The following is a 57,263-nucleotide window of genomic DNA, read 5'->3' as shown; positions in this document are numbered from 1 at the left end:
CAGCGGCGGCGGACGCACGGCCACCCACTGTTCGTAGTCGGCCTCGATGGTGCGCCAGTCGGCCTGGACGTGGAAGTTCACGCCCGTGCCGAACGGGGCGTGATACGAGATGAGCACGTCCGACCGGGGGGAGGCCTTGAAGGCCTTGGCCAGTTCGACTTCCAGCGCCGAGCGCAGCTGCGCGAACTGCTCGGGGGCATACCAGACGCCCAGGGTGGCGCAGACGTTGCCACACAACTGGAGGTATTCGTCGATCATGGCCGGGACGGCCGGCACCCTGATGGTGCCCTCGGCCGACGTGCGGCGGTAGATCCGCCGGATCACCGCCTCGCGCAGCAGCGACGGATCGAACGAGCGATTCGGCGGATCCTGCACCAGAACCTTCTACACGACGGGCCGGCTTTGCACCACCGCCCGGGCACCCCGGCGCCGATCAGCCCCCGCGGGCGGCGTCCTCGAGCAGATCCGCCGCGGCCGCGACGCTTTCGCCGGGTTTGGTCATCCGGGTGGCGACCTCCCGGGCCCGGTCGTGGTAGCGCCCGTCCAGCACACAGCGAAGATCGGCGGTCAATGAGTCCAGGGTGGACGCCGAGAACGCGCGCGCGAGGCCGACTTCCAACGCGCTGACCGCCTCGGCCCAGACCGGCTGATCGAGCCACAACCACAGGATCAGCATCGGCACGCCGGCCCGCAAACCCGCGGCGGTGGTGCCGGACCCGCCGTGGTGCACCACCGCGCGGCAGGCCGGAAAGACCGCGGCGTGGTTGACCGCCGGCACGATTTTCACGTGGTCCTCGGGCGGGATGCCGGTGAAATCGTTTGGGCCACTGCAGATCAACGCCCGTTCACCCACCCGCGCGCAGGCAGCGCTGATCACCGCGACCGTCTCGGCGGGGGAGCTGACGGGGGTGCTGCCGAAGCCGAAGTAGACGGGCGCGGTCCCGTCGGCGATCCAGGACAGTACTTCGTCGTCGACGCCGGTCGGCAGGCCCAGGGTCAGCGACCCCACGAACGGCCGCCGGTGCCCCGCCGTCGCCCACTGCTCTGCCCGCCCGGGCACGCACAGCTCGTCGTAGGCCTGGATCTCCAGCGCCGCCCGGTCCGATTGCCCGGCGTCGGCGGGCAAACCGAGCGCCTGACGCTGGGCGGCTTCGGCGGCGGCGGTGACGTGTGACTGTATCCAGCCGAGCTCCAGCGTGTCGGCGGGGAAGAAGTGCAGCGCCGCCAGCGGGGCGCCGACGCGCTGGGCGACGTTGGCGGCCAGCCGCTGCTCGTTCATCCCGGCCACCAGCAGATCGGCGCCTGCCGCCAGCGCGGCGAGCGTTTCGCTCTTGGCGGCCCACACCGCGGTGACCCGCTCGGTCAGCTGCGGTAGCGCGCTGATCGGATTCTGCACCGTGTGGACGAAATCGGTGGCGGTGTTGATCTGCTCGCGGCTGTCCGGCCCGTAGGCCACCGCGCGCAGTCCGGCCGACTCCGCCAGGCCGAGCTGGTCGGGCGACAGCGCGATCCGGACGTCGTGGCCGCGGCGCTGCAACTCCCGGGCGACGGCGGCGCAGGGTTCGACGTCGCCCCGGCTGCCGTAGGTGGCCAGCACAATCTTCATCAACCAACCTCACTCACGGATGCTGCTCCGAATCCAAGCAGAACACCCCCCGGGCCGCCCGCCCGCAAGGTCCCGGCGGGCCCGCGGGCCGAGGTGACCACGGTTTTTGCTGGAAGCGCGCGGCTGAGACCGCACTGAGAACAATTTGCTCACGACGCGTCATACCCTTGTCGGTCGCAGCCGTCACGCCCCGGTAACCTAGCGTTAACCCACCGCAACAATTTCGCTGTATTCGTGAACGTGGGCGACAGTTGCAGACGTGTGCGACCGATCCTGGACAGTTGGGGGTCTCATCCGGCTGGACTTCGATGCGGTACCGGCAGTACCAGAAGGATTGCGATTTGTTTGCTGCTCAGGTGGCTATCCCCAGATCACGCCCCACATCACGCACGCCCGGCATGACCCGCGCTGACGCCATCCGTCCCGGCACAGCCAGCGCAGCGATCGGAGGAGAACGACATGGACTTCGCGGTACTACCGCCGGAGGTTAACTCCGCGCGGATGTACGCCGGTCCGGGGTCGGGACCCATGCTGGCCGCGGCGATGGCCTGGGACGAGCTGGCCGCCACCCTGCATTCGACGGCCGACTCCTATCAGGCGGAGATCACCGCCCTGACCTCCGGGCCGTGGGTCGGGCCGTCGGCGGCCTCGATGATCGCGGCGATCACGCCCTACCTGACGTGGATGCGCACCACCGGAGCGCAGGCCGAAGAAACCGCCAACAACGCCCGGGCGGCGGCCTTCGCCTACGAGACGGCATTCGCCGAGACGGTGCCGCCCCCGGTGGTCACGGCCAACCGCACGCTGCTCGCCCAGCTGGTCGCGACCAACATCCTGGGGCAGAACACGCCGGCGATCGCCACCACCGAGGCCGAGTACGCCGAGATGTGGGCGCGCGACGCGGCCGCCATGTACGGCTACGCCGGCGCAGCCGCCGCGGCGACCCGGCTAACCCCGTTCAGCCAACCGGATCCGACCACCAACTCCGGCGCCGAGCAGTCGCAGGCGGTGTCGAAGGCCGCGGCCACCGCCGCCGGCAGCACCCGCAACACCGTGACGCAGCAGCCGTTCTCGGCGGTGCCCAACATGCTGAACAACCTTGCGGTGTCGCCGAACGCGCTCGGCGACCCGCCGTCGGTGACCGACCTGCTGGGGCTGGAGAGCGACCTGATCGCGATCTTCCTCGACGCGCCGGCCAGCGTGGCCGGACTCGGCATCGACGCGCCCGGGACTTTGGTCGCCCTGCCCTTCGATGTGGCCGGCGCCCTGACCGGTTTCCACACCGACGACATCATCAGCGGCTGGGCCGGCGTGCAGCCCTGGCCCGGCACCGGAGAGGTGCCGCCGTCGCCGTTCCCGGTCATCACCAACCCGGCGGGCGGTTTCGGCACGCTGGCATCGGCGGGTCTGGGCCAGGCGAACACCGTCGGCACCTTGTCGGTGCCGCCGACGTGGACGGCCGCGGCCCCGGCGATCCGGCCGGCCGCCCTGGCGCTGCCGGCCACCACGGTGACCGCCGCCGCCGAAACCGCGGCCACCGCCGCACCCGCTGGCACCGGGAGTTTGTTCGGCGAGATGGCCGCGGCGGGTTTGGCCGGGCGCGCGATGGCCGGCACCACCGGCCTCGGTCGCGAGCGGGCCCGGGCCGAGGCCGCCAAGGCGCCGCGCGAACCGGGCCGCGAACCGGGCCAAGAACCGGGCAAGGCGCCGAAGCAGGAGCCGGCGGCGCCGGCCGTCAGCGCGGGCGGACCGATCACCAGCATCGCCGCCGAGCTGCGCGAGCTGGCATCGCTGCGGGACGCGGGGATCCTGACGCAGCAGGAATTCGAAGAACAGAAGAAGCGCCTGCTGCCAAGCTGACCTCGAGGGTTCACGGTGATTTGGCCCTAGCGCCGCGCCCGGGGTGCTACCGTTTGCTGGCCCATCGACCGTTCGACGAAATCCGGTAGCACGCATGCCCACCCTCCGCCTCGGCCGCGCCGCCCGGGTTGCCGTGCTCGCGGCGTGCATCGGGTTGGCCGGCGCGCCGCTCGTCGCAGGGTGTGGCGCCGCCCCGCCGGCCACCACCGCGGCGACCACGGCGGTAACCACGTCGTCGACTAAAGCCGTTGCAGCACAAGATAATCCGTCGTCCACGACCGCTACTCCCGGCCGGTACGGGAATCCCGCGGCCGCCGCCCGCCACTGGGCGGCACAGTCGCTTGAGGACAACTGCGGACTGGTCTCCGTCGCCGACGTGGTGGGCGAAATCACCGGCACCGCACCGAGTGAACGGCAGATGCTCGACCTGGCCGAGTCGACCCCGTCGGGCACCAATCCCGGTCCGATCTACGCGCCGCGCAACGACCCCAGCCATTCGGGCCCCAACGCCGGCATCGAGTTGGCCGATCTCGTCGTGCTGCTCGATCACTTCGGCATCAAGTCGGAGATGGTCTCGGCGACCGAGCCGGACCGCACCGGCCTGCCCGCGTTGGAGCAATACCTCGCCAAGAACCGCAAGATCATCGCCTTCGTCAACTCCTCGGTCATCCTGAACGCCGATGACCAGCGCACCAAAGCCGACCACTTCCTGGTCGTGACGGGCATCGACACGGACACCCAGATCGTGCACCTCAACGACCCGGGTATCGACCACGCCGACGAACAGGTCGGTGTCGCCACGTTCATGACCGCCTGGGAGACCAGTGATCAGTCGATCGTGGTGACCGCGGCGCCGATCTGAACGGTGGTGCGGCCCCGGGGTTTCGGGCACAGTGAGCACAGCGAACAATAGTGTGCAGTTGCGCCGAGTGAAGGTGTGTGATGGACGAGTCGACGGCCGCCCGCGCTGCGGTGCCGATGCGGGTCGAGGCCTTGCTGCGTTACCCGGTGAAGTCGATGCTGGGCGAAACGCTGGACCGGCTGGCGGTCGACGAGCACGGCGCCCAGGGCGACCGGCGGCTGGCGCTCGTCGACGACGAAACCGGACACGTCGCCAGCGCCAAGAATCCCCGGCTCTGGCGTGACCTGTTGACGTGCACCGCGCGCGCCGATGCAAGTGGGGTGCGCATCAGCCTGCCCGACGGGATGGACGTGGCCGCCGATGACCCCGGCGTCGACGAGCTGATCTCGCGGTTGACGCGACGCCGGGTCCGGCTGATCGCGCGCCGCCCCGACGGCGCCACGCTGGTGCGCCCCGATCCGGAGCAGCTGCTCGAGCGCGGCCTCGACGCCGAGGTCGACGGCCGCATTCTGCGGATCTCCGCGGCCACCCCGGGTCATTCGTTCACCGACGAAGCCCCGCTGCATGCGATCACCACCGCCACCCTGCAGCACATCGGGGTGGAGGCGCTGCGCTACCGGCCCAACCTGGTGATCGCCACCCCGCCGGGCTATCCGCCGTATGCCGAAAACGATTGGGCGGGAAGCGAACTCGCGATCGGGGAGGCCAGGTTGCGGGTGCTGACTGCCACGTCGCGCTGCGTGGTTCCCACTCTCGAGCACGGCCGGCTGCCGCGGGCCCCGCACGCGCTTCGCATCCCCGCGGCCGAAAACCGTTTGGACACAGGCGGTCACGGCCCGCAGCCGTGCGCCGGGGCCTATCTGGCGGTGCTGGCCGAGGGTGTCATCACCGTCGGCGACCCGGTCACCGTCGAATCGTAGCGTCCGGCGCGGCGGGCGGTTGTGCGGTCATGGCGAACCACCCCTTCGTCGCGGCACCGACTCGCGGCGAGCGGTCACCGAGACGCCTACCCGGATCGCCGGGCGTCTACGCAGAGACGTCAGTCATCGGCGTTGGGCGTGGGGCTTTGGGCGGATTCCCATTTCGCCTCGAGTGCGCGGGTCACCCGGGTGCCGGCGGGCAGGTCGAGTTGAAAGGTCTCGCCGCCGTCGCTTTCCAGGGTGACGAGATAACCCCCGTCGGTGGCGTCCTTGAAGACGACCTTGTAGGGCCGTTCACCGGAACCGCGGTCGACGGCGATGAGGTCGCCCGGGGTGACGTCGTCGATCAACTCGTTGCCGGAGACTTTGGACATAGCCCCGACGGTAGCCGATCGGCCGGGGCCGCTCAGAGCTTGGCGCCCAGCCCCGCGATCAAGTTGATCGTGACGGCCAGGATCACCGCGCCGAGCAGGTAGGACAGCAGGGCGTGGCGCAGCACCGTGGACCGGATGGCGGTCAGCCCGATCTCGGTGTCGGACACCTGGTAGGTCATGCCGACCGTGAACGCCACGTACGCGAAGTCCCGGAAGCGGGGCGGCTCCGGGTCGTGGAAGTTGATGCCGCCCGGCTGACCCGAGTAGTACAGCCGCGCGTAGTGCACGGTAAACAGGGTGTGCACGGCGAACCAGGATGCGGCGACCGCCAGGATGCCCAGCACGGCCGCGGCCACCGCCCGAGCGCCGGCATGCGACCCGGCGGCCACCACGTAACCGACCCCGGCCAGGCTCGCGACGCTGGCCGACAAAATGACCGCGTCGGCAACCCAGCGGGTGGGATCCTCCCGCGTCGCCCAGACGCGGGTCTGCTCGGCGTCCATGCCGAACAGGATGAGCTGCGTCCACACCACATACACCCCGGCCGTCACCACCCAGCCGACCAGCGCGAACCGCCAGCCGACGGTGTTGCCCACCACCACCGCGACGGCGACGCCGAGCAGCACGGCCACCGACATCCGCACCGCGACGGTGTCGCGGAACAACTTGACCAGGGGCAACGCCGCAGCCACGGTGAGCGGTCGCTAGGTGCGCGGCGAGCCCTGGTTGAGGTGGTTGGCCGCGAACGTCGCGGCCTGCGCGGTCATGCCCGCGTCGATGTAGGACACGTGCGCCATGATGTTGCCGCCGCCGGAGCAGATCGGGTCGTCGGGGGCGCACAGGCTGATGGTCTTGCCGCCGTAGAGCGGGTTGATCGTCGGCAGCGGCTGGCCGCCCCACAGCATGGTGGAGAAGCCGCTCGAGGGCTCACCGAACAGGGCCACCGCGGCGACGTGGTCGGCCACCGAGGGCGGCATCGCGTTGGTGGCCAGGTCGATCACGGTCGAGCCCTGCGAGTAGCCGCCGAGCACGATGCGCGAGTTGGGGCAGGCGGCCACGGTGTCCTGGACGTGCGCGCTCGCGTCGTCGGCGCCGGCGTTCGCGCTGTTGTGGTAGTCGTCGTTGGCCGGGTAGTTGACCGCGTAGACGTCGACGGACCGCCCGCCGAGCTGCGAGGTGAGCGAGTCGACGAAGGCCTGGCCGATGTTGCCCAGGCCGGGTTCCTGGTGGGTGCCCCGGGCGAACACCACCGAGACGTCCGAGCAGGGGTCGGCGGCGGCGACCGGGTTGCCCACGGGTGCACTCAGCAGCGCCCACGTCGTCACAACCGAGATACCAACCAAGCGGGCAAGTCTGCGTGCATTCATCCTGGAATCCTGACACACTGCCCGGCGCGGCGGTGCCGGTGCCCGGCCGGCACGCCTCACCGGCCGCGCCATTGCGGCTTGCGTTTCTCGGTCCAGGCCCGGATGCCTTCGGCGACGTCCTCGGTGGCCCCGGCCACCTTGCGCATGGTCTCGCCGAAGCGCACCGACTCGATCCAGCCCATGTCCGCGGTGCGCCACGCCACCTCTTTGGTCGCCCGCTGGGCCAGGGGTGCGGCCTCGGTCAGGGTGCGGGCCCAGGCCCGCGCCTCGGCCTGCAGCCGGTCGGGCTCCACCAGCTTCCAGACCAGCCCGATCTCCTTGGCCCGCTCCGCGCTCATCGGCTTGCCGGTCAACAGCAGCTCCATCGCACTGGCCCAGCCCACCCGGCGGGGCAACCGGATCGCCCCGACGATGGTGGGCACGCCGATCGCCACCTCGGGATAGCAGAACGTCGCCTCGGTGCTGGCGATGACGAAGTCGCAGAACAACACCCCGGTCAGGCCGTAGCCGATGCAGGGGCCGTGCACGGCGGCGATGGTCGGCTTGAACAGTTCCATGCCGGACTCGAAGGAGTTGATCGTCGGCTTCTCCCAGAAGGTGCCGCCGAAGGTGCCGACCGAGCCTTCGCCGTCCTTGAGGTCACCGCCGGCGCAGAACACGTCGCCGTTGGCGGTCAGGATCCCGACCCAGGCGTCCAGGTCGTCGCGGAAGCGGTCCCAGGCCGCATTGAGGTCCTGGCGCAGCGCACCGTTGATGGCGTTGCGCGCCTCGGGGCGGTTCAGGGTGATGGTGGCGACGTGGTCGTGCAGCTCATAGGTGACCAGACTCATGAGGGGAGACTATTTCCCCGTCGCCATCGCGTTCGCACAAGGCCGCCGCCCACCCGGCTCACGGTGTGCGCGGCCGCCGCACATCGCCGAAAATATTAAGGCGCCCAACGGTTTTGGCGGGTGAGCGTTTGGCGTCGTCGAATCTGACGCTGACCCGCTCGAAGGCCTTGACGCGTTCGGCCTTGACCTTCTTGGTGTAGGTCCGGCGATCGGCCGACGTGAGATCCGCGTCGTCGCTGAATGCGCCGAGCAGGGCGCGCGGGTACAGCCGCTCCACCAGAACGACATTGACCTCCGCGCACACCACCAGCACGGTCGACGCCAGGAACAGAAAGGCCAACGCGCCCAGCACCAACGCGAACACGCTGTTGGTGGCGCTGGCCCGCTTCACCACGTGCGCGACATAGCCGGCCCCGAACCATTGCAGGAGTTGCCAAACGAGCGCTGCCGCAACGGCTCCCGGCCACACCTGCCGGTAGGACAGCGCACGCGCGGTGGTGAGGCGGAACAGCACCAGGCAGATCAGCGCGTTGATGGCCACCGAGGCGAGTGCAAGTCCCGCCTTGCCGAGGACGCCGAGCCCCGCCGTGGCCTGGCCCGCCGCGGCCAGCAGGGTCGCCGCGATGGCCGCCGAGCCGAGCACCAAAAGCAACAGCAGGCTGCGCAGCCGCGACCGAATCGGGTTGGGGCGCTTGTGTTTCGGCACCGCCCACACCGAGTCCATGGCGTTCTGCACCGCCTGACCCACGCCCAGGCCGCCGTACAGGGCACCGGCCAGGCCCACGATCACGCCGGCCGCTCCTCCGCTGAGGCCCTCGGGGTGGTGCAGCTGGCTTCCGATGACCGGGAACTCGCTCAAGGTGCTGTGCAGCACCTGGGCCTGCAGATCGGGCCGGCCCGCCAGGATCACCCCCAGGCCGGTGGTCAACAGCAGCAGCAGCGGAAACAGCGACACCAGCGCGTAGTAGGTGATCAGCGCGGCGAGGTAACCGCCCTGGTCGTCGTTGTATTTGTAGACGACACCGACGATCACGCCGACGGCCCGATTCCGTCGCTGAAGCCTGTCCAGCCAACCGACCATCGCCGATCACTTCCCCCACCCGAGCCGGCTTCCCATTGGATGCGCTTGCCGCCTGATACCCGCATTCGGCCGCCGTCAACCGCGGGCGGGTCGCAGCCCGGGATCTCGCCTCCTGCGCTTGGCGCTGTACAGCTCCGCGGCCGCGGCCGCGTACAGCGACGCGATGTCGGCGCTCGCGCCCGCGCCGGACGCCGTGCCGATGCTGGTGTCCGGGGTGTGGCGGCGGACGCTGGCCACGAACTTGTCCGCCTTGGCACTGGCGGGGTTGTGGTCGGCGATGCACACCGCGAACTCGTCGCCGCCGAACCTGGCCAGCACGGCGCCGGCGGGCGCGACCTGGCGCCAGAAGGCGGCGCACCGCACCAGATACTGGTCGCCGGCGACGTGGCCCTCGGTGTCGTTGAGTGTCTTGAAGTTGTCGATGTCCAGCGCGACGACGGTGACGGTGGCTGCGGCCGAACGGGTTCGGGACAGCAGGTCCGCGGTGGCGATCTCCCACCCCGCACGGTTGAGCAGGCCGGTGAGGGGATCGGTGCACGCCGCCGTGACGAGGGCGCGCGTCAGCAATCCGAACGACTCGGCGGCTCCGATGATCGCGATCACGAAGATCGCGTAGTCGATCGACAGCTTCGGCGTGGGCGCGACCGCGAGGGCCGCCACGGACAGGCCGGCGAGCACGGCGACCAGGGCCGCGCCGCGGCGCGGCGAGTAGAACGCGCGCAGGTACATCGCCAGGAACATCGGCGCGATCAGGCAGACGAACTCGGCGATGATCACCCGGTGGAAGGCCATCACGATCGGCGTGGCCACGATCGCCGTCACCGTCGCGGGCGCGGGTTTGTCGGGCCGGGCGGCCAGCCAGGCCAGCGCCCCCAGACCGAGGCCGACCGCGACGATGCCGCCGGCCGGATTGGACAGGGTCAACCCCGGGCGGATCGGGAACAAGGTGAACACCACACCGTAGGCGTAAAGGAATGTGGTGGCCCCCAAGAAGATTCGCAACATGCGGGCCTGTTGGGTGCGGTAGAAGACGCTGCCCGCATCGGCGCGCAGCCGCAATCGATAGGGGCGGGCGTCTTTATCGCCGGATGGGTGGGGGAGGCTTCGGCCCATCCCGTCAAATCTCCTCGTCACCCCCCGGTATGGCGACGTGCGGCATTGCCATTTTGACACCGCGTCGGCCCCGACGCGTGACCGGACGGCCGTGCGCGGCCGTCGCTGAAGGACGCCTATCGTGGCAGCAGTGGCCGAACCGTCCTTCCCGGTGTCCGGGGCGCAGCTGCGCGGCCGGCTTGACGGTCTGACCATTCGCGACGCCGCGCGCCTCGGCCGGCGGCTGAAGAAGCTGCGCGGCGCCGCGCCCGACAAGCTGCGCCAGCTGGCCGATCAGATCGCCGCCGCGGAAGCGGTCGTCGCCGCCCGCCACGCCGCCGTCCCGGCCGTCAGCTATCCCGATCTGCCGGTCAGCGAGCGGCGCCGGGAGATCGCCGACGCAATACGCGCGCATCAGGTGGTGGTGATCGCCGGGGAGACCGGATCGGGCAAGACCACCCAGCTGCCCAAGATCTGCCTCGAGGCCGGCCGGGGCATCCGCGGAACCATCGGACACACCCAACCGCGCCGGCTCGCCGCGCGCACCGTCGCGCAGCGCATCGCCGACGAGCTGGGCAGCCCGCTGGGCGGGACGGTCGGCTACACCGTCCGGTTCACCGACCAGGTGAGCGACCGCACCCTGATCAAGCTGATGACCGACGGCATCCTGCTCGCCGAGATCCAGCGCGACCGCCGCCTGCTGCGCTACGACACGTTGATCCTCGACGAGGCGCACGAGCGCAGCCTGAACATCGATTTTCTGCTGGGCTACCTGCGCGAGTTGCTGCCCCGTCGGCCGGATCTGAAGCTCATCATCACCTCGGCGACGATCGAGCCGCGGCGGTTCTCGGAACACTTCGCCAACGCGCCCGTCATCGAAGTGTCGGGACGCACGTACCCGGTGGAGATCCGCTACCGGCCGCTCGAGATCGCCCTGCCCTCCGCAACCGCGGACGATCCCGACGACCCCGACCACGAGATCGTGCGCACCGAAACACGCGACGAGGTCGAGGCGATCGTCGACGCGATCGCAGAGCTCGAGGCCGAGCCGCCCGGGGACGTGTTGGTGTTTCTGTCCGGGGAACGCGAAATCCGGGACACCGCAGAGGCTTTGACGGCGCTGAAGCACACCGAGGTGCTTCCGCTGTACGCCCGGCTGCCCACCGCCGAGCAGCAGAAGGTGTTCGCGCCCCACACCGGCCGGCGGGTGGTGCTGGCGACCAACGTCGCCGAGACGTCGCTGACCGTGCCCGGCATCCGCTACGTCGTCGACCCGGGAAACGCCCGCATCTCGCGCTACAGCCGCCGGTTGAAGGTGCAGCGGTTGCCGATCGAGCCGATCTCGCGGGCGTCGGCCGCGCAGCGGGCCGGCCGCTGCGGCCGCGTCGCGCCCGGCGTGTGCATCCGGCTGTACTCCGAGGCCGATTTCGCGGCCCGCCCGCGCTACACCGAACCCGAGATCCTGCGCACCAACCTCGCCGCGGTGCTGTTGCAGATGGCGGCGCTGCGGCTGGGCGATATCGAGAACTTTCCGTTCCTCGACCCGCCGGACCGGCGCAGCGTCCGCGACGGTGTGCAGCTGTTGACCGAGCTCGGCGCGTTCGACCGGCAGGGCGCGATCACCGAGCGGGGCCGTCGGCTCGCCCGGCTGCCGGTCGACCCCAGGTTGGGCCGGATGATCCTGGCGGCCCAGACCGAGGGTTGCGTGCGCGAGATGCTGGTGCTGGCCGCGGCGCTGAGCATCCCGGATCCGCGGGAACGACCGAGCGACCGGGAGGAGGCGGCCCGCCAAAAGCATGCCCGGTTCGCCGACGAGCACTCCGACTTCATGTCGTATCTCAACCTGTGGCGCTATCTGCGTGAGCAGCGAAAGGAGTTGTCCGGCAACCAGTTTCGGCGGCTGTGTCGCGCCGAATTCCTGCACTATCTGCGGATTCGGGAGTGGCAGGATCTGGTCGGGCAGTTGCGCGGCATCGCCCGGGAGCTGGGCATCACCGAAGAGTCCGGCGAGCCGGCCGACCCGGCCCGGGTGCACGCGGCGCTGCTCGCCGGGCTGCTGTCGCACGTGGGTATGCGCCGCGAGGACTCCCGCGAGTTTGCCGGCGCGCGCAACTCCCGTTTCGTGCTGGCCCCCGGGTCGGTGCTCAGCAAACGGCCGCCGCGCTGGGTGGTGGTGGCGGAGCTGGTCGAGACCACCCGCCTCTACGGCCGCACCGCCGCGCGCATCCAGCCCGAGGCCGTCGAGCGGGTGGCCGGCGACCTGGTGCAGCGCAGCCACAGCGAACCGCATTGGGACCCCGACCGCGGCGAGGTGATGGCCTACGAGCGGGTGACGCTGTATGGGCTGCCGCTGGTGTCGCGCCGGCGGGTCGGGTATGCCCGCATCGATCCGGTGCTGGCCCGCGAGTTGTTCATCCGGCACGCGCTCGTGGAGGGGGACTGGCACACCCGGCACCGCTTCTTCGCGGACAACGCCCGGCTGCGCGGCGAACTCGAGGAGCTGGAGGAGCGCGCCCGCCGCCGCGACCTGGTGGTCGGCGACGACGACGTCTACGCGCTCTACGACGCCCGCATCCCCACCGACGTGGTGTCCGCGCGGCACTTCGACGCGTGGTGGAAAAAGCAGCGACACCAGACCCCGGATCTGCTCACCTTCACCCGCGCCGACCTGCTGCGCACCGAGGAGACCGGCGACGCCGACCGTCCCGACAGCTGGCGGGCCGGCGACGTGACGTTGCCGCTGACCTACCGGTTCCAGCCGGGCGCCGCCGACGACGGGGTCACCGTGCACGTGCCGATCGACGTGCTGGCGCGGCTGGGCGGTGACGAGTTCGCCTGGCAGGTGCCGGCGTTGCGCGAGGAGCTGGTGACCGCGCTCATCCGGTCGCTGCCGAAAGACCTCCGCCGCAACTTCGTTCCCGCGCCCGACACCGCGCGCGCGGTGTTGGGCGCCATCGATCCGGCCGCCGAGCCGCTGCTGCCTGCGCTGCAGCGCGAATTGCGCCGGCGCAGCGGGGTTTCGGTGCCCATCGACGCGTTCGATCTGGACAAGCTGCCGGCGCATCTGCGGATGACGTTCGCGGTGGAGTCCACCGACGGGACCGAACTCGCCCGCGGCAAGGATCTGCGGGCACTGCAGGAACGGCTCACCACGCCGGCGCGGCAGGCCGTCGCCGACACGGTCGGGGCCCGGCTGCAGCGCACCGGGTTGCGCGGCTGGCCCGACGACCTCGACGAACTGCCCCGCGTCGTGCAGCGCAGCCTCGACGGCCGCACGGTGCGGGGCTACCCGGCGTTCGTGGACACCGGCGGTGCGGTCGACCTGAGGGTGTTCGCGACATCGGCCGAACAGGTCCGCATGATGGGCGCCGGTCTCCGCCGGCTGGTACGCCTGAGTATTCCGTCACCGGCCAAAGCTATTGCGCGTCAACTTGATCCACGCACCCGCCTGGCGCTGGGCGGCAACCCGGACGGCTCGTTGCCGGCGCTGCTGGAAGACTGCGCCGACGCCGCGACCGACGCGCTGGTGCCGCAGCCGGTGTGGACCCGCGACGAGTTCACCGCGCTGCGACAGCGGGTGGCAAAGACGCTGGGGCCCAACACCATCGAGCTGGTGGGCCGTGTCGAGCAGGTGCTGGCCGCCGCCCAGCAGGTGCAACTGGCGTTGCCCGCGACGCCGCCGCCTGCCCAGGCCGACGCGGTCGCCGACATCCGCGCCCAGCTGGACCGGCTGTTGCCGGCCGGCTTCGTCACCGCCACCGGCGGCGCGCGGCTGGGCGATCTCACCCGCTACCTGTCGGCGATCCGTCGCCGCCTGGACGGGCTGGCCCGGGCCGGCCATGCCGACCGCGACCGGATGCGGCGGGTGCACGCCGCGCAGCACGCCTACGACGAGTTGGTGGATGAGCTACCCGAGGCCGCGAAGACGGCCGCCGACGTCCGCGACATCGCGTGGCAGATCGAGGAACTGAGGGTGAGCCTGTGGGCCCAGCAGCTCGGCACGCCGCGCCCGGTCAGTGAGCAACGCATCCACCGGGCGATCGACGCGGCGCGGCAGCGCTACCGCGTGGCTTTGCCTCCCACTCTCAACCTATAGCGCACCCCGGGGCTTGCCGCAAGACCGGGGTGGTGACGCAAAATCGCTGTCTCGAACCACAATTCGGAATGGGGGCGAAATGCGGGGTGTGCGTTTCTCGGAGCGGTCGGTCCGCGGCCATGCGGTGCTCGTCGCCGGAGCCGGCCCGACGGGGCTGATGCTGGCCGGCGAGTTGGGGTTGGCCGGAGTCGACGTCGCGCTGGTCGAGCGGCGGGCCGACCAGCAGCTGATCGGCTCGCGCGCCGGCGGTCTGCATGCCCGCACGCTCGAAATCCTCGACCAGCGCGGGATCGTGGATCGTTTCCTGGCCGAGGGGCAGGTGGCGCAGGTCGCCGGCTTCGCCCAAATCCGGCTGGACATCAGCGACTTTCCCACCCGGCACCCCTACGGACTGGCGCTGTGGCAGAACCACATCGAGCGCATCCTGGCCGACTGGGTCGGCGAACTCGGTGTGCCAATTTACCGCGGCCACCGGATAGCGACCTGCACCCAGGACGACACCGGCGTGGACGTCGTCGCGTCCGACGGCCGAACCCTGCGCGGGCAGTATCTGGTCGGCTGCGACGGGGGCCGCAGCGTGATCCGCAAAGCGGCCGGTATCGACTTCCCGGGCTGGGAGGCGACGACGAGCTATCTGCTCGCCGAGGCCGAAATGGATTGGCGGACAGGGCAATCACCGCAGTGGGGGATTCACCACGATTCGCTCGGCGTGCATGCCCTGTCCGAGACGGAGCCGGCCGGGGGTGTGCGGGTGCTGGTCACCGAGCGGCAGCTGCGCAGCGCGGCCGAGCCGAACCTGGACGACCTGAGACAGGCGCTGATCGCGGTCTACCGCACGGATTACGGAATCCACAGTCCCCGTTGGATTTCCCGGTTCACCGATGCGGCACGCCAGGCGGCGCGCTACCGTGACCGGCGGGTGCTGCTGGCCGGGGACGCCGCACACATCCATCACCCGGTGGGCGGGCAGGGACTGAACACCGGCGTGCAGGATGCGGTGAATCTGGGCTGGAAGCTGGCCCTGGTGGTCGGCGGCGCGTCGCCACCCGCCCTGCTGGACACCTACCACGCCGAACGGCATCCGGTCGGCGAGCGCGTGCTGCGCAACGCGATAGCGCAGATGGCGCTGCTGCGTCCCGACGAGCGCACCCGGGCGCTGCGCGACCTCGTCACCGAGCTGCTGGGCATGGACGAGCCGCGGAAACGGTTCGCCGCGATGATGTCCGGCCTGGACGTTCGCTACGACCTGGGCCCGGGGCATCCGCTGCTGGGCCGGCGCATGCCCGATCTCGACCTGGTCACCGCCGACGGCGCATCGCGGGTGTTCGCCCTGCTGCGAAACGCCCGGCCGGTGCTGCTCAATTTCGCCGGCGCCGGGCGCCGCAGCGTCGCCGGCTGGGCCGATCGCGTGCGCGTCGTCGACGCGAAATGTGTTGCGGATTGGGAACTTCCGGTGCTCGGGCGGGTGAGCGCACCGCCGGCGGTGTTGATCCGGCCGGACGGCCACGTCGCGTGGGCCGGCGACCCGAACGACCCGGGGCTGCACGATGCCCTCACCACCTGGTGCGGGCCGCCCGCGGCCGGCGGATGAGCGCGCGCCGATGGTGACTTGTGCCGGCGCCCCCAGGGTGTAACGTGCGTGTTCGCTGATCGAGAGCAGGAAGCACGTGGACATGGCAACCGACCAACCGGCGACGCCGCCGGTGACGTGGGCCGAAGCCCAACCGCTGCTCAGGCCGGTGCTACGCCCGCAAAGCTACGCCAACCGGCTGGTCAACGACGGCGCGCAGCCCTGGGTGCGTCCGGTGTTCCCGCTCATCAACGAGATGGTGGTCGTCGACCTGCCCGCGGTACGGGCGATGGTGACACCGGCCGAAACCGGTGCCTGGGGCATCACCGGCGATCAGGCCTTCACGGTGGCCCGGGAGAACCTGACCGCGCGTCAGCAGATTCTGACCCCGGGGGAGGAGTACCTGCTGAGGGACACCGACGGCGACAGCTACATCGACTCGATGGTGTTGGCGACGGGTTGGCTGGGCTCGCTGGCGGTCCCGGGCGGCCCCCGGCCGCTGGTGTTCTTTCCCGGCGACGGGTCGTTGGTGCTGGGCACCGACGCGCCCGACGGCGTGGCCGAGCTCTTCGAGGTCGCCGAGCAGCTGTACCTGGCCGCCGAACAGCCCGTCTCCCCGCAGGGGTACACGATCGCGGGCGCCATCATCGTGCCGTTCGACCAAGCCGGCCCCCACCCGGGGCGCGGGCTCGCGCTGAGCGCCCGAAGCCTTTTGGCCGCAACGGAATACCGGCACCAGACCGAATATCTGCGGGAACACTATGAGCGCGAACGGTTCCCGCAGCAGGTGGCCGAGGCGCGGCTGATCGACACGCCGTGGGGCCGGCGCACCACCACGGTGTGGGCGCAGGGGCCGGCCTGGGAGCTGCCGCACACCGATTACGTGACGTTCGCGGCCGGTGACCCGTCGAACGCTGCCGACACGTTCACCGTGCCGTTCCCGACGGTCGTCGATGCGGTGGGCTTGCTGCCCGTCGCGGGGATCAGTCCCGTCCGGTACCGGGCCGACGAGTGGCCGGCCGCCGACGTGCTGGCCGCCTTCCGCGCGCACGCCGTGGACTTGCCCGACCGATGAGGCACGACGCGGTCCGGCGGCCGCGCTAGTCAGGCGGCTCGTCGTCCGAGCCGCGGACGGCGGCATCCTCCCGGTCGCTGGGCTTTCCGGGAACACCCTCGGCTTCGCGGTCGTCGGCGACCTTCTCCTCGAGTTGGTCGACGATGTTCTCCAGCTCCTGAGCACGGCTCAGCGGGTCTTTGTCGGGTTCGCTCATATCGCTTTCCATCGGCGCATTCCATTGGGGGTGGCGCGGGCTTGGTGTGGGGGCCCAGGCGCGGGCAGCCCGCCGGTATCCAGTACCCGATCGTAGGACCGCTAACCCGAGCAGACGCGACACGGCAGCGCGGCGATGGAAGTATCGCAGGGGTGGCTACCCAGAAACCGCAGACCATCTCCTACCCGGCTCCCGAGGCCCGGCCGCGTCGTCACCACACCGACCCGCTCGACCCTCATGTGATCGTCCTGTTCGGCGCCACCGGGGATTTGGCGAAACGCAAGCTGATCCCCGGTTTGGCGTATCTGGACCAGTCCGAGCTGGCACCCGACATCCAGATCGTCGCCACGTCGCTGGAGGACCTGAGCAACGACGAATTCCGCGAGCTGGCCAAGAACGCGATCGACTCGTTCGGCACGCACAAGCTGACGCCCGACCAGTGGCGCAACTTCGCCGACATCATCACCTACATCCCGCAGAGCGCCGGGTCCGACGCGCTGGCCGCCGCGGTGGCCGAGTCCGAGGCCAAGCTGGGGCCGAACGTGCGGCGGCTGCATTACCTGTCGGTGCCGCCGAAGGCGGCGCGCGCGGTGATCACCATGCTGCGCGACGCCAAACTGGTCGAGCGGTCGCGGGTGGTGATGGAGAAACCGTTCGGCACCGATCTGGCCAGCGCGGTGGCGCTCAACAACTTCGTGCACCAAACCTTCGAGGAATCCCAGATTTTCCGCATCGACCACTTCCTGGGTAAGGAGGCCGCCCAGAACATTCTGGCGTTCCGCTTCGCCAACGGGTTGTTCGAGCCGATCTGGAACCGCAACTTCATCGACCACATCCAAATCGACATCCCCGAGGCCCTCGGCCTGGATCAGCGGGCGAGTTTCTACGAGGAGACCGGCGCCTACAAGGACATGGTGGTCACCCACCTGTTTCAGGTGATGGCCTTCGTGGTGATGGAGCCGCCGACGGCGCTCGAACCGTTCGCCATCAGCGAAGAAAAGAACAAGGTGTTCCGGTCGATGCTTCCGGTCAAGCCCTCGAACGTGGTTCGCGGTCAGTACATCGGCTATCGCGAGGAAGACGGAGTGGCAAAGGATTCCGACACCGAGACATTCATCGCCCTCAAGGTCGGCATCGACAACTGGCGGTGGGCCGGGGTGCCCGTCTACCTTCGCACCGGTAAGAGGATGGCCGAGGGCATCCGCATCATCTCGATCGCGTTCAAGGAGGCACCGCGGACCATGTTCCCTCCTGGGTCGGGGGTGGGCACGCAGGGGCCCGACCACCTGACGTTCGATCTTGCGGACAATTCGCGGGTGTCGCTGTCGTTCTACGGCAAGCGGCCCGGCCCCGGCATGAAACTGGACAAGCTGTCCATGCAATTCTCCACCCAGGAGATCGAAACCGCGGTGGACGTGCTGGAGGCCTACGAACGGCTGATCCTGGACGCGATGCGCGGCGACCACACCCTGTTCACCACCGCCGAAGGCATCGAATCACTGTGGGAGCGTTCCGAAGAGCTGCTCAACGACCCGCCACCGGCCAAGCTGTACCAGCCGGGGACATGGGGCCCCAACGCAATTCACCAGTTGATCGCGCCCAACGCGTGGCGGCTGCCGTTCGAGCGCGAGTGGCGCGATCCCAGACCCTACCCCGGAGTGGGCGGCTGAGAAGTGCTGCGGTTCAGCCCAATTCGGCGCTGAGATAACTGATGGCCTGGCGGAATTCCCTGAGGATGTCGTTGTCGGGCAACTCGAAGCCGTAGTCGGCGTACACCCGCTCGGTGGGCAGGCGGGTGACGCTCCAGCCGGTGGCCTCCAGGTGGTCGCCGGCCGGGCGGCGCTCGCCGAGCCAGACCAGTTCGGCGACGTCGATGTCCAGTCCGTGCTGGCGCCAGGTGCTGCGCATCGCCCGGGCGCGTTCGTCGGTGAACACCCGCATGTCGGTGATGTTCTCGGTGGCCAGCCTGCTGCCCGGCGCGCTGAGCGCGGTGATGTTGTCCAGCAGCCGGTCCTGGGCGTGCGGCGGCAGGTAGGGCAGCAGCCCCTCGGCGATCCAGGCGGTACGGGCGCTGCTGTCAAAGCCGTTGTCGCGCAACGCTGTTGACCAGTCATCGCGCAAATCGACGGCGACGGTGCGGCGCTCGGCGGTCGGTTGCGCGCCCAGCCGGGCCAGGGTGTCGGTCTTGAAGGAGATGACCTCGGGCTGGTCGACCTCGAACACCACGGTGCCCGCCGGCCAGGACAACCGGTAGGCCCGCGCGTCGAGCCCGGCGGCCAGGATGACGGCCTGGCGAATGCCGGCGGCGGTCGCTGAGCGGAAGAAATCGTCGAAAAACCGCGTCCGCACCGTGATTTGCTCGCGCCGCTGCTGCAGCGTCATCGGCATGTCGTCGGTGTCGAGCGGGATCTGGCCGTCCAGCATCCGGACGAAAAAGGGATGCCCGACCGCGCGCACCAACGGTTCGGCGAACCGGTCGTCGAGCAGCGGGTCCGGACCGCGAGAGGCCAACGCCCGGGAGGCCGCGACCATGGTCGCGGTCGCCCCCACGCTGGAGGCCAGATCCCAGCTGTCGCCCTCGGTACGTGACGAACCGGTCGATGACATCTGTTCTCCCCTTCCGCGATCCGGCCGCCGCGGGACCGATTGGCCCCCGGCCCGGTCGCCACCCGCGACTACACCGCCGGTATCGAAGGGTACTTTCTGGCTATGCCGCGCGCATCGCGCACGCCGGTGATCCCCCGCTGAGCCCGACGACAGGAAGTGAATCGCCCGATGGCACCGACCCTGCGCCCGCGCCGATCGGCCCTGTACCTGCCCGGCAACAAGCCGCGGGCGCTGGAGAAAGGCAAATCGCTGCCGGCCGACGTGCTGATATTCGACCTCGAGGACGCCGTCGGGCCCGACGCGAAAGCCGAATCCAGAGCCGCGGTGTGCGAGGCGATCTCGTCGCCGGACTACCGGCCCCGCGAGATCGTGGTGCGCATCAACGGCCTGGACACCGAGTGGCACGACGACGATCTGGCGGCGGTGGCCGGGTCCGCCGCCGACGGCGTGCTGGTGCCGAAAGTCGAGACGGCACAACAGGTTCAAGCCCTGGACCGGGCGCTGGACACGTTGGGCGCCGCGGCGTCGCTGCAGCTGTGGGTGATGATGGAAACACCGCGGGCCTTCCTGCGGGCCGAGGAGGTCGCGTCGGCCAGCGACCGCCTGGCCGGGCTGGTGGTCGGCACCAATGACCTGGTCAACGAGTTGCACGGCCGGCACGTCGCGGGGCGCGGCCCCGTCTTGCCGGCGCTGGGCCTGGCATTGTTGGGGGCGCGGGCGGCCGGAAAGGTCGTCTTGGACGGCGTGTTCAACGACATCACCGACGACGCGGGTTTCCGGGCCGAGGCGGCCCAGGGCCGGGAGATGGGATTCGACGGCAAGACGCTGATCCACCCGTCCCAGATCGCCCCGGCCAACGAGGTGTTCGGCCCGTCACCGCAGGAGCTGGCCGACGCCCGCAAGGTGGTGTCGGCCTACCAGCAGGCGCAGGCCGCGGGAACCAGCGTCATCACCGTCGACGGCCGGATGATCGAGAGTTTGCACGTGCGCGACGCGCAACGGATCCTCGCCCTCGCCGATCTGATCTCCGAACGGGACGCGGCGTCCTAGCAGCGCGGAAGCCCGGGCCGGGGCCGCTCGCGTCGGCCACACGGTAGGTTGAACGCGATTCCCAGACCGGAAAGGAGACGAGGTGGGCCAGACCGCGGCCATGGCCGAGGCCGACCGCACGTGGATGGTGGACACGCTGCTGGCGCTGCTGCAGACCCCGAGCCCGTCGGGGCGCACGGACGCGGTGATGCAGGTGATCGGCGACATCCTCGACGACTTCGGCGTGCCGTTCACGCTGACCCGGCGCGGGGCGCTGACCGCCGAGCTGCCGGGGGAGTCGGCGACCACCGACCGCGCGCTGGTGGTGCACTCCGACACCATCGGCTGCATGGTCCGCGGGCTCAAGGACAACGGCCGGCTGGAACTCGTTCCGGTCGGCACCTTCTCGGCCCGATTCGCCGCGGGTGCACGGGTGCGCATCTTCATCGACGATCCCGAGGAGTTCATCACCGGCACGATCCTGCCGCTCAAGTCCAGCGGCCACGCGTTCGGCGACGAGATCGACACCCAACCCACGGGCTGGGAGCACGTCGAGGTTCGCATCGACCGCAAGGTGTCGTGCCGGGACGACCTGGTCCGCCTCGGTCTGCAGATCGGTGATTTCGTCGCCCTGATCACCAGCCCCGAGCTGACCGCCGACGGCTTCGTGGTCTCCCGGCATCTGGACGGCAAGGCGGGCGTGGCGATCGCGCTCGCCCTGGCCAAGAACTTCGCCGAGAACAAGGTGGTGTTGCCGCACCGCACCACGATCATGGTCACCATCACCGAGGAGGTCGGTCACGGCGCCAGTCATGGCCTGCCGCCGGACGTCGCCGAACTCATCTCCGTGGACAACGCGGTGTGCGCGCCCGGCCAGCACTCGCTGGAGGACGGGGTGACGATCCCGATGGCCGATATGCACGGCCCGTTCGACTACCACCTGACCCGCAAGTTGTGCCGGCTGGCCCAGGACCGCGGAATCCCGTTCGCGCGCGACATCTTTCGCTATTACCGGTCCGACGCCGCCGCGGCGATCGAGGCGGGCGCGAACACCCGCGCCGCGCTGGTCGGCTTCGGGCTCGACGGCAGCCACGGCTGGGAGCGCACCCACATCGATTCGCTGGAGGCCGCCTACAACCTGCTGCACGCGTGGCTGCAGACGCCGTTGACGTTCGCCAAGTGGGACGCCAAGCCGACCGGGAGCCTGCGCGACTTCCCGTCCTCGAAGCAGCCCGCACCCAGCGAGCGTTGGGTGCCGTTGTCGCGCGGCGACTACGAAAGCCCGGGCGACGCGTCGCCGGGGACGCACTGGCCGCCCTCGCAGGGACCGCAGTCCTGACTCGGGGCGCCCGGGGCGGTCAGCCGGCGCGGGCGATCCGGTCGGCGCGCCAGCACCGGGACTGCATCGGGATGTCGATCGCGTGGGCCCCGGGGAAGCGCTCGGTCAACACCGCCCGGGCCTTGGCCAGCCGGCGGGCGCGGTCGGCCGGGGACGCGGTGATGATCCTGCTGTAGGTGGCCAGCATCGCCACCGCGTCGTCGAGCGTCATGGTCCGCACGAACGTGAACGTCTCGCGGGCGACGTGGTGAAAGATCTGCGGATCAGGGAGCACCACGTTCTCGTGTCGCCGCCGGAAGCGATCGGGCGCGTCCGCCTCGCTGGTGTCATCGCCGGGCAGCAGGTCGAGGTCGCGCACCCAGTCGACGTCGCGGTCCCGGCTGGTCCAGATCAGCCCGAAGCGCCCGCCGTCGCGCAGCACCCGGCCGATCTCCGGGACGGCCCGCTGCGGGTCCATCCAGTGCCAGGCCGACGAGACGAACACCGCGTCGGCGCAACGGTCGGGCAGCGGTATCGCCTCGCCGCGCCCCTCGAGCACACGGACAGCGGGCGACCGGTGGGCCAGCACGGCCCGCATCCGCGCGTCGGGTTCGACGGCGATGACGTGCGCGGCCCGGCCGGCGAGTGCCCGGGTGAACAGGCCCGTGCCGGCGCCCACGTCGACGGCCACCCCGCAGTCGGGCGGCATGAGCCAGTCGACCGCCTCCGGCGGGGCTTGCGGGCGCAGGCCGTCGTAGTCCTCGGCGATCGAGCCGAAAGACATTGCGCGCTCTTGACGATCGGTCACAGCCGACAAGGTAATCCAGCGGGCTGTGCGGGACATGAGAGGCGTTACCACAGCGCGCTGTGGTTGACCAGCGCATCGGCGATGAGCCCGACCCCGAAGACCAAGAACAACAACCGCACCGACATCGGGCCGTAGCGGGTCAGCGCACGGACCAGCCCGCGCTGAATGCACATGGCCCGCGGTGTGCGTCGCAGCGACAGCGCGAGGATGGCCAGCGGCGGCGACACGGCGATGGCGCAGTAGGCGATGATGACCAGCGGCCACAGCGGCGGCCGCGGATCCAGCGCGGCCAGCATCGCCAAGCCGGTCAGGTAGGGCACCGCCGTCGGCGCCTGCCCGCTGCCCACCGCCAGCCCGAGGAAGCCGAGCAGCCAGGGCCGTTTGCGCATCGCCGCCATCGCCCAGCCGGGAGCCGACGACTGCGCGGTCAGCGGGAAGTACGCCAGGCAGATCAGCGCGATGCCCAGCACCAGCTCGCCGCGGAACCGGATGGCCGGTGTGACGTGGAAATCCAGCGCCGTGGTGATGAAGCTGATGCCCAGCACCGTGCACAGGCCGAAGGTGGTGGTCACCGCGAACACGCCGGCCACGAAGCTCAGGGCGCCCGGCACGGGTGATCGCCGGCTGAGCCGGCTGTCGAAGATGACCGCCGAGACCACTCCCACGTTGAGGACGTTGAGCGAATCCAGAAACGCCAGTCCGGCCAGCGCGAATACCAGGGCTGCCACGCCGGTGCCCGGCCTAGCGGGCGGCCCCGCCGGCTGACCCGGGCTCGCTGGGCACTGACCACGGCGACACGATCCAAGCGGCAATCACGCTGCAGACAATACGAGACCGGCCGGCCGCGGGGGAGCCGTGGCGGCGCCGCCCTGGCCGCGCGGCATGATCGGGAGTCGGCGACACCGGCAGGTGGGCCGCCGCGGCAACGTCAGGAGTGTGGATGGGACTGCTCGACCGCAAGACCGCTGTCATCACCGGCGCCAACTCCGGTATCGGGTTGGCCACCGCCGAGCGGTTCCTGGCGGAGGGCGTCGAGCGGGTGTTCATCACGGGCCGCCGGCAACGCGAACTCGAAGACGCGGCAAGGCAATTGGGGGCGAGGGCCACCACCGTGCGCGGCGACGTCGGGGCACCGCGCGACCTGGACCGGCTTTACGGCGAGGTGGCGGCGGCCGGCGCGGGTCTGGACATCGTGATGGCCAACGCCGGGACGACGAGGGTGGCGCGGCTGGGCGAGATCACCGACGACGACCTCGACACCCTGCTGGGCACCAACGTGAAGGGCGTCGTGTACACCGTGCAGAAGGCGCTGCCGCTGCTCAACGACGGCGCCTCGATCATCCTGACCGGCTCCACCACCGCCGACCGCGGCCGAGCCGGGCTGAGCATCTACGCGGCCACCAAGGCCGCGGTGCGATCGCTGGCCCGGGCCTGGGCCAACGAACTCGCCCACCGCAACATCCGGGTCAATGTCCTCGTGGCCGGGTCCACCGCCACTCCGGGGAGCGACCGGCTGGCCGCGCAGACCGACCCCTACGCGTCCGTCGAGGAGTTCCGCGCCGGCCGGATCGCGACCATCCCGCTGGGCCGTTTCGCCGATCCCGTCGAGATCGCCCATGCCGCAGTGTTTTTGGCCAGCGACCTGTCCAGCTTTTGCACCGGGTCCACGGTCACCGCCGACGGCGGGTTCAACCAAGTCTGAGCCCGACCACCTCACCTGCGTTGCGGCACAGGCGAATCGGTGCACAGCTAGGTCGTGGCGCCGAGGATCTTGATCGCGAAGACCAGCGTGTCGCCGGGGCGGATCCCCGCGCTGGGCTGGCCGTCGGGATAGCCGTCGGCGGAAGTCATGGCGACCGCGACGGTGGACCCGACCTTTTGCCCGGCGATGGCCTTCTGGAAGCCTGGCACGACGCCGCCGAGGGGGAAGTCGACCGGGGGGCGCCCCGCTGGTAGCTGCTGTCGAACACCGTGCCGTCACGCCCGTTGACGCCCATGTAGCAGACGGACACCCGCGCGGTGCCCGGAACGGCGGGCCCGTCGCCGGCGCGCAGCGTGTGCACCTGAGTCTGGGTCACGCTGAACGGTGCCGTTACGTTCACCACCGGAGCGGCGGTATCGGTGGGTCCGGTGACCGCGACGCTGCCGGTGGTCCCGGTCAGCGTCCAGTCCGGCGTGCCACCGCTGGGCGGCGCGGCGGTCGGGCAGGAGTCGGCGGCGCCGGCAGTGCCCGCACCGGCGAGCATCGCAGCGGCGGCCGTGAAACAGGCCGCGAACGCGGCGGCAGAAAACGTCCGGACGGAGTTCACGGCCGTCACGCTACCGGCACGGCGCCGTTCCTCGGCCGGCGGGCGGGGGTGGCGCCGCGGGACCCCGAATACCGTCGGCGGGGGAGGTCGCTCGCAGATTTGACGGCAACATTTTTCGTGGCCATGCTTCCGTGAATTGCCCGGTACCTGCTATTTCCTAATTAGACAAATGCACAATAAGACGAATTTGGTCCTTTCCAGCGCGGCGGTAAGGATATTTATCCGGTAGGAGAGTGCGGCTCTCGCACGTCGCTTGGCGGTGTGATGTAACTAACAGTTTCATCCCGGCTCTGGCCTTGCCCAGCTAGCCAATGTACGCTAGCGCGAGCCGCGAAAGCCCCTCTGACGTGCGCGTATAACTGGCCGACTATGCGCCGCCATTAGTAGACATTCGTGGAATAAGGCTGCCGACATCCGTCGCATGGCCTTTAGTAGACATCCGTAAAATAGCCGTCAACCGGCGACTTATCCGCCTGGATTTGGCGCCCCTATCGCTGCAGCCTTCCGGTAATTCCGCCGCAGCTCCGAGGAGGTTTTGTGGTCACATTCGGGACGGTGCATAACTGGGATCCGGGAACCGGTTCGGTCATTTCCTGGCACGCGACTCCGGCGGCGCGGGAAAAAGCCCGGCAGGCACCGATTAGCGACGTGCCGGCCAGTTACCAGCAGTTGCATCATCTTCGCCGGTTCAGCGAACACGCCGCCCGGGGCCTGGACATGGCGCGGCTGAACATCGGGGTCTGGGATATCTCCGGCGTGTGCGACGTGGCGGCCATGACCGAAGCGATCAACGCCCATCTGCGCCGGCACGACACCTACCACAGTTGGTTCGAGCATCGGACCGACGGCCGCATCGTCCGGCACACCTTCGCCGATCCCGCCGACATCGAGTTCGCTGCGCTGCAGCGCGGCGAGATGACGCCGACCGAGCTGCGCGCCCACATCCTGGCCACCCCGAATCCGCTGCGGTGGGACTGCTTCACCTTCGGTCTCGTCCAGCACCCGGATCACTTCACCTTCTATATGAGTGCGGACCATCTGGTCATCGACGGGATGTCGGTCGGCGTGATCTTCCTCGAAATCCATCTGACGTATGCCGCCTTGGTGAGCGGCGGGCGCCCGCTGCCGCTGCCCGAGCCGGCCAGCTACCACGACTACTGCCGCCGGCAGCACCAGCACACCGAGGCGCTGACCCTGCAGTCCCTCCAGGTGCGCGCATGGATTCGATTCGCCGAGGACAACGGCGGAACCCTCCCGAGTTTCCCGCTGCCACTTGGCGATCCGTCGGTGCCGTGCGGAAGCGGTGTGGTGGTCGCACCGCTCATGGACGAGAGTCAGACCGAGCGGTTCGACGCCACCTGCACGAAGGCGGGGGCTCGCTTCAGCGGTGGCGTGTTCGCCTGCGCGGCCTTCGCCGAGTACGAGCTGACCGGGGCGGAGACGTATTGCGCGATCACGCCGTATGACCACCGCAGCACGCCGGCCGAATTCGTGACTCCGGGCTGGTTCGCCAGCTTCATCCCGGTCACCGTCCCGGTCGCCGGGGCCTCGTTCGGTGACGCGGTGATCGCCGCGCAGGCGTCCTTTGATTCCGCTATCGGTCTGGCCGACGTCCCCTTCGACCGCGTTTTGGAGCTGTCGTCTTTCGGCGGGCGAATCAGCAAACCGACGGGCGACGTCCACATGCTCTCGTTCGCCGACGCGCGGGGGATCCCGTTCAGCGGGCAATGGGACGGCCTGAACGCCGGGATTTACGGCGACGGCCGGTCGTCCGATCAGGTGCTTATGTGGGTCAACCGATTCGACACCGAGACCACCTTGACGGTGGCGTTCCCACAGAATCCGGTCGCCCGCGATTCGGTCGAGCGCTACATCCGGGCGGTCAGGGCGATGTGTCTGCGGGTGGTGGAGCACGGTGCCGCCGCGGTGCCGAACCGCCGGCGCGTCGTTGCCGCGGTCAACGCGTCGGCCGCCCGATCGACCGCCGACGCCGCCGACCGCACCGACCGTCGCCTGCAAGGCGCGGGCTTCGGCGCCAACCCGGTCCTTCGGTGACCCCGCCGCGCTCAACCCGGGCCGGACACGGCTGCACCCTCTGCCACGGCGGATCAGTACCGGCGATGCCAGCGCACCGGGCCCGCCCGCAGCGGCGGTTGCTCGTCGGCCGGCTCGATGCGCGTGACGCGCGTGACGGCGGGGCGGATGCGCTGGTGCACCCGATGCTCCCGGTCGTAGTCGGCCCGCCGGGCCGGATCGCGCAGTAGCGCATAGGCCGCGAGGATTTCGCTCAGCCGTTCGCTGCCCTCGGTCGCCGAATCCGGCGGGGACGTGTCGGGGTGGTGGGCGCGAAGGTGGCGCCGGTAGGCGCGGGTGATTTCGGCTTGCGTCGCTGTCGGCGAAACACCAAGCACCAGATAGGGATTCGTCATGGACAGCCACCGTGCCTTACGCCGGGGTCGACAGCCTGACCGCGGGTGAGGGGCGCGCGCCGGGATCACACGCGCGCCCCGGTCCCGCCGGTGATCTCCCGTGCGGTCCACCAATGGCGGCCACGAAAGTGGCGGTGCGCGCGCAATCTCATGCGTCGGTCGCTGTCCGTACGTAGCAGTAAGTGGTGGGCGGCACGGGGATTCACCGTGTCAACTTCGGCTGCCGACGCATCACCTCCTTGTCATCACCGACAAGTTGGAATGATCGGGTCGCAACCGCGGCCGACCTGCACCGCGGTTGCGACCCCGCTCTCAGGCGTTGATCGCCGTCTTGTGGTTGTGGTTGATCTCGATCCGCCGCGGCTTGGCCTTCTCGGCCACCGGGATGGTCAGCCGCAACACGCCGTCGTGGTAGTTCGCCTCGATCTTGTCGGTGTCGAGGTTGTCCCCGAGGAACAGCTGCCGGCTGAACACACCGCGGGGGCGCTCGGCCGATACCATCTCGCGGTTCTGGTCCAGGTCGGGTCGTTCGGCACGGACGGTGAGCACGTTGCGCTCCACGTCGAGGTCGAGCGAATCAGCATTGACGCCAGGCAAATCGAATTCGACGACGAACTGGTCGCCGTCCCGCCAGGCGTCCATCGGCATGACCGCCGGCCGCGCCGCGGTGCCCAGCACCTGTTGGGTCCACCGGTCGAGGTCGCGGAACGGATCTGTACGCATCAACACCATGATTCACCTCCAGCTCAAAGCAGAAGATCTATGTCTGTTGACATATGTTTTTGATACCACTACTGGTATACTTCTGCAAGTAGTAGTCAGATATTTTCTGGAGGAGACTGACTTGAGAGGTGATCCGACACCCCGCTCGGCGCGCGGCGTCTACGGCATCTCGGTGGCTTCCGAACTGTCCGGGATCCCCCCGCAGACGCTGCGGCATTACGAGCGGCGAGGGCTGCTGACCCCCGCGCGCAGCGATGGGGGGACCCGCCGCTACAGCGACGACGATCTGGCGCGCCTCAAGCGGATCAGTCAGCTGGTCGATCAGGGCGTCAACCTGGTCGGGGTCGCCCACATCCTGGATCTGGAAAGCAAGAACGATCAGCTGAAGGCCGACTACTCGGCGCTCGAGCTGCTCAACGCCAAACTCAAGACCCGGCAAAACTCGGAACGGGCCGCGGCGCCGCGCCAATGTCGTGGCGAGGCGCGGCGAGAAGCCGTCTGATCAACGCCTGGACCCGCGTCGGGGGCTGTCCCTGCCGGAACAGCCCCCGACGATTTGCGCTCACGCGTTGATGGCGCGCTGGTGCTTGCCCGCGGCCACTTCGATCTTGCGCGGCTTGGCCGCCTCGGCCACCGGGATCGTCAACCGCAACACCCCGTCGACGTAATCGGCGTGGATGTTGTCGGTGTCGAGGCCGTGGCCCAGGTAGACCTGCCGGCTGAACACGCCGCGCGGGCGTTCGGACACCACACCATTGCGGTCCTCGTCGATGGCGGGTCGTTCCGCACGCACCGTGAGCACGCGTGCTCGACGTTGACGTCCAGCGACTCGGGCAGCACGCCGGGCAGATCGAACTCCACCACGAACTTTTCGCCGTCGCGCCAGGCGTCCATCGGTACCAGGGCCGGTTGCGCGGCGGTGCCCCAGGGCACGGCGCCCCACAACTGCTGCGTCAGGCGGTCGATGTCGCGGAAGAACGGGTCGAACCTCAGCATGTTCACCACCTCCTTTGGGCCAAGGACGATGATCTATCGTTTTCAGAAGAGAAAACCTATGACGTAGACACCATATTCCTGCGCGGAGACGATCCGCCCGGCCCGGGTGTGGCCCACGCATCGGTCTGGGCGGCGTGGTAGCGGGGTAGTCGGTAGCCGGAGGTGAACGAGACGTGCACATGCAATGCTGTGTTCTGCTCAAGTACGGGGAGATGGTGCTCAAGGGCGGCAACCGGCGCTGGTTCGAGCAGTGGCTGCTGACCAATCTCGACGACGCACTGTCGGCGTGGCCGCCCGAGCACCGCCCCGCGGTCCGGCGCCGTGGCGGCGTGCTGGTGTTGTTCACCTCCCCGGCACTGCAGGACGAGTTGGTTGCGTTGGCCCGCAACCTGATCGGCATCAGCCTGGTGCAGCCGGTCTGGCGGGTGCCCAGGTCCGCTCGGGCTGCCGAAACCGCTGCGGTGGAGTTGCTCCGAGACCACTGCACCCAGGACGGGGCGCCGACGTTCGCGGTGCGCTGCCACCGCCGCGACAAGCGGTTCGGGTTGAGCTCGGAGCAATTGGCCGCCCGCATCGGCGCCCGCGTCCGCGCCGACCTGGGGTGGCGGGTCGACCTGTCGCACCCGGAGCTGGAATTGACCGTCGAGGTCGACCGGCGCGAGATGTTTCTCGGCACCCGAACGCATCCCGGACAGGGCGGCTTGCCGGTGGGGTCCAGCGGCCGGGCGGTGGTGTTGCTCTCCGGCGGGTTCGATTCGCCGGTGGCGGCATACCGCGCGATGCGGCGCGGACTGGCCTGCGATTTCCTGCACTGCACCGGCGCCCCGTTCACCGATGCCTCCTCGACGTACAAGGCGTATGCGTTGGTTCGCCAACTCACCCGCTTCCAGCCCCGATCCCGGCTGTACGTGGCCGCGGTGGGCCGGGCCCAGCGGACATTGGCGGCCAGCGGCGCCGGGGAAGCCCAGATCGTCGCCCAGCGGCGGCTGTATCTCCGCCTGGCCTGTGGCCTTGCCGAACGGATCGGCGCCCAGGCCGTCGTGACCGGCGACAGCCTGGGTCAGGTGGCCAGCCAGACGCTGCCCAACCTGGCCGCCACCGAACAGGCCGCCACCCTGCCGGTGCTGCGGCCGCTGCTGGGCTTCGACAAGCAGGAAATCCTCGCCGAGGCCCGGCGGATCGGCACCGCCGAGATCGCCATGCTGCCCGACCAGGACTGCTGCCAGCTGTTCCTGCCGCGCCGGGTGGCCACCCATGCCGCCGTGGACCAACTCCTGCCGGTCGAGGCCCGGGCCGGCGTCGACACGCTGGTGGGCAACCTGCTGGACCGTATGCAGCGATTCGATTTCGGACCTGAGGCCGCCGATGTCGAGTCCGCCGCGACGACATCCAGGGTGGGCTAATCCGTGCGCCCGGCCAGCCGGTGCGCGATCGCGTCGAATGCGCTCAGCGTGTCCAGCATGTGCGGCTCGTGGGAATGCGGCTGGGTGGACACCTTGGCGGCCACCATCTCCGCGGCGCGGTTGACATAGATCATTTGACCGCACATGCCGAGGCACAGCAGCACGTTGTCGCCCGGGTAGGGCAGCCACATCTGGTTGCGGTACATCCCGCCGGGCATCTCGTTGTCGTCGGGGCTGGCGGCGAATGCCCGACGGGAGTCGGGCCCGCCCGCGAGGGTGTCGGCGATCCACGCCTCCGGCAGTACGCGCCGGCCTGTCAACGAGACACCCTCGCGCAGGAACAGCGACCCGAACCGGATCATGTCGGTAAGGCAGGCACTGATCCCTCCGTCGAAAAACCCGGTGCCGGCCGGGTCGACCGCGATGGTGGCGTCACGCTGGGCGCCGATCCGGCTCCACAGCAGTTCCGACATCAGTGCGGGCATCGGCTGGTCGGCGGCCACCTCGCAGATCCACCCGAGCACATCGGTCTCGCACGAGCGGTATTCGAACGGTCCGCCGTGCACCGACTTCTGTCGCAAGGTCAGCAGGAAGTCGCGCAGCGTTGCGGGCGCGTCGGGCCGGTGGTTGGGCGCCCACCCGACCGCCTGGTCGAGCATGTGTATCTGCGCGGCCGGGTCGTCGTAGTTCTCGGAGAACGCGACACCCGATCTCATGTCCAGCAGGTGGCGCACCGTCGCCCCGGCATAGCCGCAATTAGCAAGGGCAGGAATGTATTTGGTGACCGGCGCGTCGAGCTCGATAGCGCCGGCGCCGTGCAGCGCGCCGACGACCGCCGCCACCAGGGACTTGCTCACCGAGAACAGCAGGTGCCGGGTCTGGCGACGCATGCCCTCGAGGTAATGCTCGGCGATCATCGCGCCGCGGTGGGCGACGGCCCATCCGTCGGTCACGGTGCCGGCCATCACGGCGCCGACCGTACTGGCCGTCCCGTCGGTCACCGCCACCCGGATTTCGGCCAGCTCGGACGGGGCGGCAGGTATCGCGGCGACGGGTCCGGTTCCGCGCGCGATCACCGCGGTCGGCACGAAGTCTTCGACGTGCTGGAAGGACCACCGCGCGTAGGGCGGCGAGAGCCAGTTGTCCAGGGAGATGCCGGCCGGGGCGTTCACGCGCGCGCGACGAGCCGCGAGACGATCGGCGTGGCCGGCGCCAGGGGAGTGGAGGCGAACTTCGCCTTCATGCCCTTGACCCAGCGCTGGCAGCGCTCGGTGAGCCGGTAATCGTCGGTCTGCAGGTGTCCGCGGGTGACCAGCACACCGAGTTGTGCGCCCTCGGAACGCAAGTCGCCCGGCGCGGCGACCCGCATGTAGAACGCCTCGGACCCGTCGAGCAGCGTGGCCCAGTCGTTGGCGGTGCGCGAGAAGGAGACCCGGCCGTCGTCGTCGATGCGCCACACCCCGGTGCGGGGCGTGGCCGTGAAAAGCTCGACGTCCGGCGAGGTTTCCGCGAGGATCACCTGCCCCCACACCTCGTCCTCGCCGTAGCCCCGCTCCCAGCGGGCGTTGATCCCCTCGATGTCGAGCTCGTAGTCCACGTCCATGTACTCGAGCAAGTGAAACAGGAACAGCGGCATGTCAGCGTAGGCCTCGGTGGTCAGGTTCGTCATCGGGCTGGCGCCGGACAGACGCGGGTTCACCTCGCCGAGGTAGAGCTCGTCGAAGTCCAGGTCGTGCAGCAGATCCACTTCGAAGTAGCCGCGGTACCCTTCGCGGCTCAGGATGTCGCCCAGCTTTCCCACCATTTGCCGCGCGGCGTGCGTCTGGCCGGGTGGCAGCACTTCGCGCCAAATGTCGTTGCCGCACCAGGCGCCTCGGTGCGGAGTCAGCTCCGAATAACCGACCAGGCTTGTCATCGCGGGCCCGATCACGGTGCCGTGGCGCGTCACCGCGCCCTCGAGGCACACCTCGACGTTGCGGATGCGCTTCATGACTTTGAATTCCTGCTGCGCGGTCAGGTCACCGGCGTGCTCGTCCCAATCGCGCTGGCCGCGCACGAAGAATGTCCCGCTGCCGGCGGCGCCGTAGGGGATCGAGACGACGAGGTCGTCGCCCAGTCCGGCGTCCTGCGCAAGCGTCAGCAGTTCCTGGTAGGAGCCGGCGCGACCCATCACGTGCGGCACGCTCGGGATGCCCGCCTCATCGGCCAGACGCGTCATGACGGTCTTGGAACCCAGCCGGTTGCGCAGCTCCACCGGCGGATGCATGACCTGCAGACCGGCCTGCCGCGCGAGGGCCTGAGTCTCCTCGTCCATCATCACGAAGCAGGCCTTACCCCCGGGTCCGCGACCCGCGATGAACTCGAGCGTCTCGGGATCGCGCAGCAGGTGGTTGCAGACATCGCCCATGGAGTCGAAATCGATGCGGTCGCGCCGCCGGGGCACGAATACGCGCGAGTGTATGCCCTCGAACGAGTCAAAGTAGGTGAGGTAAAAGAAGTTTCGTATCCAGCGGTCGATGCCGAGCAGGTTGAACGGGGTGGGGGAGATGAAGTACAGCGGCACCGAGTTGGTGTGAAAGAACGCGCGGATGTCGGAAAGCCCGTTGAGCGCGCGGCGCGGCTGGGGCTCGCCGGCGTGCGTCATCACGCCCGCCCCGGCGACGTCGAGGGCGGCCTCCGGCGACGAGATGGCGGCGGGGGCGGGGCTGCTCCGCCCGGCGCGCTGATCGTGAGCTCACATTCGTCCATTGCCCCAGTGTGCGCCCCGCCCATGGCGGTGTCGAAACACGCTTTCGCTCAACGCCGGACGAACATCCGTCCCGCGCCGGCGGGCGCGGTCATCAGCCGTCGTTGGGTCCGTAGGCGCGGGCGATGGCGGGGGAGTCGGGCCAGCCCGAATAGGTGGGCCGGGAGGGCCGGCCCTGCGGGGAGTCCTGCCATTCCTCCTGGCGCCCCCACGGCAGGATGTCGATCAACCCGAAGGAGTGACTGAGCTGCTCGGTGCCGCGTCCGTTGGTGTGCCAGGTGCGGTATACCGTGTCGCCGTCGCGCAGGAACACGTTGACCGCGAAGCCACCGCCGGGCGGTGCGTCCATGTCGGCGCCGAACGTGCTCTGCGATGACGAGTACCAGTCCATCCGGTTGCCGACCTTGTGCTTGTAGGTCTGACCGGTGGGCGGCCACGAATTCATCGGACGGCTTCGCCGCCGGGCCGTCGCCCGCAACTTGCCCGATGGCCTTGACCCGCAGGCCCGGACTCGGTTCGATGACGGGTAGCAACGAGGGGAGACCCACCATGAAGACATTTGTTCGCCAGCTTGTGGTCGTCGCCATGTTGGCGTTCGCGTCGATGGCGGCCGTGACGATAGCGACGCCGGCGGTGAGCAAGGCCGACTGCGCGGACGGCGAGTGGTGGGATCCCACCGGCAAGGTGTGCCGACCGCTCGGGGTCGGGCCGCAACCGTTGGCCTGCGACCCGGGCCAATGGTGGGACCCGACGGCCAACGTGTGCCGGCCGCTGGGGGTCGGGCCGCAACCGCTCGCCTGCGACAACGGCTGGTGGTGGGACCCGGGCACCAACGAATGCCGTCCGCCCGTAGTGCCACCCGCCGACTAGCCGGTATCAATGCCGGCGTGCTAGGCAGCCGAAAAGGGTTGCGCGAGTAGCCAACCCGACGCCGTTGTCACGTGCACAGGCTGGGGGCGTCGCACACATTGCCGGGGCAATAGATGTTGTGGGCGGCGTTGACCAGGCTACCGACGTCCAACAACGTCACGCCCTTGTTGTCCAAGCGGGCATGAAGGTCGTCGGCGATCTGTTGCGGCGTCCAACCCCACGTGAGGTCGTAGCAGACGTCGTGCGCCTCGGCAATGAGTGCCTCTTCGGTCTTCGGGGGCCAGGTGAGGCCGGCCGCGCGCAGTTGCGCCAGGTAGGCGTCGTCTTGCGGTGTGGCAGCCGCGATCCCAGCGCCACCGACCAGCGCGGCGCCGATCATCAGGGGGGTGGCAACTCTGGCCACGCACCGAAGTGGGGACATGGCGTTGCCTTCCTCATCGTGGCGTGGTGCGGACGCCGCCAGTATGCGGGTACACGGCAGCCCGAATGTGAAGGATAGCCAAACGCCCGGTTGTGATCGCCGAACTGGTCAGTTCGGCGGGTTTGCTCCGCCGTAGTCCCCGAACGACCACAGGTTGCCTTCCGGATCGCGGACGGTGAATTCGCGTGCACCGTAATCGGTTTCGGCAAGGGGGCGGACGATGTCGGCGTTGTGCTGCCGGACGCGCCGGTAGAGCGCATCCGGATCCGCGGTGACGACGTAGCCGCCGGCGGTTCCGGGTTCGCGACACCACTCGGCGCCGGGCTTGTGGCTGCCGAGCATGATGCCGCCGCTTCCCTCGGGCCAGTTCAGTTGCGCATGGTCGACGGTCTCGCCGTCGCCGTAGCGGGCCGTCAGGACGAAGCCGAATGTCTCGACGTAGTAGTCGATCAGTTTGGGTGCGTTATGGGCTTGCAGTGTCAACCAGACGGTCGGATTCGAAGCAGTCATGCTCCCACTGTGACCCGAGCGAGTGCCCGCCGTCTTGAATGTTTCGGAACTCTTCGGCCAGCCACCGCTGCGGCGGCACACCGGCGAACCGGACGAATTCCCGGCTCAGGTGCGCCTGGTCGCTGTAACCGGTGTCGGCCGCGACCCGGGCGAGGTCGACGCGACCGTGCCGGCGCGCCGACTCGGCGATCCGCCCCGTAGCGTGCTGGAACCGCATCAGCATCGCGACCGTTTTGGGCGAGTGACCGACCTCCCGCCGGAACAACGTGGCCAGATGTCGCGTGGTGACGCCGACCGCGTCGGCCAGGGCCGTCACCGGCATCAGGCCGCGGCTGCGCTGCAGCAGGTGCCAGGCATGCAGGACCTCGGGACGCACCGTCGCGCCGTCTCGACGCCGTCGCGCATCGATCAGGTACTGGGCGACCAGCGCGAACACGTCGGGCCACCGGTGCGCTTCGGCCACCCGGTGGTGCAGGTCGACGATGTCTCGTCCCAATACGGCGGTCGCGTCGTAGTCGGCGACGGGAAGCTCGGCGCTGGGCAGACCGAACAGCGCGCGCGAGGCCAGCGGATGCACCGCCAGCTGCACGCCGGCCTGACCGCGGCGTTGCCGCACGTGACTCGCCCGCAGGTGCAGGCCGCCGAGGATCAGCGGCGTAGGCCGGGCAGCCGGCAGCGCGGTCGCGGTGTCGGCGGCTTCCACCCCATCGTCGAGACTGACGATGAAGGTCAGCATCGACGACGGCATGCCGCGGTGCACGCCCTCGGGCACATCCAAGGTGCGGTAGCCCACCATGGACGTGACTCCGGGCGCGCTGCCCGGCGCCGCCGTCGTGTAATCCCAGGCCTGACCCACGATGCCACGCTAGCGCGCAGGCCGGCACCTTGCTTGCGAGTTGAACCTTGGCTCCCGGTGGATCGCGGCCGAAATTTCATGCCGGTCTCGGTTGGGCAAAGGTCCGGTAGCCTACCCGCGCTGCGAGGGCCGAGATCGCCTGTCCGGTTTTACCTTGGCTGCCATGGCTGGACTGGACAATCACGTGAAGCGCTGCCGCACAGCGCTTCACGGAGCCGTGTCGGCGGTGATCGTTGCCGTGGTTGCGGTCCTCGGCCTCGCCATCGCCCCGGTGGCCGATGCGGCCGCACCCATGGCGACGTTGACGGTCGAGCATACGTGGCAGACCGGTTTCATCGCCCGCTTCGCCATCACCAACTCGAGCACGGTGCCACTGTCCGATTGGAAGCTCGAATTCGACATGCCGGCCGGCCAATCCGTCCTGCACACGTGGAACAGCACCCTCACCCAATCCGGCACGCATTACGTTCTCACGCCGGCGAACTGGAATCGCGTCATCGCACCCGGCGGTTCGGCGACGGGTGGTTTCCGAGGAGTGTTGACCGGCACCTATTCGCCACCGACGAATTGCGTGCTCAACGGTCAATACCGTTGCACCTGAACCCGCTGCCGACGGAGATTGCGACGGCTCGGATGGGCTTTGACGGCTCATCGGCTTGAGCCACGAATCCCTTGTGTCGCTTTTTGTGGGATATACGGCTCAGCAGTCATGGGAGAGCACGGCCCGCCGGCCCCAGACTGGCTCCAGGCGCACCGCCATCACGATTCCAAGGAGCAGTCCATGCCGTCGCGACGGGTTTTGATCACCGGGGCATCGAGGGGTATCGGCCGCGCGGTGGCCGATCGGCTGGCCGAGGGTGGCCACGAGCCGATCGGCCTTGCCCGGAGCGCCCCCGAGGATTTTCCGGGGGAGTTCGACGAGGTCGACTTGGCCGACCCGTACGCAACCGCGGCGACGCTGGACAAGATCGTCGGGCACGCTGCCGTACACGCCGTGGTCAACAACGTGGGTTTCGCCCGGTTCGGCCGACTCGGCTCGATCGAGCTGGACCACCTGTTCGACACCTACGACCTGAATGTGCGCGCCGCCGTTCAGGTCGTGCAGGCGGCCCTGCCCGGCATGCTCGACGCGGAATGGGGCCGCATCGTCAATGTGACGAGCTTGACCACGCTCGGCACGCCCGAGCGGACCCCGTACGCTGCGGCCAAGGCGGCGCTCGAGGCGTGCACCCGTATCTGGGCGGGCGAGCTCGCCTCGGCCGGCATCACGGTGAACGCCGTGGCACCGGGACCCACCGAAACCGACATGTACCGCGAACGCAGCCCGGTCGGATCGGAACGCGAAGCCCGCTTCCTGCAAAGCATTCCGCTGCATCGGGTCGCCAGGCCGCGCGAGATCGCCCACGCGATTTGTTTTCTCCTCGACGAGGACGCCGGCTACATCACCGGTCAAATCCTGCGCGTCGACGGGGGCGGAAGTATCGCCGCGTAATGCCAAGGCGGCCAACACAGTACAGCTCAACCGAGGAGACATATCATGACCACCACGTCGTCCATCGAAACTATCGCCGACATCGCCATACCCGACACCGCATTGGTTCGCGAGATCACCGAGTTCATCCGGGATGCCGAGGACGACCTGCTTTTCCACCATTCCCGACGGGTATTCCTCTTCGGCGCGCTGCAGGGCCGGCGCCGGGGACTGCAACCGGACCTGGAACTGCTGTACGCGGGCGCCATGTTTCACGACCTGGGCCTGACCGAGCGCTACCGCGATTCCGCCCTACGCTTCGAGGTCGACGGTGCCAATGCGGCGCGGGAGTTCCTGCTGCACCGCGGCGTCAGCAAGGCAGACGCCGACAAGGTATGGCTGGGCATCGCCTTGCACACCACCCCGGGGGTGCCCGAATTCCTGGATCCCGAAATCGCCTTGGTGACCGCCGGTGTCGAGACCGATGTGGTGGGCGTTGGCCGCGACGATCTTGCTCCCGAAGCGCTCGCCGCGGTGATCGCCGCCCATCCGCGCCCGGATTTCAAAACGCGCATTCTGCAGGCCTTCAACGACGGGATGAAGCACCGCCCGCACAGCACGTTCGGCACGATGAACGCCGATGTGCTCGAACACTTCGACCCGACGTTCGCCCGCGACAACTTCGTCGACCTGATCCTCAACAACGGCTGGCCCGAATAGCATCGCGCCGCAAGGTCGCCGCTTCAGTCGGATGCGGCTGAATGTTCTGCGGATCGCTTGCCTTGCTCGGTGTACATCGCGTCGATCTGGGCGGCGTATCCGGTGGCGATCGGCTTGCGTTTGAGCTTGGCCGTCGGTGTGAGGTATTGGCTGCCGGGTTCCCAGACGTCGGCCAACACCGTGTAACGCTTGATCTGTTCGACCCGCGACAGCCGGCGATTGGCGGCCGCCATTCCCTTCTCGATTTCGGCGCGCACCGCCGGATGGCGGACAAGTTCGCGGAGCGAACCCGAAAGACCGTGCGCGTGCGCATATTCGGTGATGGAGTCGGGATCCAGGGTGATCAGGGCGGTGTTGTACGCCCGAGCATCGCCGATCACCACGACGGGGCCGGCCAGCGGGCAGCTGGCGGCGATGGTGTTTTCGATGTTGGTTGGCGACATGTTCTTGCCGGCGGCGTTGATGATGAGTTCCTTTTTGCGGTCGACGATGCGCAGGTAGCCGTCTTCGTCGATCTCGCCGATATCGCCGGTGTGCAGCCACCCATCGGAATCGATTGCCTCCGCGGTCTTCTCGGGCGCCTTGCGGTAGCCGCGCATCACGTTCTTGCCCCGCACCAGCACCTCCCCGTCGGAGGCAACGGTTACCTCAGTCCCCGGAACCGGGGTACCAACCGTTCCGATCTTGATCCGTTCCGGACGATTCACGGTCGCACCAGCCGTACATTCGGTCATCCCGTACCCCTCGCATACCGGGATGCCCAAGCCCAAGACGAACTCGTGAACCTCCCGCGGGATCGGGGCCGCGCCGGTGACGCCGATCCGGAGCCGGTCCATGCCCACCCGCCGGCGCACCTTCGACAACACCAGCCGGTCGGCGAACGCGTACCGAAGCTTCTCGGCAAGTCCGACCGGGCGGCCATCTGACACGGCCCGGGCCCTCGCGCGGCCGACCCCGAACGCCCATTTCGCAAGCGCTCGCTTGCCGGCAGGTTCCGCATCTACCGCGGCTTCCAGACCCGCCTTGGCCTTGATCCACACCCGCGGCACGCCAAGGAAGAGCGTCGGCCGCACCTCGGTCAACGCGGGCAGCACAGCCTTGAAATCGCCGACGGTGGTGATCTGCAGGCCGTAGAGCAGGTTTTGATAGTGAGTGATCCAGCGGTTGGCGGCGTGTGCATCGGGCAGATAGGACACCGCCCGGTCGGCATGCGTGATCCCACCCACCTCTTCGGTGATCCGGGCGTTCTCGATGAAGTTGGTGTGGGTGAGCTCAACGCCTTTCGGAGGGCCGGTGGTGCCCGAGGTGTAGACGATGGTCAGCACGTCGTCCGGCCCGACCGCCCGCCATGACCGCTCGAAGTCGAAATCGGCTGCGGGGGAGGCCTCGAGTTGATCGAGCCCGATGGCACCGTTCGCCGCGCCGTCGACGCACACGACGTGTTCGACAGTGCCGCCCTGCTGCGCCGCGGCGAGAACCTGCGGCAGGAAAGTGCCTTCGCAGATCACCACGTGGTTGTCTGCGTTGTCGAACTGATACGCCAGCAGCTCGGGTGGATTGGTGTTGTACACCGAAAACGGTGTGGCACCGGTGTGCAGGACCGCGGTGTCGCACAAATGGAACTCGGGGCGGTTACTCATCATCAGCGCAACGGTGTCGCCGTTCCCTACGCCGAGCCCGGCCAGCCCCGCCGCGATCGCCCGCACCCGGTCGCGGTACTGACGCCAGGTAATGGTCGTGCATCGCCGAGGGTGCGCAACGCCACCGCGTCAGGGTGCTTGGCCGCGGTCGCCTGGAAGGCTTCGCACAGGGTGGTGGGCCGGCTGGCCGGTGCATGGGTCATCAGCTGCCTTGAACTAGTCATCAACGTTGTTTACAGTACAGCTGTATTGTCACGTAGCGATCGCGCAGACGCAAGGTGGGAACCATGGTGAGTGGCCGGCGGGGGCTAGGGCCGCGTTTCGACCCCGAAAGCCGCGCTGAGGGCTTGTTTCGGGAGCCGCGGGTAGCCTACGCCGCGACGACGGTGGCGACGCACGACGGCGCGCAGCTGCATGTGCGCAGTTACGGTTCGGCGTTCGGCCAGCCGATCGTGCTGATCCATGGTTTCGGATGCCGCATCGAGTACTGGAACCCGCAGATCAACGCTCTTGCCGCCAAGTATCGGGTGATCGCCTACGACCAGCGCGGGCTGGGCCGCAGCACGCTGGGCTCTGACGGCGTGCGCCCCGACGTGCTGGGGCGCGACCTTGCCGCCGTGCTCAACGCGGTGTTGGCACCGGGGGAACGGGCGGTGTTGGTGGGACACAGTTTTGGTGGGATCACCATCATGGCGTGGGCGCAGCGCTTCGCCGCCCACGCGGTGTCGGCGGTGCTGTTGGCCAACACCATCGCCGAGCGCTTCAGCGCCACCACGATGCTGCTGCCATTCGCCGACCGCTATCGCCACATCCGCCGACCGTTGATCACCGCGTTAGCGGGCTCGACGATGACGCTTCCCTCGATCCGCTGGTCACGGTGGCCGCTGCAGCGGATGGCATTGTCCCGCTACGCCGATCGGCAGGCGGTGGACTTCATCTATGAGATCCTGGCCGATTGCCGCACCGATGTGCGGGCGGTGTGGGGAGCGGGGCTGTCCGGGTTGGACGTCACCGCCGGGTTGGAGAAACTCACGGTGCCGACCACCGTGGTGACCGGCACCGAGGATCGGCTGACGCCGCCGGCAGTTGCACACCGGATCGCCGAGACACTACAGGGCCGAGGCAGCCTGCACCGGTTCGCAGGGTTTTCCCGCGCCGGGCACTGCACGAATATCGAAGTGCCATACGCGTTTAACGCCGAGATCGAACAGCTGGCGGACGCGACCCGCTGATAACCGGCGCCGGGGCCACGTTAGTTTTCGACGGTGATGCGCAGCCGGGGCTTGCGGGCGTCAGTCGGCTTTGCGACGCGGTCCCACACCGCGTCGACCATGGGCTGCAACAGCAGCTCGCCCATTTGGCGAATCAAGACGCCCAGAATCTGGGTGGACTCGGGGCGTTTGGTGGATGCCACTCCCGAACCCCGCAGGGCCGTGATCTCGCGGCGAGTCAGCTCGATGAGCGCATCGAGCAGGTGCAGCCGATCCTCGGAGGGATCGAGCACCGCGCGCCGCACGTAGTTGACCACCGGGGGGTTGTCGCGCAGCATGCGGGCGACCGCCTCGTCGCGGGCCGCCGCGACGTGCCGCGCACTGCCCTCGGCCGGAACCTGAGCCAGCGCGTGGGCGAAGTAGTCCACCACCAGCTGGTCGACTGCATCGCGCACGCCGGCCTTGGTTTTGAAGTGGTGTTGCACCAACCCCAGGGTGACGCCGGCCGCAGAGGCTATGTCGCGCAGCGAAATTCGATCTTCGCCATATTGCGCGTAAAGGTCCAGCGCGGCGTTGCGAATTCGCGCCTTGGCCGTCAGGTCCTCGTTGGTCGCCCGCGGATTGGTCATCACCACTGCTCCTCGTCCACGCCGCTATGTTAGCGCCTTACCCAATTAGCTCTACGTTTGATCTGTTTCCAATACATCTGTATCGTACGCTGGGGAATGGAGGATGACGTTCTATGCAGCCCCTGATCGGTGTCGCGGTGGTGTCGTTGGCCGTGAACCTGCCCGGTCCGCTGGCGGCGGCCCGGCTCGCCGAACTGGGTGCCGCGGTGACGAAGGTGGAGCCGGCGACGGGGGATCCGCTCGCCGCCGCCGCGCCCGACTGGTACGCGCGGCTGATCGAGCACCAAAACGTGCTGACGCTCGATCTCAAGGACACCGGTGATCGCGCCAAGCTCGACGAACTGCTGGCGGGCGCCGACCTGCTGATCACCTCGATGCGGCCCTCGGCGCTGCATCGGTCAGGCCTGGCGCGCCCGCAGCAGAAGTTTCCGCGGTTGTCGTTGATCGAAATCGTCGGGCATCACGGCGAGCACGCCGAGACCCCGGGCCATGACCTGAACTACCAGGCGGCCCAGGGCACGCTGACCCCGCCGCATATGCCGAAGGTGCCGATCGCCGATGTGCTCGGCGCCGAACGCGCGGTGTCGAGCGCGCTCGCGGCGCTGCTGCAAGCCGCGAAAGCGGGTGCGGGACAACGCTACCGCGTCGTGTTGGAGGAAGCCGCCGCCCGGGCTGGCGATGCGGTGCGCTACGGGCTGATGGGGGAGGGCGCGGTGCTCGGCGGCGCCTAACCCGGATACGGCATCTACGCGTCCGCCGACGGCTACGTCGCCCTTGGGGCGATCGAACCGCACTTTTTCGCCCGCACGTGCCAGGTGTTCGGCGCCGACGGGAGTCACGAAAGCCTGGGTGCGGCGTTCGCGGCCAAGACCACCGCCGAGCTGGAAGACCTTGCGCGGCATATGGATATTCCCCTGAACGAAGTGAGGTAGATATGTCCGAATTGTTTCCCGATTACCGTCCGCGTTGGGAGACCGACCAGCACCGCGAGCTGCGCAAGCACGCCGCGGAGTTCTTCCGCAAGGAGGCCACCCCGAACCAGGAACGCTGGGCCGCCCAACACGCGGTCGATCGCGAGTTCTGGAACAAAGCCGGGGATGCCGGTTTGCTGGGCCTGGACCTGCCCGAGGAATACGGCGGCGCGGGCGGCGACTTCGCGATGAACGTCGTCGTGCAGGAGGAACTGGCCTACGCCTACGACCAGGGCTTTGGATTCGCCGTGCACTCGCCGATCGTCGCGCACTACATCTGGGCCTACGGCAGCGACGAGCAGCGCAGGCGGTGGCTGCCCAAGATCATCAGCGGTGAGGCGGTGTTGGCCATCGCGATGACCGAACCAGGTACCGGGTCGGATCTGCAATCGGTGAAGACCACCGCGCGGCGCGACGGCGACTTCTACGTCATCAACGGGTCGAAGACGTTCATCTCCAATGGAACTCACTGCGACCTGTTGGTGATCGTGGCCAAGACCGACCCGTCGAAGGGGGCTGCCGGGGTGTCGTTGATCGTGGCCGAAACCGACGAGAACCTGGCGGGGTTCGAGCGTGGCCGGGTGCTGGCCAAGATGGGCCAGCACGCGCAGGACACCCGCGAGCTGTTCTTCTCCGACATGCGGGTGCCGGTGGCCAACCTGCTCGGCGCGCAGGAGGGTCTGGGCTTTTACCAATTGATGGAGCAGCTTGCCCGCGAACGGCTCATCATCGCGACAATCTGCGCGGCGCTCGCCGAGGTCGCGGTGCTCGAGGCGATCAAGTACTCGCGGGAGCGAGAGGCGTTCGGCCGGCCGATCGGCAAGTTCCAGCACACCAAATTCGTGCTGGCCGAATGCAAAACGGAGGCGCTGGCGATCAAGACGATGGTGGACTACGCCGTCGGGCAGTACCTCGACGGCAAGAACGACCCGGCCACCGCGTCGATGGCCAAGCTGTTCGCCGCCGAGAAGAGCGACCAGATCGTCGACAAGTGCCTGCAGATCTTCGGGGGCTACGGCTACATGACCGAGTATCCGATCGCCAACATGTACACCGCGTCGCGGGTCAACCGGATCTACGGCGGTACCAGCGAAATCATGAAGGAAATCATCAGCCGCTCGCTGTAAGGACGTTGAATTGACTGAGGCATACATCTACGAGGCGATCCGCACCCCGCGGGGCAAGGGCAGAGCCAGCGGCGCGCTGCATTCCGTGAAGCCGATCTCGTTGGTGGTCGGGCTGATCGACGAGCTGCGCCGCCGCTTTCCGGACCTCGACGAGGACCGCATCTCCGACGTCGTGCTCGGCGTCGTCACCCCGGTGGGCGATCAGGGCATGGACATCGCGCGCACGGCGGTCACCGTGGCCGGGCTGCCCGACACCGTGGGCGGGGTGCAGCTCAACCGGTTCTGCGGGTCGGGCCTGGACGCGGTCAACGTCGCGGCCAAGGCGGTACGCTCGGGTTTCGACGAATTGGTGATCGCCGGTGGGGTGGAGTCGATGTCGCGGGTCGAGATGGGCAGCGACCGAGGGGCGATGGCTTACGACGCGGCGACCGCCTACGACAACTACTTCATCCCGCAGGGGGTGGCCGCCGACCTGCTGGCCACCATCGAGGGGTACACCCGCGAGGACGTCGACGCCTACGCGGTGCGTTCGCAGCGGCGCGCCGCCGAGGCGTGGTCGGGCGGCTACTTCGCGAAATCTGTTGTGCCGGTGCGGGATATCAACGGGTTGACCATCCTGGATCACGACGAGCACATGCGGCCGGACAGCACGGTGGAGGACCTGGCCAAGTTGGCGCCCGCGTTCGCGGGCATCGGCGAGTTCGGTGGTTTCGACGCCGTCGCGATGCAGCGCTACCACTGGGTCGAAGCGATCAACCACGTGCACACTGGCGGCAACAGCTCGGGCATTGTGGACGGCGCCTCGCTGGTGCTGGTCGGTAGCGAGCAGGCCGGCGCGGCATCCGGTCTGACCCCGCGGGCGCGCATCGTGTCCGCGGCCACCAGCGGCGCCGACCCGGTGCTGATGTTCGGCGGCCCAATCCCGGCCGTGCGCAAGGCACTTGACCTTGCCGGCCTGACCATCGACGACATCGACCTGTTCGAGATGAACGAGGCGTTCGCGGCCATCGCCATCAAGATCCAACGATATTTCGGCATCCCCGACGAGAAGTACAACGTCAACGGCGGTGCTATCGCGATGGGTCATCCGCTCGGTGCCACCGGCGCCATGTTGTTGGGCACCGTCCTCGACGAGCTGGAGCGGCGGGGTGGACGCTACGGCCTGATCACGCTGTGCGTCGCCGGCGGCATGGGCGTGGCGACCATCATCGAAAGGGTTTGAGTTCAATTGAGTGACAGCATTATTGGCTGGGACAAGGACGCCGACGGGATCGTCACGCTGACGATCGACGACCCCGACAACGGCGCCAATATGCTCACCGATGCCTACGTCGAGCAGATGGGCGCGATGATCGACCGGCTCGAGGCCGAGGTCGACGAGACCACCGGTGTGGTGATCACCTCGGGTAAGTCCACGTTTTTCGCCGGCGCCGATCTGACCCAGATCCGCAGCGCCGGACCCGAGCACGCGCAGCAGCTGTTCGACGGCTCCACGGCGATCAAACGTGATCTGCGTCGGCTGGAGACGCTGGGCAAACCGGTGGTCGCCGCGATCAACGGCGCCGCGTTGGGCGGCGGGCTGGAGCTGGCGCTGGCGACCCATCACCGCATCGCGGCCGACGTGGCGGGCAGCGTGATCGGCCTGCCCGAGGTGATGCTGGGTGTGCTGCCCGGTGCCGGCGGCGTGGCGCGCAGCGTGCGGCTGCTCGGCATCCAAAACGCGCTGATGCAGGTGTTGTTGACCGGCAACCGGTTCAAGCCGGCCAAGGCCGAACAGGTCGGCCTCGTCGACGAACTGGTCGAGTCCGTCGACGAATTGGTGCCGGCCGCCAAGGCGTGGATCCTGGCCAACCCGGGCAAGCATGTGCAGCCGTGGGACGTTCCGGGTTTCGAGATTCCCGGTGGCGGCCCGGCCACGTCGGCGTTTGCGGCCAACCTGCCGGCGTTCCCGGCCAACTTGCGCAAGCAGCTCAAGGGCTCGCCGATGCCGGCGCCGCGAGCAATCATGGCGGCCGCACTCGAGGGAGCCCAGGTCGACTTCGACACCGCCCAGGTCATCGAAACGCGCTACTTCGTGCACCTGGTCACCGGCCCGATCGCCAAGAACATGATTCAGGCGTTCTTCTTCGATTTGCAGGCCGTGCAGGGCGGGACGTCGCGCCCCGCCGATGTGCCCGAGCGCACCATCCACAAGGTCGGCATCCTGGGTGCGGGCATGATGGGCGCCGGGATCGCGTATGTGACAGCGAAAGCCGGCATCGACGTCGTCCTCAAAGACGTCACGCTGCAGGCGGCCCGCAAGGGCAAGGCGTATTCGGAAAACCTCGAGCAGAAAGCGCTCGCGAAAGGCCGTACCACCGAGGCGAAGTCGCGGGCGCTGCTGGACCGCATCACCCCGACCGCCGACGCCGCCGACTTCACCGGCGTGGATTTCGTGATCGAGGCGGTGTTCGAGAACACCGAGCTGAAGAACAAGGTGTTCGCCGAGATCGAGAACATCGTCGAACCCGGCGCCGTGCTGGGCTCCAACACCTCGTCGCTGCCGATCACCGACCTGGCCTCGGGGGTGAGTCGGCCGGAGAACTTCGTCGGCATCCACTTCTTCTCACCGGTGGAAAAGATGGACCCGATCGAGATCATCCGCGGCGCAAAGACATCCGACGAGACCCTGGCCCGGGTCATCGACTACACGCTGGCCATCAAGAAGTACCCGATCGTGGTCAACGACGGCCGCGGGTTTTTCACCACCCGGGTGTTTTCCACCTACCTGCTCGAGGCCTTCAACATGCTCGCCGAAGGCATCGACCCGGCCACCATCGAGCAGGCGGCTTTTCAGGCCGGCTACCCGGCCGGGCCGCTACAGGTAGCCGACGAGCTCGGCTTCGGCACCATCCGCAAGATCATGGACGAGACGGTGCAGGCGGCCAAGGCCGACGGCGTGGCGCTCGACGAGTCCGTGCGCGTGGCCGCCGAGGTGGTCACCACGCTGATGGACACCTTCGACCGCACCGGCAAACAGGCCGGCGCCGGGTTCTACGACTACGCCGACGGCACCCGCGCCGGGCTATGGGACGGGCTGCGAACGGCATTCAACACCAAACGCACGCCGTCGGCTCCGTTCGACGACCTGCAGGACCGCTACCTGTTCATCCAGGCGATCGAAACGCAAAAGGCCTACGACGACGGCGTCATCAGCTCCGACCCGGACGCCAACGTCGGCTCGATCTTCGGCATCGGTTACCCGCCGTGGACCGGCGGGGTGCGCCAGTTCGTCACCGGCTATCCGGGCGGCGCCGATGCGTTCCGCCGGCGCGCCGACGAACTCGCGGCCGCGTATGGAGGGCGGTTCCGGTGGATCTGACGGACAGGGTGGTCGCGATCACCGGCGGCGCACGCGGCATCGGGCTGGCGACGGCGAAAGCGGTTCTGGCCGAAGGCGCCAAGATCGCCCTCGGTGACCTCGACACCGAACTCGCCGAGAAACAGGCCGTCGAACTCGGCGGCGATCCGGCGGTGGTCGGGCTGCCGCTCGATGTCAGCGATCCCGCCTCGTTCGCCGCGTTTCTGGACGACGTCGAGGCCCGGCTGGGTCGGCTCGACGTGCTGGTCAACAATGCCGGCATCATGCCGACCGGCCCGTTCGTCGACGAGTCACCGACCATGACCCGCCGCATGATCGACGTCAACGTCTACGGGGTGCTCAACGGGTCTCGGCTGGCGGCAGCGCGGTTCGTGCCCAGGGGAGCGGGACACATCGTCAACATCGCGTCGCTGGCCGGCGTCACCGGTGAGCCGGGAATGGCGACCTATTGCGGCACAAAGCATTTCGTGGTCGGCTTCACCGAATCGCTGCACCGCGAACTGCGCCCGCACCGCGTCGGGGTCAGCCTGGTGCTTCGGGCATCATCAATACCGAATTATCCGCGGGCACAAAGGTTCCCGGCTGGGCCAAGCCACTGGCCACCGCCGAGCCCGAGGACGTCGCCGCCGGCATCGTCGCCGCCGTGACCAAAAACAAGCCACGCAAGACCGTGCCGGCCACACTCGGCGCGATCCTCAAGTCCGTCTCGTGGCTGCCCGACAAGTCCCGCTTTGCCGTCGCGCACGCCGTCCGGTTCGACCAGCTCGTCAGCGGCGCCGACCCCAACGCCCGCGCCGCCTACCACCGGCGGCTGGCCGAGGAGTCATGACAGGGGCTGAAGAAACGAATCTCGTGCAGCGGGTACCCGGCGAGCAGCGCTGAGGTTTACTCGGGTGCTCTGGCTTGTTGCCAGTGCTAGCGGCGTAAGTTCGTTCGGAGCGATAAGACCGCCGGCGAGGAGGTCGGCCGCACCTTGACCCACTCCATCGGACGACGCGAGAGGAACCCCGTGAAAACGACCGCACACCGCCGTTCGGCAGTCGTCGGCCTGGCCGCCGTCGCGCTGATCACCGTGGGATGCAGCAATGGCAAGAGCGTCGACGCGTCGGCACCGCCCCACGCGGCAGCGAGCGCCACCTCCACGTCGGCGAACCCGGCGCAGCCCACCGAGGTGAAGCTCATCGGGGAGAGCAACGTCGAGGTGACGCTGACCGGCCCGATCGCTGCCAAGTACGCGTCAGCCACCGACGATCAGAAGAAGGCTCTCGGCAAGCCACTGACGGGTGACCGCAACGCGGGGAAACGGGAGAGCGGCGTGGTGTTCCAGCAGTTCGAGGGCGGCGTGATCACCGCCAAGAACGACGCGCCCGGAACGCCCGCCTATATCACCCTGGGCAAGATCCGGGAGGCCTGGAATGTGCCACGCGGCGCGGACGGCACGCCCGAGATCACCGGCACCAACGGTTCGGCAGGTCCGCTGGGATTGCCCGTCAGCGACCAGAGCTCCGTCGGCGATGTGCTCGTGTCGAACTTCGAGCACGGCACGATCCAATACAACCCGAAGACCGACCAGGTCGCGGTGACGGTCAACGGCAAGGTTGTGCCGTCCGGGCTGTAGCCCGAATCAGGCGTTCACCCGACCGGCTAGCTCTTCCAGACCACCTTGTCCGTGCCTCCGGCGTCCCGGTAGACGACGCTGTCGGGGTTCGTGCCGTTGCGCACGTCGAAGTAAAGGCGTCCCGTGACGGGGGTGCCCAGGGGCAGAGGCCCCGCGGGAAGACCGTCGGTCTGGTTGCCCTTCATCACCGCGAACGTGGAGCTGTTGACGGCCCGCGCGTTGAAGTCGGCAATGTTGGGAACCGCGTTACCGCTGACACCCTTGGCCGTGACGTCGGAGTACCACACGCCGTCGTTGTGGCCGCTGGGTTGCAGGTTGCTGACGGTGTAGTCGATGGTGCCACCGTTGCTGGAAATCTCTGCCATCTGGCCGAATTGCAGGACTTGCGGATCGGCGAATGCCGGGGCCGCGGCGAGGAGTCCGGCCGCCGCCAGCGCGGCCGTCGCTGCCGTCGTTTTCGATGCAATGTGTGAGAACGCCACGTCGGGCTCCCTTCCTGATGTGCCGCTATCCGGGGAGCGGCAGTTGAAGCGAGGTCTATCCAAAGCGTGGAATTTCAAACCCTGGCATTTGCTGGCGGGCGTTTCGATCGGGCTCGATCCCGCGTGGGCTACGGGTTGTCCGTCGTGCTCGTCGTAATGTGCACGGTCGACTGAGGTGCCGAGAGTCCGTTCATGAAGATGTCGAGTAACCGGGTGGCTTGCTCGCTGTTGCCGCCGGTCGGGGCCACCGTGAAGATGCCGATGAGGCCGGCCGCGACGTCTTCGGAGCTGATGTGGTCGCCGATGTCACCCGCGGCCCGACCGGCCGCGAGGATCTTGTCGATGGCGGCCAGCAACTCGATGCGGGTGTGACCAGAGCCGAGTTGCTCGTTATTCATCATCGCCCGCAGGGTGCCGAGCATGCCGTGCTTGGTGGCCAACCAGTCGGTGAACAGATCCATCCAGCGGCGCATGGCCTGCGCGGGTGAATGATTCGCCAGCAGCTGATCGGCGCCTTCGGTCAGGCGACGCACCTGGTCCTGGTACACGGCTTCGACCAATGCCTCGCGAGTGGGGAAGTGGCGGAACAACGTGCCGACCCCGACACCGGCCTCGCGGGCGATCAACCGCAGCGAGGGTTCGTCGCCGCCGGCGGCCGCGGCGAACAACCTGGTCGCGACCTCGATGAGCGCCTCGCGATTGCGCGCCGCGTCGCTGCGAACGGGTTGAGCCACACGGGCCACTCTAGCGGAACACGTTCCGGTTATGTACTCTCGTCAGCTAATCGGAACGCGCTCCACTTAGCTTCGAGGGGGAATCTCGTGCACGTGTTCATCACTGGAGGCTCGGGCCTGACCGGGCCCGCCGTCGTATCGGAGCTGCTGTCTGCGGGGCACCGGGTCACCGGGTTGGCCCGCTCGGCCGCCTCGGCGGATCGCCTGGCTCGCCTGGGAGCAGTGCCGTTCGCGGGTTCGCTCGACGATCTCGACCGGCTGCGCGAGCGCGCGGCAGCCGCCGACGGCGTCATCCATATGGCTATCGGTGGGGACTCCGGCGATTTGTCCGGCATCACCAAACGCGACGTCGATGCGATCGAGGCCATGGGGGCCGCGTTGGCCGGGACCGGCAAACCGTTCGTGTCAACGTCCGGGACCATGGTGATGACTCCGGGACGGGTGAGCGAGGAGACGGACGCGCCCGACCCCGACGCGTTCGCCGCGTACCGGATCCCCGGCGAGCGGGCTTGTCTGGGGTACGCCGAGTGGGGAGTGCGCTCGAGCGTGATCCGGCTCGCCCCGACTGTGCACGGCCCGGGTGATTACGGGTTCGTGGCGATGTTGGTGGCGACCGCCCGCAAAACGGGTGTCTCGGCGTATATCGGGGACGGGACCAACCGGTGGCCCGCGGTCCACCGTCTCGATGCGGCAACCCTGTTTCGGCTTGCGCTGGAGAAGGCGCCGGCCGGAACTGCGCTGCACGGAACGGCGGAAAGCGGTGTGCCGCTGCGGGACATCGCCGAAAAGATCGGTCGAAAGCTTGATCTGCCGGTCGTGTCGGTCGAATTGGACGACGCGCCAGCGTATTTCGGGAGCGCGGCGCTGAGCTCGGTGTTCGCCGCTGACGTGCCGGCTTCCAGTGCGCGCACCCGCGCGATGCTCGGCTGGAACCCGAGCCACTACACGCTGCTGGAAGACCTCGAGCACGGCGACTACTTCACCGTCGCGGAAGGTGCCGGACAGGGATGACCCAAGCACGCGTTTGCTTTTTCTCAGCCGCCGCGCCCGCAGCTGGCTTTAGTCTTGATCGGATACCGGCCGGCCAGAGAAAGGCCAAACAGCGGTGACCTTTACCAAGTTGACCGGCGTCGAGCTGGCGCAGGTGATCGCTGATCCGCAACAGGCCAGGAGCATTCTGTGGCGGCCGCCCACCGGCGACGGACCGAGCGGCTCGGTCGAAGGCAACCGACGGCATCCAGTTCCTGCTGTCGGCCGCCGACGTGCCGATCGCTATCGCTCCCCAACAAATGCCCGGCGAGCCCATCCCGACCCAAAACGGTGAGATCTACTTCGGTTTATCGGCGGACCAAGTAGCTGCCATCGCAACACAATTGGCAGCGACGCGATTCGCGTGGGCCAGTCGACGGGCGATTCACCGACACGAGCACCTGCCGGTGCGGCTGATCGCGGCCTGGACTCGGCGGCGAGACGTCAAGCGCTGCGCATGGTCCATTGCTCCTAGAGCATGGACGTTGTGCTGCGACCGTTAAGGAGCGTTGCCGCAATCTTGATCTCGCACTCTTAGCGTGGAGATACGAGATAACGCCTATTGGCGACCGCAATCCTGGGGGTTCATATGACGACCGCATTAGCCGCGCACGAGGCAATCGAGAAAGATGCGGACGACGCGGACGATCTTCTTTTGGCGGTCGCGGCAATGAACGCGTTTGCGCCCCAAAGGCGCACCGTTCTTGCCGACAAACCCCGCTGGCGCCTCACGGAAGAAGAGATCGTGGGCGCGTCGATAACGGTGATCTTGGTGTCCATCATGGTGGTGATCAGCGTCGCCGTGGGCACGATCTTGACACTGAGTTAAGGACCGGGTCCGCTCGACCGCGCACGGATGAGGCGCTTTTCATCGGTTGCGAATGGTTTGTAGGTTTTGCCTAGTCCCAGCATCAACGGTGCGAGCGCACCTTCAGACGAGTTCGGCGCAAGGGGTGACCCGACAGTCGCCCCTCGCGCCGAACGTGAAGTGAATGAAGCGTTATCCGGGCAAGGTGATGGTTCGGCACGGACCGCCTGGTACGCACGCGATTCCTCCACCCGGCCCCGCTTTAGCCCAGGGGCCACCGGGGATTCCGGCCGAGACGTGGCCATCGGAGCGCGCCAACGCCCCTGGGCCGCCCGGAATTTCGGCACCGGCTCCCTGCGGGCCCGCCGACGGCGTGCAGGGCGTGCCGTCAGGGTTATAGCAACCGGGAGCCGGAGGGGCCGGCGGCGGGGGTTCCGGATCGGCGAAAGCGGAGGGTGCGACTGCGATTCCTGCGGCAGCGACACCGGCGAAGAGAACTGGTGTGAGCTTCGAAAGTTTCGCGTTCATGCCATCTCGTCTACCCGCACGGACGAAATGGTTAATCCAACTAACTATGTCTCGTGCGTCACAGGGGACCGAAGTCCTACGCTGGCCGCCGCACCGGGGACCGCAACCGGCTGGTGCGACGTTCGCCAAGCTCGCCGAGCGGCACCTCGGACCCTGACGCCGAACGTCGAGTTGTTGTGCCGAATCGGCCATTTCGACGCCAACAACTCCACGCTCGGCGGTCGGTATGGGGCTTACCCTCAGCTCAACCCCAGTTGTCTGGCAAGCCGAAGGTATCGGCGAGCCCGAGGCGCCCGGTTTCGGTGAGCACCACCGCGCGGCGTTGGTTGATGCGGCGGATCCAGTCGAGATCGAACATGCGCTGGGTAACTGCCGCCCCGAGTGGTCCGGCGAGATGGTGGCGTTGTTCAGACCAGTCCACGCAGTAGCGGATCATCGGCTTCTTGCGGCCGAGGGCAGCCAGGTCTATCCCTAAGGCGGCCAGCGTTTCTCGGCCTCGCGGCGTCAGTCGGTAGTCCACGTCGGCGCCGATCTTGCGCTCAAGCCAGGCGGCGTTGATCATCTGCACGCTGCAGCATCGGCGATGTCTGCGTGGTCCAGACCCGCTCCGATCGCTCCAGTGCGCGCAGAGCTGAGACAAGACGCCGACAAACATGAGGCGGGGACCACAGACGATCTTGGTTACATTCGCAGACGTTTGAGTGCCTTGCTGTTGGAGGACAAGACTTCATCGGAGAGTCCGGGGTCAGCTTGGGCTACCGCACGGGCGATGAGCTGGGCGCCCACCATCTGGCTGAATAGCCCAATGGCCTGCTCCCGCGCTCGGCGTGCGTCAAGCTTCGTCCCCCTCTGGCGCGCACTAACCCTCAGTAAGTCGGCGAAAGCGCCGATATAGCCCTGCAACCCGCGGCGGTATGCCTCTTGGGCCTTGACTCCATGACGTCCGGCGTCGGCGGCCAGGGCAGCCGAGGCGCATCCGTGTTCGGGATGATCGCGGTGCTCGGTGCTGAGATAGGTGTCGATGATGGCGTGCAAGGCAGCGCGACCGGAGCGGGCGTGAGTGTCGATCACCGCGGCGACGGTGTCGAGGGAGTCGGTGAAGCCCTGGTGCAGGACCTCCAACGCGAGGTCTTCCTTGGAGGGGAAGTGGTTATAGAAGCCGCCGTGGGACATGCCGGCAGCCTTCATCAGTTCGTCGATGCCGACGCCGTCGATTCCACGTGCCTTGAAGCCTTCGCCGGCGGCAGCCAGGATGCGTCCACGGTTGCGTTCCTTCTGCTCCCGTGAGATGCGAGGCAACGGTCTCTCCCTTCTCCAGCTGGGCCTGACGCCTTTTGAGGAATGCCCGAAAATCGATGGCAACCATCATCAAAATACAGGCCACGGCATAGGAACGGCGTCGCTTCGCCCGTGACGCCTTGCGAACACATGTGGCCCTCCTTGACGATTATTGATGACGTCTGACAGCATTGGTCCTTTAAATGACGATCGTCCGCAAAATGGAGGGATTGAAGGAGTGGAGTGTGGAACCATCGGTGCCGGGACGATCGCCCAGGCCGTTGCCCGCCATCTAGTGGCGGCCGGTCATCGCGTGGTGTTGAGCAACAGCCGGGGTCCGTCCAGTCTGAACGAGGTTGTCTCCAACCTGGGGCCACTGGCGTCGGCGGGGACTGTCACCCAAGCCGCGCGGGCCGACATGGTGTTCCTCGCGGTGATGTGGTGGGACATCGAGGCCGCTCTTGCCGGTCTGCCGTCGTGGGACGGACGCACGCTGGTCGACGCCACCAACCAATTCGCGAAGGCGGACCCCATCGAGGTGGCAGATCTCGGAGAGCTGACCGGCAGCGAGTGGGTCGCTGCCCTCGCGCCGGGAGCCCGGGTGATCAAGGCGTTCAACACCTTGCACGCCCGTTACATCATCCCCGACCCGCGTCATCCGGCCGGGCGTCAAGTCCTGTTCTATGCGGGCGATGATGCCCCGGCGAAGGCAACCTTCCATCACGTGACCGACGGCCTCGGTTTCGCACCGGTGGACGTCGGGCCCCTCCGAGACGGCGGTCGGCTCATGCAGGTTGGTGGCGGCCCCCTCTCCGCCTTACACGCCCTCAAACAGGACTGATCGCATTTCCGAGGACCAGCCAGCTTTGCGGCGAAAACCAGCCTGCCTTGTCAGTGATGGCGGTGAGGATGGTCAGCATGGACGGGATTGAGATCGAAGATGGTGACGAAGAGGGCGATAGTGTTTACGTTCACACACCAGGGGGCTCGTTGATCATCGCGCTCAACTTACGCGATGGTCGCCATCTTCGGGGTCCCGTGCTTTTGCCTGGAGGGGGAGAGGTCGCCCCTTTTGGCGCACTAACTCGGCCGGCGATGAGGTGTTGAGGGCATCGAGGCCGGCCGTCACGCCTTGATTTCGTCCTGCTGCGAGGCGACGGGCTTGGTGGGCCACAGCGCCATGCGATCGAGGAGCCGGTCGCGCAGGCCGAGCGTATGAAAGAGGACCGCGCAGACGTGGGCCGTGAAGGTCAGGAAAAGCAGGAAGGCGCCGACGTTGTGGGCTTGGCGCAGCGCCGCATAGACGTCGACGTTGTGCGGTGCGATGCCGGGCAGATGCACGGGTCCCACCAAGACGACCGGGAACCGCGCCGCCGACAGCATCGCCCACCCGATCAAGGGCTGGGCTAGCAGCAGGGCATAGAGCAGGTACTCCGACCATGTCGCGACGCGGCGTTCGACGGGGCCCATCGTGGCAAGGAAGGGCGGCAGCCGGTGGGTGAACCGGTTCGCCAGGCGCACCACCGCAAACGCCAGGATCAAGGCGCCCAACGGCCGGTGGATGGCCAGCAGCAGCGGATAGTAGGTCAACGACGTGATCATGACCACCCCGATGAGCAGCTGCCCGATGACCATCGGCGCCATCAGCCAGTGCAGGACGCGCGACGGGAGGGCGAATCGCATTGGGGCCGTGGTTGTTTCGTTTGTCTCGCTGGTCATGGCAGCACCCGCGTCACGTTGACCTCGCTGGGCGACTTGGGCTCCCCGGCGCGACGGGTGAAGGACCGCGCGTACACGGCCGACCTCGCCGCGGGCAACGGATCGTCGGACGGCGTGATGCCGTCGGGCAGCACCAGCGGGTCGAAGTTGATGTCGCGCGCGTTGCCCTCTTCCTCGGTGTGCACCGCGGTGATGGTGACGGTGCCGGCGTCGACGGTGCGCCGGGATCGCGGCCACGGCTTGGTGGCATCGTGGGTGGGATCGCCGGGCTCACCCACCGTCAGCATCAGCCGCCACTTCAGCGGCCGCTGGGCCAGCGTGCGGATCAGGTCGTCGAAAAGAAAGTCCTTGCCACGCGTCGGCCCCGATGCGCCGGCCACGCCGCCGTCCTGCGGAACTACCGACCACCGCACCGGAACGGTGGCGCCGGCGCTGTTGGTGAACAAGAAGGCGTTGAGCCCGTAGAACGTGGTGTCTGCAAACCCGGCACTCGGCGGCGACTGCTTGATGATTTTCATCGCCGCGGCCGTCTCGGGGTGACGATCGAGAAACGCGGCCATCTTCTGCGGGTCGGGCTTCCCGGTTGAGGGCACGGGTTTGAACGCGAGCAGGCGCTCGTAAAACCCCTCCGGCGTGCTATCGGTGAAGACCGGCACGTTGACCATGGCGGTGCGCCATTGCTGGCCACCCGCGTCGAACAACAGCCCGAGGCCGCGGACAGTCTCGGGCTTGTCCGCCTGGTCCGGCAGGCCCCCGCCTAGCGAAAACCGGCCGACGACCGGGACGGTGCCCTCCCGGAAGACCGCCGCCCGGCAGATCGCCGCGCCCGCGCCGGTGCTCGTGAACGACCCGGTAGCGCTGAGGCCCTTGGCGTGATTTCGCCGGAACCCGTCGTGGCGGCCGTAGACGTGCTCGAAGCGATCGGCGAACCGCGGCGGCGTGAGCGGGGAGTCGGGGCGCAGCCACCCGCCCGCGTAGGCGAACCCGCCGACGTCCACCGCGGCGAATCCGGCAACCGCGCCCATGCCGAGCAATGCGTTCCGCCGAGTCAGCGTGAAGCGGCGGCGACGCTCGGTGTCGCCGGGTGTTTCGTCCTCTTGGCCATCCTGCTCAACGGGCTCCATGCCCACCGTCCTCTTCCGCATTTTCGCGGCTAAGCCGCGCAGCCCGGGAACGAATCGGCGGAAGCAATTCACCCATGGGCTGGTGGCGTGCGCAACTGTTGTGGCGAGCCTCGCGCACGCCCGAACCACGGGGCGGGAGGCGAACTGGTTCAGTCGGATTCCACGCATCCGGCACTTCCCGGGACGTCAAGCCCGCAAGGTGTCATGCCCGATCTTGTTCGCCATCTGTGAGAACGACACTGTCGCCCCCGCCAAGGCGACCCAGAAGTACGCCGCCCAGGCACCGCGCGGCGAGATCAAGCTCTACGACGCAGGGCATTTCGACATCTACGTCGGTGCGGACTTCGAACGCAACGTCACCGACCAGCTCAACTTCCTTAGCCGCCACGTGCCCGTCAGCTAACCAATTCGATTACCCCTGAGAGCTGATTCGACGTTCGGCGAGGCGGGGGATCGAGTCGGTGCTGTTGTGCATGCCATGAAAGGGGTCACTCGGAACATCGGCGATTCATCTGGTCGCTGACTTGACATAATGTCGCTTATCGGTAGAACGGCCGCCAGTGTCGAGGCCCGGACCACCTCGCAGCTCGGAGACGGAACCGCCCGCGTCTCGAGACTTCATCGCATGGACCCGACTCGCCCGGCTCTTCACTACTTTCGGCCGGCTCGCGAGGAAGCCATTCGCCCACCAGGAACGTATTGATACTTCCCAAGGACGGTGCATGGTTCCGTCTCGGTCAAGTCCAGTGATGTGGTGTACGACGTCGTCGTGTGATTCTTCGGGGTGATGGTTCAGGCGGTCAGTGCCGCGGGGGTGTCCTCCTGCTCTGTTGATGGGGTGTGGTCGGCGCGGGATTTG

51 protein-coding genes and 7 pseudogenes (1 of these 58 running past the window's edge) are annotated in these 57,263 nt (G+C 68.2%); 28 read left to right on the top strand and 30 right to left on the bottom strand.

All coding sequences use genetic code 11. The annotated features are described in order from the left end of the window. Window positions 1–375, bottom strand: the 5' end (the start) of a protein-coding gene (locus H7I87_RS13685; RefSeq protein ID WP_019732651.1) for a class I SAM-dependent methyltransferase. The gene continues 675 nt to the left of window position 1, outside the view; only the first 375 of its 1,050 coding nucleotides appear in the window; its start codon is at window positions 373–375; its stop codon lies off the left edge, out of view. Between the two features lie 58 nt (window positions 376–433). Then, complete coding sequence (locus H7I87_RS13680; RefSeq protein ID WP_023861603.1) at window positions 434–1,606, bottom strand: glycosyltransferase; 1,173 nt, start codon at window positions 1,604–1,606, stop codon at window positions 434–436. 459 nt (window positions 1,607–2,065) lie between these two features. Between H7I87_RS13680 and H7I87_RS13675 the strand changes: the two genes are divergently transcribed. The 3 genes from H7I87_RS13675 to H7I87_RS13665 all read left to right on the top strand — a co-directional run bounded on the left by H7I87_RS13675 (window position 2,066) and on the right by H7I87_RS13665 (window position 5,248). Beyond that, entirely contained in the window at window positions 2,066–3,466 is a 1,401-nt protein-coding gene (locus H7I87_RS13675) for a PPE family protein, SVP subgroup (RefSeq protein ID WP_023861602.1), read from the top strand. A gap of 94 nt (window positions 3,467–3,560) precedes the next feature. After that, complete coding sequence (locus H7I87_RS13670) at window positions 3,561–4,328, top strand: C39 family peptidase (RefSeq protein WP_023861601.1); 768 nt, start codon at window positions 3,561–3,563, stop codon at window positions 4,326–4,328. Window positions 4,329–4,408: 80 nt separating this feature from the next. Beyond that, complete coding sequence (locus H7I87_RS13665) at window positions 4,409–5,248, top strand: MOSC domain-containing protein (protein WP_031347935.1); 840 nt, start codon at window positions 4,409–4,411, stop codon at window positions 5,246–5,248. 119 nt (window positions 5,249–5,367) lie between these two features. Here the strand turns inward: H7I87_RS13665 and H7I87_RS13660 are convergent, their stop codons facing one another. The 6 genes from H7I87_RS13660 to H7I87_RS13635 all read right to left on the bottom strand — a co-directional run bounded on the left by H7I87_RS13660 (window position 5,368) and on the right by H7I87_RS13635 (window position 9,959). Continuing rightward, complete coding sequence (locus tag H7I87_RS13660) at window positions 5,368–5,622, bottom strand: hypothetical protein (protein WP_003876660.1); 255 nt, start codon at window positions 5,620–5,622, stop codon at window positions 5,368–5,370. A gap of 32 nt (window positions 5,623–5,654) precedes the next feature. Beyond that, entirely contained in the window at window positions 5,655–6,314 is a 660-nt protein-coding gene (locus H7I87_RS13655; protein WP_023861599.1) for a DUF1345 domain-containing protein, read from the bottom strand. Window positions 6,315–6,326: 12 nt separating this feature from the next. After that, window positions 6,327–6,989, bottom strand: coding sequence for a cutinase family protein (locus tag H7I87_RS13650; RefSeq protein WP_003876662.1), 663 nt, complete (start codon window positions 6,987–6,989; stop codon window positions 6,327–6,329). A 56-nt stretch (window positions 6,990–7,045) separates the two neighbouring features. After that, window positions 7,046–7,819, bottom strand: a complete 774-nt coding sequence (locus H7I87_RS13645; protein WP_019733288.1) for an enoyl-CoA hydratase/isomerase family protein — start codon at window positions 7,817–7,819, stop codon at window positions 7,046–7,048. A 58-nt stretch (window positions 7,820–7,877) separates the two neighbouring features. Next, window positions 7,878–8,900 carry a YihY/virulence factor BrkB family protein gene (locus tag H7I87_RS13640; RefSeq protein ID WP_023861598.1) on the bottom strand — a complete coding sequence of 341 codons (1,023 nt, stop codon included), beginning with the start codon at window positions 8,898–8,900 and terminating at the stop codon, window positions 7,878–7,880. 75 nt (window positions 8,901–8,975) lie between these two features. Next, a complete protein-coding gene (locus H7I87_RS13635) occupies window positions 8,976–9,959 on the bottom strand; it encodes a GGDEF domain-containing protein (protein WP_031347934.1) in 984 nt (327 codons plus the stop codon). A 175-nt stretch (window positions 9,960–10,134) separates the two neighbouring features. Here H7I87_RS13635 and hrpA point away from each other — a divergent pair, with 175 nt between their 5' ends. From hrpA to H7I87_RS13620, 3 genes are all read left to right on the top strand, one after another. Continuing rightward, a complete protein-coding gene (gene hrpA / locus H7I87_RS13630; protein ID WP_023861596.1) occupies window positions 10,135–14,088 on the top strand; it encodes an ATP-dependent RNA helicase HrpA in 3,954 nt (1,317 codons plus the stop codon). 79 nt (window positions 14,089–14,167) lie between these two features. Beyond that, entirely contained in the window at window positions 14,168–15,679 is a 1,512-nt protein-coding gene (locus H7I87_RS13625; protein ID WP_031347933.1) for an FAD-dependent monooxygenase, read from the top strand. A 76-nt stretch (window positions 15,680–15,755) separates the two neighbouring features. Then, window positions 15,756–16,733, top strand: coding sequence for a DUF1444 domain-containing protein (locus H7I87_RS13620; RefSeq protein ID WP_023861594.1), 978 nt, complete (start codon window positions 15,756–15,758; stop codon window positions 16,731–16,733). Window positions 16,734–16,758: 25 nt separating this feature from the next. Here the strand turns inward: H7I87_RS13620 and H7I87_RS13615 are convergent, their stop codons facing one another. After that, window positions 16,759–16,941, bottom strand: a complete 183-nt coding sequence (locus tag H7I87_RS13615; RefSeq protein WP_003876669.1) for a hypothetical protein — start codon at window positions 16,939–16,941, stop codon at window positions 16,759–16,761. A 140-nt stretch (window positions 16,942–17,081) separates the two neighbouring features. Between H7I87_RS13615 and zwf the strand changes: the two genes are divergently transcribed. After that, entirely contained in the window at window positions 17,082–18,599 is a 1,518-nt protein-coding gene (gene zwf, locus H7I87_RS13610; protein WP_033719836.1) for a glucose-6-phosphate dehydrogenase, read from the top strand. A 13-nt stretch (window positions 18,600–18,612) separates the two neighbouring features. Here the strand turns inward: zwf and H7I87_RS13605 are convergent, their stop codons facing one another. After that, window positions 18,613–19,536: a class I SAM-dependent methyltransferase gene (locus H7I87_RS13605; protein WP_023861593.1), complete on the bottom strand. Its 924-nt coding sequence runs from the start codon at window positions 19,534–19,536 to the stop codon at window positions 18,613–18,615. A gap of 168 nt (window positions 19,537–19,704) precedes the next feature. Here H7I87_RS13605 and H7I87_RS13600 point away from each other — a divergent pair, with 168 nt between their 5' ends. Beyond that, window positions 19,705–20,586 carry an HpcH/HpaI aldolase/citrate lyase family protein gene (locus tag H7I87_RS13600; RefSeq protein WP_023861592.1) on the top strand — a complete coding sequence of 294 codons (882 nt, stop codon included), beginning with the start codon at window positions 19,705–19,707 and terminating at the stop codon, window positions 20,584–20,586. Window positions 20,587–20,668: 82 nt separating this feature from the next. After that, window positions 20,669–21,904: an osmoprotectant NAGGN system M42 family peptidase gene (locus H7I87_RS13595; RefSeq protein WP_019732210.1), complete on the top strand. Its 1,236-nt coding sequence runs from the start codon at window positions 20,669–20,671 to the stop codon at window positions 21,902–21,904. Between the two features lie 19 nt (window positions 21,905–21,923). Here H7I87_RS13595 and H7I87_RS13590 read toward each other — a convergent pair whose 3' ends face one another. Then, window positions 21,924–22,691: a class I SAM-dependent methyltransferase gene (locus tag H7I87_RS13590; protein ID WP_010949316.1), complete on the bottom strand. Its 768-nt coding sequence runs from the start codon at window positions 22,689–22,691 to the stop codon at window positions 21,924–21,926. Between the two features lie 44 nt (window positions 22,692–22,735). Further along, entirely contained in the window at window positions 22,736–23,419 is a 684-nt protein-coding gene (locus H7I87_RS13585; RefSeq protein WP_023861591.1) for a GAP family protein, read from the bottom strand. A gap of 212 nt (window positions 23,420–23,631) precedes the next feature. Here H7I87_RS13585 and H7I87_RS13580 point away from each other — a divergent pair, with 212 nt between their 5' ends. After that, entirely contained in the window at window positions 23,632–24,393 is a 762-nt protein-coding gene (locus H7I87_RS13580) for an SDR family NAD(P)-dependent oxidoreductase (protein WP_023861590.1), read from the top strand. Between the two features lie 47 nt (window positions 24,394–24,440). On the opposite strand, the pseudogene H7I87_RS13575 reads toward H7I87_RS13580, so the two are convergent. Next, window positions 24,441–25,000 (bottom strand): annotated as a pseudogene (locus tag H7I87_RS13575) (FKBP-type peptidyl-prolyl cis-trans isomerase). A gap of 537 nt (window positions 25,001–25,537) precedes the next feature. On the opposite strand from H7I87_RS13575, the gene H7I87_RS13570 reads away from it, so the two are divergent. Beyond that, entirely contained in the window at window positions 25,538–27,055 is a 1,518-nt protein-coding gene (locus H7I87_RS13570) for a condensation domain-containing protein (protein ID WP_023861589.1), read from the top strand. A 53-nt stretch (window positions 27,056–27,108) separates the two neighbouring features. On the opposite strand, the gene H7I87_RS13565 is transcribed toward H7I87_RS13570, so the two are convergent. Next, window positions 27,109–27,429, bottom strand: a complete 321-nt coding sequence (locus H7I87_RS13565) for a J domain-containing protein (RefSeq protein ID WP_019732293.1) — start codon at window positions 27,427–27,429, stop codon at window positions 27,109–27,111. Between the two features lie 312 nt (window positions 27,430–27,741). Next, window positions 27,742–28,161, bottom strand: a complete 420-nt coding sequence (locus H7I87_RS13560; protein ID WP_003876682.1) for an Hsp20/alpha crystallin family protein — start codon at window positions 28,159–28,161, stop codon at window positions 27,742–27,744. Between the two features lie 112 nt (window positions 28,162–28,273). Between H7I87_RS13560 and H7I87_RS13555 the strand changes: the two genes are divergently transcribed. Beyond that, the gene (locus tag H7I87_RS13555; protein WP_023861587.1) at window positions 28,274–28,654 is read left to right on the top strand and encodes a MerR family transcriptional regulator; all 381 of its coding nucleotides are present in this window, start codon (window positions 28,274–28,276) and stop codon (window positions 28,652–28,654) included. Window positions 28,655–28,714: 60 nt separating this feature from the next. Here H7I87_RS13555 and H7I87_RS13550 read toward each other — a convergent pair. Then, window positions 28,715–29,148 (bottom strand): annotated as a pseudogene (locus tag H7I87_RS13550) (Hsp20/alpha crystallin family protein). Between the two features lie 173 nt (window positions 29,149–29,321). Between H7I87_RS13550 and thiI the strand changes: the two are divergent. After that, window positions 29,322–30,551 (top strand): tRNA uracil 4-sulfurtransferase ThiI, encoded by a 1,230-nt coding sequence (thiI, locus tag H7I87_RS13545; RefSeq protein ID WP_023861586.1) that lies wholly within the window; start codon window positions 29,322–29,324, stop codon window positions 30,549–30,551. Here the strand turns inward: thiI and H7I87_RS13540 are convergent. The 3 genes and pseudogenes from H7I87_RS13540 to H7I87_RS13530 form a co-directional block, all read right to left on the bottom strand. Beyond that, window positions 30,548–31,723, bottom strand: a complete 1,176-nt coding sequence (locus tag H7I87_RS13540; protein ID WP_023861585.1) for a serine hydrolase domain-containing protein — start codon at window positions 31,721–31,723, stop codon at window positions 30,548–30,550. The two genes, thiI and H7I87_RS13540, sit on opposite strands and share 4 nt — an antisense overlap. After that, a complete protein-coding gene (locus H7I87_RS13535; RefSeq protein WP_023861584.1) occupies window positions 31,720–33,195 on the bottom strand; it encodes a biotin carboxylase in 1,476 nt (491 codons plus the stop codon). Before H7I87_RS13535 ends, H7I87_RS13540 begins: the two co-directional genes overlap by 4 nt. Before the next feature lie 196 nt (window positions 33,196–33,391). Further along, window positions 33,392–33,712 (bottom strand): annotated as a pseudogene (locus H7I87_RS13530) (DUF899 family protein); the annotation flags it as partial. A 134-nt stretch (window positions 33,713–33,846) separates the two neighbouring features. On the opposite strand from H7I87_RS13530, the gene H7I87_RS13525 reads away from it, so the two are divergent. Beyond that, a complete protein-coding gene (locus tag H7I87_RS13525; RefSeq protein ID WP_019732287.1) occupies window positions 33,847–34,167 on the top strand; it encodes a hypothetical protein in 321 nt (106 codons plus the stop codon). Between the two features lie 67 nt (window positions 34,168–34,234). Here the strand turns inward: H7I87_RS13525 and H7I87_RS13520 are convergent, their stop codons facing one another. The 3 genes from H7I87_RS13520 to H7I87_RS13510 all read right to left on the bottom strand — a co-directional run bounded on the left by H7I87_RS13520 (window position 34,235) and on the right by H7I87_RS13510 (window position 35,894). Further along, the gene (locus tag H7I87_RS13520; RefSeq protein WP_413540679.1) at window positions 34,235–34,570 is read right to left on the bottom strand and encodes a DUF732 domain-containing protein; all 336 of its coding nucleotides are present in this window, start codon (window positions 34,568–34,570) and stop codon (window positions 34,235–34,237) included. 126 nt (window positions 34,571–34,696) lie between these two features. Next, on the bottom strand, window positions 34,697–35,098 hold the full coding sequence (locus tag H7I87_RS13515) for a VOC family protein (protein WP_031347931.1): 402 nt from the start codon (window positions 35,096–35,098) through the stop codon (window positions 34,697–34,699). After that, window positions 35,052–35,894: an AraC family transcriptional regulator gene (locus tag H7I87_RS13510; RefSeq protein WP_023861580.1), complete on the bottom strand. Its 843-nt coding sequence runs from the start codon at window positions 35,892–35,894 to the stop codon at window positions 35,052–35,054. The genes H7I87_RS13515 and H7I87_RS13510 overlap by 47 nt, the downstream gene beginning before the upstream one ends. Before the next feature lie 223 nt (window positions 35,895–36,117). Between H7I87_RS13510 and H7I87_RS13505 the strand changes: the two genes are divergently transcribed. The 3 genes from H7I87_RS13505 to H7I87_RS13495 all read left to right on the top strand — a co-directional run bounded on the left by H7I87_RS13505 (window position 36,118) and on the right by H7I87_RS13495 (window position 38,145). Then, window positions 36,118–36,555: a cellulose-binding domain-containing protein gene (locus H7I87_RS13505; protein ID WP_023861579.1), complete on the top strand. Its 438-nt coding sequence runs from the start codon at window positions 36,118–36,120 to the stop codon at window positions 36,553–36,555. A 180-nt stretch (window positions 36,556–36,735) separates the two neighbouring features. Further along, window positions 36,736–37,446 carry an SDR family oxidoreductase gene (locus tag H7I87_RS13500; RefSeq protein ID WP_033727703.1) on the top strand — a complete coding sequence of 237 codons (711 nt, stop codon included), beginning with the start codon at window positions 36,736–36,738 and terminating at the stop codon, window positions 37,444–37,446. A 45-nt stretch (window positions 37,447–37,491) separates the two neighbouring features. Continuing rightward, window positions 37,492–38,145 (top strand): HD domain-containing protein, encoded by a 654-nt coding sequence (locus H7I87_RS13495; RefSeq protein ID WP_023861577.1) that lies wholly within the window; start codon window positions 37,492–37,494, stop codon window positions 38,143–38,145. 23 nt (window positions 38,146–38,168) lie between these two features. On the opposite strand, the pseudogene H7I87_RS13490 reads toward H7I87_RS13495, so the two are convergent. Beyond that, window positions 38,169–39,988: pseudogene (locus tag H7I87_RS13490) on the bottom strand (AMP-dependent synthetase/ligase). 144 nt (window positions 39,989–40,132) lie between these two features. Here H7I87_RS13490 and H7I87_RS13485 point away from each other — a divergent pair. Continuing rightward, window positions 40,133–41,017, top strand: coding sequence for an alpha/beta fold hydrolase (locus H7I87_RS13485; RefSeq protein WP_023861576.1), 885 nt, complete (start codon window positions 40,133–40,135; stop codon window positions 41,015–41,017). A gap of 20 nt (window positions 41,018–41,037) precedes the next feature. Here the strand turns inward: H7I87_RS13485 and H7I87_RS13480 are convergent, their stop codons facing one another. Further along, the gene (locus H7I87_RS13480; RefSeq protein WP_031344167.1) at window positions 41,038–41,625 is read right to left on the bottom strand and encodes a TetR/AcrR family transcriptional regulator; all 588 of its coding nucleotides are present in this window, start codon (window positions 41,623–41,625) and stop codon (window positions 41,038–41,040) included. 113 nt (window positions 41,626–41,738) lie between these two features. Between H7I87_RS13480 and H7I87_RS13475 the strand changes: the two are divergent. The 6 genes and pseudogenes from H7I87_RS13475 (at window position 41,739) to H7I87_RS13450 (ending at window position 48,702) form a co-directional block, all read left to right on the top strand. Continuing rightward, window positions 41,739–42,557 (top strand): annotated as a pseudogene (locus tag H7I87_RS13475) (CoA transferase). A 2-nt stretch (window positions 42,558–42,559) separates the two neighbouring features. After that, window positions 42,560–43,723, top strand: coding sequence for an acyl-CoA dehydrogenase family protein (locus tag H7I87_RS13470; protein WP_023861575.1), 1,164 nt, complete (start codon window positions 42,560–42,562; stop codon window positions 43,721–43,723). 10 nt (window positions 43,724–43,733) lie between these two features. Continuing rightward, entirely contained in the window at window positions 43,734–44,945 is a 1,212-nt protein-coding gene (locus H7I87_RS13465; RefSeq protein WP_033725095.1) for an acetyl-CoA C-acetyltransferase, read from the top strand. 6 nt (window positions 44,946–44,951) lie between these two features. After that, the gene (locus H7I87_RS13460) at window positions 44,952–47,084 is read left to right on the top strand and encodes a 3-hydroxyacyl-CoA dehydrogenase NAD-binding domain-containing protein (RefSeq protein ID WP_023861574.1); all 2,133 of its coding nucleotides are present in this window, start codon (window positions 44,952–44,954) and stop codon (window positions 47,082–47,084) included. Then, a pseudogene (locus tag H7I87_RS13455) lies at window positions 47,075–47,913 on the top strand (SDR family oxidoreductase). Before H7I87_RS13460 ends, H7I87_RS13455 begins: the two are co-directional and overlap by 10 nt. A gap of 180 nt (window positions 47,914–48,093) precedes the next feature. Beyond that, the gene (locus H7I87_RS13450) at window positions 48,094–48,702 is read left to right on the top strand and encodes an LGFP repeat-containing protein (protein ID WP_011724984.1); all 609 of its coding nucleotides are present in this window, start codon (window positions 48,094–48,096) and stop codon (window positions 48,700–48,702) included. A gap of 26 nt (window positions 48,703–48,728) precedes the next feature. Here the strand turns inward: H7I87_RS13450 and H7I87_RS13445 are convergent, their stop codons facing one another. Continuing rightward, window positions 48,729–49,184 (bottom strand): DUF1942 domain-containing protein, encoded by a 456-nt coding sequence (locus tag H7I87_RS13445; protein WP_033726936.1) that lies wholly within the window; start codon window positions 49,182–49,184, stop codon window positions 48,729–48,731. 128 nt (window positions 49,185–49,312) lie between these two features. Further along, window positions 49,313–49,927 (bottom strand): TetR/AcrR family transcriptional regulator, encoded by a 615-nt coding sequence (locus H7I87_RS13440; RefSeq protein WP_023861572.1) that lies wholly within the window; start codon window positions 49,925–49,927, stop codon window positions 49,313–49,315. A 78-nt stretch (window positions 49,928–50,005) separates the two neighbouring features. Between H7I87_RS13440 and H7I87_RS13435 the strand changes: the two genes are divergently transcribed. Together H7I87_RS13435 and H7I87_RS13430 are read left to right on the top strand one after the other, a co-directional pair. Continuing rightward, complete coding sequence (locus H7I87_RS13435; RefSeq protein WP_033726935.1) at window positions 50,006–50,929, top strand: SDR family oxidoreductase; 924 nt, start codon at window positions 50,006–50,008, stop codon at window positions 50,927–50,929. 607 nt (window positions 50,930–51,536) lie between these two features. Further along, the gene (locus H7I87_RS13430) at window positions 51,537–51,776 is read left to right on the top strand and encodes a hypothetical protein (RefSeq protein ID WP_003876708.1); all 240 of its coding nucleotides are present in this window, start codon (window positions 51,537–51,539) and stop codon (window positions 51,774–51,776) included. A 751-nt stretch (window positions 51,777–52,527) separates the two neighbouring features. Here H7I87_RS13430 and H7I87_RS13425 read toward each other — a convergent pair. Then, window positions 52,528–52,851 (bottom strand): hypothetical protein, encoded by a 324-nt coding sequence (locus H7I87_RS13425; RefSeq protein WP_062887758.1) that lies wholly within the window; start codon window positions 52,849–52,851, stop codon window positions 52,528–52,530. Between the two features lie 113 nt (window positions 52,852–52,964). Further along, window positions 52,965–53,582, bottom strand: a complete 618-nt coding sequence (locus H7I87_RS13420) for a TetR/AcrR family transcriptional regulator (RefSeq protein ID WP_033719828.1) — start codon at window positions 53,580–53,582, stop codon at window positions 52,965–52,967. Between the two features lie 217 nt (window positions 53,583–53,799). Here H7I87_RS13420 and H7I87_RS13415 point away from each other — a divergent pair, with 217 nt between their 5' ends. Next, a complete protein-coding gene (locus H7I87_RS13415; RefSeq protein WP_033719826.1) occupies window positions 53,800–54,402 on the top strand; it encodes an NADPH-dependent F420 reductase in 603 nt (200 codons plus the stop codon). Window positions 54,403–54,686: 284 nt separating this feature from the next. Here the strand turns inward: H7I87_RS13415 and H7I87_RS13410 are convergent, their stop codons facing one another. Together H7I87_RS13410 and H7I87_RS13405 are read right to left on the bottom strand one after the other, a co-directional pair. Then, on the bottom strand, window positions 54,687–55,244 hold the full coding sequence (locus H7I87_RS13410; RefSeq protein ID WP_033726934.1) for a cytochrome b: 558 nt from the start codon (window positions 55,242–55,244) through the stop codon (window positions 54,687–54,689). A gap of 32 nt (window positions 55,245–55,276) precedes the next feature. Next, window positions 55,277–56,404, bottom strand: a complete 1,128-nt coding sequence (locus tag H7I87_RS13405; RefSeq protein WP_276016121.1) for a catalase family peroxidase — start codon at window positions 56,402–56,404, stop codon at window positions 55,277–55,279. A 166-nt stretch (window positions 56,405–56,570) separates the two neighbouring features. On the opposite strand from H7I87_RS13405, the pseudogene H7I87_RS13400 reads away from it, so the two are divergent. After that, window positions 56,571–56,807: pseudogene (locus tag H7I87_RS13400) on the top strand (alpha/beta hydrolase); the annotation flags it as partial. Window positions 56,808–57,263 lie beyond the last annotated feature (456 nt).

The organism is Mycobacterium timonense (assembly GCF_025821985.1).
GTDB classification, from domain to species: Bacteria; Actinomycetota; Actinomycetes; order Mycobacteriales; family Mycobacteriaceae; genus Mycobacterium; species Mycobacterium avium.
Note: the sequence above shows the minus strand (reverse complement) of the source record. Positions and strands in the feature narration are given on the sequence as shown.

Excerpts from the sequence above, each read along its gene's own strand:
- H7I87_RS13605 (WP_023861593.1), bottom strand. The coding sequence starts at position 19,536 with ATGTCATCGACCGGTTCGTCACGTACCGAGGGCGACAGCTGGGATCTG.
- H7I87_RS13680 (WP_023861603.1), bottom strand. The coding sequence starts at position 1,606 with ATGAAGATTGTGCTGGCCACCTACGGCAGCCGGGGCGACGTCGAACCC.
- H7I87_RS13535 (WP_023861584.1), bottom strand. The coding sequence starts at position 33,195 with ATGACGCACGCCGGCGAGCCCCAGCCGCGCCGCGCGCTCAACGGGCTT.
- H7I87_RS13600 (WP_023861592.1), top strand. The coding sequence starts at position 19,705 with ATGGCACCGACCCTGCGCCCGCGCCGATCGGCCCTGTACCTGCCCGGC.
- H7I87_RS13560 (WP_003876682.1), bottom strand. The coding sequence starts at position 28,161 with ATGGTGTTGATGCGTACAGATCCGTTCCGCGACCTCGACCGGTGGACC.
- H7I87_RS13615 (WP_003876669.1), bottom strand. The coding sequence starts at position 16,941 with ATGGAAAGCGATATGAGCGAACCCGACAAAGACCCGCTGAGCCGTGCT.
- H7I87_RS13500 (WP_033727703.1), top strand. The coding sequence starts at position 36,736 with ATGCCGTCGCGACGGGTTTTGATCACCGGGGCATCGAGGGGTATCGGC.
- H7I87_RS13430 (WP_003876708.1), top strand. The coding sequence starts at position 51,537 with ATGACGACCGCATTAGCCGCGCACGAGGCAATCGAGAAAGATGCGGAC.
- H7I87_RS13515 (WP_031347931.1), bottom strand. The coding sequence starts at position 35,098 with ATGACTGCTTCGAATCCGACCGTCTGGTTGACACTGCAAGCCCATAAC.
- H7I87_RS13525 (WP_019732287.1), top strand. The coding sequence starts at position 33,847 with ATGAAGACATTTGTTCGCCAGCTTGTGGTCGTCGCCATGTTGGCGTTC.
- H7I87_RS13470 (WP_023861575.1), top strand. The coding sequence starts at position 42,560 with ATGTCCGAATTGTTTCCCGATTACCGTCCGCGTTGGGAGACCGACCAG.
- H7I87_RS13505 (WP_023861579.1), top strand. The coding sequence starts at position 36,118 with ATGGCTGGACTGGACAATCACGTGAAGCGCTGCCGCACAGCGCTTCAC.
- H7I87_RS13410 (WP_033726934.1), bottom strand. The coding sequence starts at position 55,244 with ATGCGATTCGCCCTCCCGTCGCGCGTCCTGCACTGGCTGATGGCGCCG.
- H7I87_RS13660 (WP_003876660.1), bottom strand. The coding sequence starts at position 5,622 with ATGTCCAAAGTCTCCGGCAACGAGTTGATCGACGACGTCACCCCGGGC.
- H7I87_RS13510 (WP_023861580.1), bottom strand. The coding sequence starts at position 35,894 with ATGGTGGGCTACCGCACCTTGGATGTGCCCGAGGGCGTGCACCGCGGC.
- H7I87_RS13670 (WP_023861601.1), top strand. The coding sequence starts at position 3,561 with ATGCCCACCCTCCGCCTCGGCCGCGCCGCCCGGGTTGCCGTGCTCGCG.
- H7I87_RS13675 (WP_023861602.1), top strand. The coding sequence starts at position 2,066 with ATGGACTTCGCGGTACTACCGCCGGAGGTTAACTCCGCGCGGATGTAC.
- H7I87_RS13580 (WP_023861590.1), top strand. The coding sequence starts at position 23,632 with ATGGGACTGCTCGACCGCAAGACCGCTGTCATCACCGGCGCCAACTCC.
- H7I87_RS13645 (WP_019733288.1), bottom strand. The coding sequence starts at position 7,819 with ATGAGTCTGGTCACCTATGAGCTGCACGACCACGTCGCCACCATCACC.
- H7I87_RS13640 (WP_023861598.1), bottom strand. The coding sequence starts at position 8,900 with ATGGTCGGTTGGCTGGACAGGCTTCAGCGACGGAATCGGGCCGTCGGC.
- H7I87_RS13405 (WP_276016121.1), bottom strand. The coding sequence starts at position 56,404 with ATGGAGCCCGTTGAGCAGGATGGCCAAGAGGACGAAACACCCGGCGAC.
- H7I87_RS13565 (WP_019732293.1), bottom strand. The coding sequence starts at position 27,429 with ATGACGAATCCCTATCTGGTGCTTGGTGTTTCGCCGACAGCGACGCAA.
- H7I87_RS13480 (WP_031344167.1), bottom strand. The coding sequence starts at position 41,625 with ATGACCAATCCGCGGGCGACCAACGAGGACCTGACGGCCAAGGCGCGA.
- H7I87_RS13665 (WP_031347935.1), top strand. The coding sequence starts at position 4,409 with ATGGACGAGTCGACGGCCGCCCGCGCTGCGGTGCCGATGCGGGTCGAG.
- H7I87_RS13650 (WP_003876662.1), bottom strand. The coding sequence starts at position 6,989 with ATGAATGCACGCAGACTTGCCCGCTTGGTTGGTATCTCGGTTGTGACG.
- H7I87_RS13625 (WP_031347933.1), top strand. The coding sequence starts at position 14,168 with ATGCGGGGTGTGCGTTTCTCGGAGCGGTCGGTCCGCGGCCATGCGGTG.
- H7I87_RS13495 (WP_023861577.1), top strand. The coding sequence starts at position 37,492 with ATGACCACCACGTCGTCCATCGAAACTATCGCCGACATCGCCATACCC.